The organism is Methanoculleus sp. UBA291, assembly GCF_002499755.1.
Taxonomy (GTDB): Archaea; Halobacteriota; Methanomicrobia; order Methanomicrobiales; family Methanoculleaceae; genus Methanoculleus; species Methanoculleus palmolei.
The window spans coordinates 1-56,680 of record NZ_DANC01000020.1 but is presented as its reverse complement, the minus strand read 5'-3'; the positions used below and the strand labels follow the sequence as shown (position 1 = coordinate 56,680).

At 60.8% G+C, this 56,680-nt stretch carries 53 protein-coding genes, 2 tRNA genes and 1 pseudogene (1 of these 56 cut by a window edge); 27 read left to right on the top strand and 29 right to left on the bottom strand.

Features of this window, described 5'->3' with window-relative positions:
* Positions 1–1,558: the 3' portion of a type I-C CRISPR-associated protein Cas8c/Csd1 gene (cas8c, locus tag BP737_RS04500; RefSeq protein WP_292408745.1), read on the top strand. Its footprint begins 413 nt before the window's first position; the window shows 1,558 of its 1,971 coding nt (coding positions 414–1,971); the start codon falls outside the window, past its left edge; its stop codon occupies positions 1,556–1,558.
* Positions 1,559–1,560: 2 nt separating this feature from the next.
* Positions 1,561–2,406 carry a type I-C CRISPR-associated protein Cas7/Csd2 gene (gene cas7c, locus BP737_RS04495; RefSeq protein ID WP_292408748.1) on the top strand — a complete coding sequence of 282 codons (846 nt, stop codon included), beginning with the start codon at positions 1,561–1,563 and terminating at the stop codon, positions 2,404–2,406.
* A gap of 60 nt (positions 2,407–2,466) precedes the next feature.
* Here the strand turns inward: cas7c and BP737_RS04490 are convergent, their stop codons facing one another.
* Genes BP737_RS04490 through BP737_RS04475 form a run of 4 tightly spaced genes read right to left on the bottom strand, consistent with a single transcriptional unit; the run spans position 2,467 to position 5,941 of the window.
* Positions 2,467–2,751: a hypothetical protein gene (locus BP737_RS04490; RefSeq protein ID WP_292408750.1), complete on the bottom strand. Its 285-nt coding sequence runs from the start codon at positions 2,749–2,751 to the stop codon at positions 2,467–2,469.
* Positions 2,752–2,756: 5 nt separating this feature from the next.
* On the bottom strand, positions 2,757–3,482 hold the full coding sequence (locus tag BP737_RS04485) for an ABC transporter ATP-binding protein (protein ID WP_292408753.1): 726 nt from the start codon (positions 3,480–3,482) through the stop codon (positions 2,757–2,759).
* A gap of 1 nt (position 3,483) precedes the next feature.
* Positions 3,484–4,695, bottom strand: coding sequence for an ABC transporter permease (locus BP737_RS04480; RefSeq protein WP_292408756.1), 1,212 nt, complete (start codon positions 4,693–4,695; stop codon positions 3,484–3,486).
* Positions 4,688–5,941 (bottom strand): COG1361 S-layer family protein, encoded by a 1,254-nt coding sequence (locus BP737_RS04475; protein ID WP_292408758.1) that lies wholly within the window; start codon positions 5,939–5,941, stop codon positions 4,688–4,690. Before BP737_RS04475 ends, BP737_RS04480 begins: the two co-directional genes overlap by 8 nt.
* Before the next feature lie 192 nt (positions 5,942–6,133).
* Here BP737_RS04475 and BP737_RS04470 point away from each other — a divergent pair, with 192 nt between their 5' ends.
* Positions 6,134–6,736 (top strand): TetR/AcrR family transcriptional regulator, encoded by a 603-nt coding sequence (locus tag BP737_RS04470; protein WP_292408763.1) that lies wholly within the window; start codon positions 6,134–6,136, stop codon positions 6,734–6,736.
* Positions 6,737–6,876: 140 nt separating this feature from the next.
* Here BP737_RS04470 and BP737_RS04465 read toward each other — a convergent pair whose 3' ends face one another.
* From BP737_RS04465 to BP737_RS04425, 9 genes are all read right to left on the bottom strand, one after another.
* Positions 6,877–8,613, bottom strand: a complete 1,737-nt coding sequence (locus BP737_RS04465; protein ID WP_292408765.1) for an ABC transporter ATP-binding protein — start codon at positions 8,611–8,613, stop codon at positions 6,877–6,879.
* Positions 8,613–10,427 (bottom strand): ABC transporter ATP-binding protein, encoded by a 1,815-nt coding sequence (locus BP737_RS04460; RefSeq protein WP_292408766.1) that lies wholly within the window; start codon positions 10,425–10,427, stop codon positions 8,613–8,615. Before BP737_RS04460 ends, BP737_RS04465 begins: the two co-directional genes overlap by 1 nt.
* A 192-nt stretch (positions 10,428–10,619) precedes the next feature.
* On the bottom strand, positions 10,620–10,910 hold the full coding sequence (locus tag BP737_RS04455) for a winged helix-turn-helix transcriptional regulator (RefSeq protein WP_292408768.1): 291 nt from the start codon (positions 10,908–10,910) through the stop codon (positions 10,620–10,622).
* On the bottom strand, positions 10,907–11,362 hold the full coding sequence (locus tag BP737_RS04450) for a hypothetical protein (protein WP_292408770.1): 456 nt from the start codon (positions 11,360–11,362) through the stop codon (positions 10,907–10,909). Before BP737_RS04450 ends, BP737_RS04455 begins: the two co-directional genes overlap by 4 nt.
* 3 nt (positions 11,363–11,365) lie before the next feature.
* A complete protein-coding gene (feoB, locus tag BP737_RS04445; RefSeq protein ID WP_292408773.1) occupies positions 11,366–13,360 on the bottom strand; it encodes a ferrous iron transport protein B in 1,995 nt (664 codons plus the stop codon).
* Positions 13,357–13,602, bottom strand: a complete 246-nt coding sequence (locus tag BP737_RS04440) for a FeoA family protein (RefSeq protein ID WP_292408775.1) — start codon at positions 13,600–13,602, stop codon at positions 13,357–13,359. The genes feoB and BP737_RS04440 overlap by 4 nt, the downstream gene beginning before the upstream one ends.
* Entirely contained in the window at positions 13,599–13,871 is a 273-nt protein-coding gene (locus tag BP737_RS04435) for a FeoA family protein (RefSeq protein ID WP_292408779.1), read from the bottom strand. Before BP737_RS04435 ends, BP737_RS04440 begins: the two co-directional genes overlap by 4 nt.
* Positions 13,872–14,294: 423 nt before the next feature.
* The gene (locus tag BP737_RS04430; RefSeq protein ID WP_292408782.1) at positions 14,295–15,320 is read right to left on the bottom strand and encodes a FeoB small GTPase domain-containing protein; all 1,026 of its coding nucleotides are present in this window, start codon (positions 15,318–15,320) and stop codon (positions 14,295–14,297) included.
* 394 nt (positions 15,321–15,714) lie between these two features.
* Positions 15,715–15,888 carry a hypothetical protein gene (locus tag BP737_RS04425; protein WP_292408785.1) on the bottom strand — a complete coding sequence of 58 codons (174 nt, stop codon included), beginning with the start codon at positions 15,886–15,888 and terminating at the stop codon, positions 15,715–15,717.
* 239 nt (positions 15,889–16,127) lie between these two features.
* On the opposite strand from BP737_RS04425, the gene BP737_RS04420 reads away from it, so the two are divergent.
* Both BP737_RS04420 and BP737_RS04415 read left to right on the top strand, forming a co-directional pair.
* Positions 16,128–17,678: a class I adenylate-forming enzyme family protein gene (locus BP737_RS04420; RefSeq protein ID WP_292408788.1), complete on the top strand. Its 1,551-nt coding sequence runs from the start codon at positions 16,128–16,130 to the stop codon at positions 17,676–17,678.
* A 74-nt stretch (positions 17,679–17,752) separates the two neighbouring features.
* On the top strand, positions 17,753–18,337 hold the full coding sequence (locus tag BP737_RS04415; protein ID WP_292408791.1) for an RAD55 family ATPase: 585 nt from the start codon (positions 17,753–17,755) through the stop codon (positions 18,335–18,337).
* Positions 18,338–19,219: 882 nt separating this feature from the next.
* Here the strand turns inward: BP737_RS04415 and BP737_RS04410 are convergent.
* From BP737_RS04410 to BP737_RS04400, 3 genes are all read right to left on the bottom strand, one after another.
* Positions 19,220–20,122 carry a methionine synthase gene (locus BP737_RS04410; RefSeq protein ID WP_292408794.1) on the bottom strand — a complete coding sequence of 301 codons (903 nt, stop codon included), beginning with the start codon at positions 20,120–20,122 and terminating at the stop codon, positions 19,220–19,222.
* Entirely contained in the window at positions 20,119–21,408 is a 1,290-nt protein-coding gene (gene aspS / locus BP737_RS04405; RefSeq protein WP_292408797.1) for an aspartate--tRNA(Asn) ligase, read from the bottom strand. The genes BP737_RS04410 and aspS overlap by 4 nt, the downstream gene beginning before the upstream one ends.
* 97 nt (positions 21,409–21,505) lie before the next feature.
* Positions 21,506–22,048: a pyruvoyl-dependent arginine decarboxylase gene (locus tag BP737_RS04400; protein ID WP_292408800.1), complete on the bottom strand. Its 543-nt coding sequence runs from the start codon at positions 22,046–22,048 to the stop codon at positions 21,506–21,508.
* A 416-nt stretch (positions 22,049–22,464) separates the two neighbouring features.
* Here BP737_RS04400 and BP737_RS04395 point away from each other — a divergent pair, with 416 nt between their 5' ends.
* The 5 genes from BP737_RS04395 (at position 22,465) to nifU (ending at position 25,003) form a co-directional block, all read left to right on the top strand.
* Positions 22,465–22,707, top strand: a complete 243-nt coding sequence (locus tag BP737_RS04395) for a sulfurtransferase TusA family protein (protein WP_292408803.1) — start codon at positions 22,465–22,467, stop codon at positions 22,705–22,707.
* Positions 22,708–22,716: 9 nt separating this feature from the next.
* Positions 22,717–22,968: a sulfurtransferase TusA family protein gene (locus tag BP737_RS04390; protein WP_292408806.1), complete on the top strand. Its 252-nt coding sequence runs from the start codon at positions 22,717–22,719 to the stop codon at positions 22,966–22,968.
* A gap of 110 nt (positions 22,969–23,078) precedes the next feature.
* Complete coding sequence (locus tag BP737_RS04385) at positions 23,079–23,438, top strand: DsrE family protein (protein WP_292408810.1); 360 nt, start codon at positions 23,079–23,081, stop codon at positions 23,436–23,438.
* A 12-nt stretch (positions 23,439–23,450) separates the two neighbouring features.
* Complete coding sequence (locus tag BP737_RS04380; protein WP_292408813.1) at positions 23,451–24,605, top strand: cysteine desulfurase family protein; 1,155 nt, start codon at positions 23,451–23,453, stop codon at positions 24,603–24,605.
* An 11-nt stretch (positions 24,606–24,616) separates the two neighbouring features.
* Positions 24,617–25,003 carry a Fe-S cluster assembly scaffold protein NifU gene (gene nifU, locus BP737_RS04375; protein WP_292408816.1) on the top strand — a complete coding sequence of 129 codons (387 nt, stop codon included), beginning with the start codon at positions 24,617–24,619 and terminating at the stop codon, positions 25,001–25,003.
* An 11-nt stretch (positions 25,004–25,014) separates the two neighbouring features.
* Here the strand turns inward: nifU and cofD are convergent, their stop codons facing one another.
* Positions 25,015–25,920, bottom strand: coding sequence for a 2-phospho-L-lactate transferase (gene cofD, locus BP737_RS04370; RefSeq protein ID WP_292408818.1), 906 nt, complete (start codon positions 25,918–25,920; stop codon positions 25,015–25,017).
* Between the two features lie 73 nt (positions 25,921–25,993).
* Positions 25,994–26,902, bottom strand: coding sequence for a 2-phospho-L-lactate transferase CofD family protein (locus tag BP737_RS04365; RefSeq protein WP_292408822.1), 909 nt, complete (start codon positions 26,900–26,902; stop codon positions 25,994–25,996).
* Between the two features lie 47 nt (positions 26,903–26,949).
* On the opposite strand from BP737_RS04365, the gene BP737_RS04360 reads away from it, so the two are divergent.
* Genes BP737_RS04360 through BP737_RS04345 form a run of 4 tightly spaced genes read left to right on the top strand, consistent with a single transcriptional unit; the run spans position 26,950 to position 31,127 of the window.
* The gene (locus BP737_RS04360; RefSeq protein WP_292408824.1) at positions 26,950–28,158 is read left to right on the top strand and encodes an HD domain-containing protein; all 1,209 of its coding nucleotides are present in this window, start codon (positions 26,950–26,952) and stop codon (positions 28,156–28,158) included.
* A 14-nt stretch (positions 28,159–28,172) separates the two neighbouring features.
* Positions 28,173–28,718, top strand: a complete 546-nt coding sequence (locus BP737_RS04355; protein WP_292408827.1) for a UbiX family flavin prenyltransferase — start codon at positions 28,173–28,175, stop codon at positions 28,716–28,718.
* A gap of 3 nt (positions 28,719–28,721) precedes the next feature.
* Positions 28,722–29,963, top strand: a complete 1,242-nt coding sequence (locus BP737_RS04350; protein WP_292408829.1) for a UbiD family decarboxylase — start codon at positions 28,722–28,724, stop codon at positions 29,961–29,963.
* 3 nt (positions 29,964–29,966) lie between these two features.
* Positions 29,967–31,127, top strand: a complete 1,161-nt coding sequence (locus tag BP737_RS04345; protein ID WP_292408832.1) for an aconitase X catalytic domain-containing protein — start codon at positions 29,967–29,969, stop codon at positions 31,125–31,127.
* 16 nt (positions 31,128–31,143) lie between these two features.
* On the opposite strand, the gene BP737_RS04340 is transcribed toward BP737_RS04345, so the two are convergent.
* Positions 31,144–32,598 (bottom strand): glutamate synthase-related protein, encoded by a 1,455-nt coding sequence (locus BP737_RS04340; RefSeq protein WP_292408980.1) that lies wholly within the window; start codon positions 32,596–32,598, stop codon positions 31,144–31,146.
* Positions 32,599–32,648: 50 nt separating this feature from the next.
* Entirely contained in the window at positions 32,649–33,704 is a 1,056-nt protein-coding gene (locus BP737_RS04335; RefSeq protein WP_292408835.1) for a class II glutamine amidotransferase, read from the bottom strand.
* Between the two features lie 119 nt (positions 33,705–33,823).
* On the opposite strand from BP737_RS04335, the gene glnA reads away from it, so the two are divergent.
* The 3 genes from glnA to BP737_RS04320 all read left to right on the top strand — a co-directional run bounded on the left by glnA (position 33,824) and on the right by BP737_RS04320 (position 35,951).
* Positions 33,824–35,152 (top strand): type I glutamate--ammonia ligase, encoded by a 1,329-nt coding sequence (gene glnA, locus BP737_RS04330; RefSeq protein WP_292408837.1) that lies wholly within the window; start codon positions 33,824–33,826, stop codon positions 35,150–35,152.
* Positions 35,153–35,247: 95 nt separating this feature from the next.
* On the top strand, positions 35,248–35,505 hold the full coding sequence (locus BP737_RS04325; protein WP_292408839.1) for a HEAT repeat domain-containing protein: 258 nt from the start codon (positions 35,248–35,250) through the stop codon (positions 35,503–35,505).
* A 164-nt stretch (positions 35,506–35,669) separates the two neighbouring features.
* On the top strand, positions 35,670–35,951 hold the full coding sequence (locus BP737_RS04320) for a HEAT repeat domain-containing protein (RefSeq protein WP_292408841.1): 282 nt from the start codon (positions 35,670–35,672) through the stop codon (positions 35,949–35,951).
* 7 nt (positions 35,952–35,958) lie between these two features.
* Here BP737_RS04320 and BP737_RS04315 read toward each other — a convergent pair.
* From BP737_RS04315 to BP737_RS04295, 5 genes and pseudogenes are all read right to left on the bottom strand, one after another.
* A pseudogene (locus BP737_RS04315) lies at positions 35,959–37,238 on the bottom strand (SLC13 family permease).
* Positions 37,239–37,521: 283 nt separating this feature from the next.
* Complete coding sequence (locus tag BP737_RS04310; RefSeq protein WP_292408844.1) at positions 37,522–38,577, bottom strand: type II secretion system F family protein; 1,056 nt, start codon at positions 38,575–38,577, stop codon at positions 37,522–37,524.
* 2 nt (positions 38,578–38,579) lie between these two features.
* The gene (locus BP737_RS04305) at positions 38,580–39,503 is read right to left on the bottom strand and encodes a type II secretion system F family protein (RefSeq protein WP_292408846.1); all 924 of its coding nucleotides are present in this window, start codon (positions 39,501–39,503) and stop codon (positions 38,580–38,582) included.
* A complete protein-coding gene (locus BP737_RS04300) occupies positions 39,500–41,872 on the bottom strand; it encodes a type II/IV secretion system ATPase subunit (RefSeq protein WP_292408848.1) in 2,373 nt (790 codons plus the stop codon). Before BP737_RS04300 ends, BP737_RS04305 begins: the two co-directional genes overlap by 4 nt.
* Entirely contained in the window at positions 41,859–42,500 is a 642-nt protein-coding gene (locus BP737_RS04295; protein WP_292408850.1) for a carboxypeptidase-like regulatory domain-containing protein, read from the bottom strand. The genes BP737_RS04300 and BP737_RS04295 overlap by 14 nt, the downstream gene beginning before the upstream one ends.
* 703 nt (positions 42,501–43,203) lie before the next feature.
* Between BP737_RS04295 and BP737_RS04290 the strand changes: the two genes are divergently transcribed.
* The 5 genes from BP737_RS04290 (at position 43,204) to BP737_RS04270 (ending at position 49,612) form a co-directional block, all read left to right on the top strand.
* The gene (locus tag BP737_RS04290; protein WP_292408853.1) at positions 43,204–44,007 is read left to right on the top strand and encodes an A24 family peptidase C-terminal domain-containing protein; all 804 of its coding nucleotides are present in this window, start codon (positions 43,204–43,206) and stop codon (positions 44,005–44,007) included.
* A 6-nt stretch (positions 44,008–44,013) separates the two neighbouring features.
* Positions 44,014–44,379, top strand: a complete 366-nt coding sequence (hisI, locus tag BP737_RS04285) for a phosphoribosyl-AMP cyclohydrolase (protein WP_292408855.1) — start codon at positions 44,014–44,016, stop codon at positions 44,377–44,379.
* A gap of 23 nt (positions 44,380–44,402) precedes the next feature.
* Positions 44,403–46,289 carry a PINc/VapC family ATPase gene (locus BP737_RS04280; RefSeq protein ID WP_292408857.1) on the top strand — a complete coding sequence of 629 codons (1,887 nt, stop codon included), beginning with the start codon at positions 44,403–44,405 and terminating at the stop codon, positions 46,287–46,289.
* A gap of 40 nt (positions 46,290–46,329) precedes the next feature.
* On the top strand, positions 46,330–49,110 hold the full coding sequence (gene leuS / locus BP737_RS04275) for a leucine--tRNA ligase (protein WP_394339975.1): 2,781 nt from the start codon (positions 46,330–46,332) through the stop codon (positions 49,108–49,110).
* Between the two features lie 175 nt (positions 49,111–49,285).
* The gene (locus BP737_RS04270; RefSeq protein WP_292408865.1) at positions 49,286–49,612 is read left to right on the top strand and encodes a TfoX/Sxy family protein; all 327 of its coding nucleotides are present in this window, start codon (positions 49,286–49,288) and stop codon (positions 49,610–49,612) included.
* 127 nt (positions 49,613–49,739) lie between these two features.
* Here the strand turns inward: BP737_RS04270 and BP737_RS04265 are convergent, their stop codons facing one another.
* A complete protein-coding gene (locus tag BP737_RS04265; RefSeq protein WP_292408867.1) occupies positions 49,740–50,066 on the bottom strand; it encodes a DUF5611 family protein in 327 nt (108 codons plus the stop codon).
* A 59-nt stretch (positions 50,067–50,125) separates the two neighbouring features.
* Between BP737_RS04265 and BP737_RS04260 the strand changes: the two genes are divergently transcribed.
* From BP737_RS04260 to BP737_RS04250, 3 genes are all read left to right on the top strand, one after another.
* Entirely contained in the window at positions 50,126–50,839 is a 714-nt protein-coding gene (locus BP737_RS04260) for a proteasome assembly chaperone family protein (RefSeq protein ID WP_292408869.1), read from the top strand.
* A 5-nt stretch (positions 50,840–50,844) separates the two neighbouring features.
* Complete coding sequence (locus BP737_RS04255) at positions 50,845–51,234, top strand: DUF473 domain-containing protein (RefSeq protein ID WP_292408871.1); 390 nt, start codon at positions 50,845–50,847, stop codon at positions 51,232–51,234.
* 79 nt (positions 51,235–51,313) lie between these two features.
* Positions 51,314–51,388 (top strand) — tRNA-Arg (locus BP737_RS04250).
* 100 nt (positions 51,389–51,488) lie between these two features.
* Here BP737_RS04250 and metG read toward each other — a convergent pair.
* Positions 51,489–53,483: a methionine--tRNA ligase gene (metG, locus tag BP737_RS04245; protein WP_292408873.1), complete on the bottom strand. Its 1,995-nt coding sequence runs from the start codon at positions 53,481–53,483 to the stop codon at positions 51,489–51,491.
* A gap of 42 nt (positions 53,484–53,525) precedes the next feature.
* Here metG and BP737_RS04240 point away from each other — a divergent pair, with 42 nt between their 5' ends.
* Complete coding sequence (locus BP737_RS04240; protein WP_342685960.1) at positions 53,526–54,311, top strand: hypothetical protein; 786 nt, start codon at positions 53,526–53,528, stop codon at positions 54,309–54,311.
* Here the strand turns inward: BP737_RS04240 and BP737_RS04235 are convergent.
* The gene (locus BP737_RS04235) at positions 54,298–55,272 is read right to left on the bottom strand and encodes a DHH family phosphoesterase (protein WP_292408876.1); all 975 of its coding nucleotides are present in this window, start codon (positions 55,270–55,272) and stop codon (positions 54,298–54,300) included. The genes BP737_RS04240 and BP737_RS04235 overlap by 14 nt on opposite strands.
* A gap of 134 nt (positions 55,273–55,406) precedes the next feature.
* Between BP737_RS04235 and BP737_RS04230 the strand changes: the two genes are divergently transcribed.
* Positions 55,407–55,480 (top strand) — tRNA-Phe (locus BP737_RS04230).
* 502 nt (positions 55,481–55,982) lie between these two features.
* On the opposite strand, the gene BP737_RS04225 is transcribed toward BP737_RS04230, so the two are convergent.
* Positions 55,983–56,195, bottom strand: a complete 213-nt coding sequence (locus BP737_RS04225) for a hypothetical protein (protein WP_292408878.1) — start codon at positions 56,193–56,195, stop codon at positions 55,983–55,985.
* Between the last annotated feature and the right edge of the window lie 485 nt (positions 56,196–56,680).

Genomic DNA, 56,680 nt, shown 5'->3' with positions numbered 1-56,680 from the left:
AACGATGATAGCCGACCTGGTTTCGGAGAAGGTGCTCTACCTTTCCGAGGCCGGCGAAATTTTGGAGAAGTGGACCGGCTCTGATGAAGAGAAGCCGCTACTGTTCCGGCAGCCAAGTCGTCCGGCCGATGCATTTGTCCGCTTTTGTGTTGAAATTCCCGGTATGCCCGACTCCCGCGTCTGGATGAATGAAGAGGTCCGGCAGAGGTTCATCGCATATTACACGCATATGTTTCCGAATACCGGTACCTGCTACGTTACCGGGAAGACGGGTGTTCCGGTCTCCCGCAAGAGCGCGGGAAAGATCCGGAACGCGGGTGACCGGGCGAAGATCATCTCTTCCAACGATGACACAGGGTTTACGTTCAGGGGGAGGTTCGCCTCGCATGATCAGGCCGTGACGTTGAGTTACGAAGCCTCCCAAAAGTCGATGAATGCTTTGAAATGGCTGGTTGCAAAGCAGGGATACCGCAATGGGGATCAGGCGATCGTTGCCTGGGGCACAAAGGATGAACCACTCCCGCCGGTCTGCGGGGACGGCGTCGATCTCTGGGGCGATCTGGTGCATGATCTGGATGCAATCCCCGACACCAAGGAGGAGTTTGCATCCCGCCTGAATAAGGCGATCGCAGGCTACTCGGCGGAACTGAATGACAGTTCCAATGTGACGGTCATGGGCCTCGATTCCACAAACGGACTTCAGGGACGCCTATCTCTCACCTTTTACCGCGAACTGACAGGATCGAAGTTTCTGAAACGGATTATGCGATGGCACACGACATGCATTTGGTATCCGCTTTTTCGGAGTTATCGGGACAATGATGGAAAAAACAGATGGATCCGGTTTCGTGGTGCTCCGTCGCCCGTCGACATTGCGGTTGCGGCATATGGTTCCAGTTTGAACGATAAACTCAAAAAAGCAACGGTGGAGCGGTTGCTTCCCTGTATCGTTGACGGGAAGCCCCTGCCACGGGATCTAGTGGAGGCGGCTTCGATGCGCGCCTCACGTCCGTTTGCGATGGAGAAGTGGGAGTTCAACCGAACTCTCGGAGTCGCCTGTGCGTTAATCCGGAAGTATTACAACGACAGTATGAACGATCGAACGAGTTTGGAAGAGTATAGGGAGGTATGGAGTGTGGAATTAGATTCACTGAATACTGACCGCAGTTATCTGTTCGGCCGGCTGCTGGCCTATGCAAGAAAGATTGAGGAGTATTCGCTATATCTAGGTGGGACTGAAGCACGACAGACAAATGCGGAACGCTTTATGCTGCAATTCAGAAAACGCCCTGATAAAACATGGGATCAGTTGTATCAGAAACTTCTCCCGTATTTAAGCAGGTTCAGGACTAAAGGACCGGAGTTTTTCGGAAACCGATGTGAAGCAGGCATGAATTCTGTGATGGATGCATTGCAGAGTTCCGGCGGGTTTACCGGCGAGCCGCTTGGTCCTACGTATCTTCTTGGGTATCAGAGTCAGCTGAATCAGTTTGAGGTGGAATACAAGATGATGAAAGCGAGGAAGGCAGAGAGTAAGAAGGACGATGGAGGGTTATAATTATGACGAATCTTGAAAACAAGATAGATTTCGCAGTTGTTGTGTCGGTGAAGAATGCCAATCCGAACGGTGATCCGCTGAATGGAAATCGGCCGCGCGAAAACTATGACGGGTGCGGTGAGATCTCAGATGTATGTCTGAAGCGGAAGATCCGGAACCGAATGCAGGATATGGAGCAGCCGGTTTTTGTGAAATCCGACGATCGCAGTGACGACGGATTCAAGAGTTTGAGGGAGCGGGCGGATGCCTGTAAACCGTTGGCTGATGCAATCAAGAAGAAAGATGTGGAGAAGGCTAAAGAGATTGCTTGCGGTGAGTGGCTCGATGTCCGGAGCTTCGGCCAGTTGTTCGCCTTTAAAGGCGATGACGCTTCCATAGGTATCCGGGGCCCGGTTTCGATCCATCCGGCGTTTAGCGTGGATGCCGTTGATGTGACGGCTCTGCAGATCACGAAGAGCGTTAACAGTGTGCCCGGTGCGAAGAAGGCGTCGGATACAATGGGTATGAAGTACCGCGTTGACTTCGGGGTGTACGTGTTTTACGGGAGCATCAACTGTCAACTTGCAGAAAAAACGGGATTTTCACCGGAGGATGCAGAAATTATCCGTAAGTCTCTAACCACTCTGTTCGAGAATGACTGTTCATCGGCCCGCCCTGAAGGTAGCATGGAAGTATGCAAAGTGTTCTGGTGGAAACACAATTCCAGGAGCGGGCAGTACTCTTCGGCGAAAGTTCACCGGACATTGCATGTGCGGCCGAAGACGGATACACCGAAGTCAAGCGAGGATTATGAGATCACAGTAGATCCTCTGGAAGGTCTTGAGCCTGAGATATATGAGGGAGCGTAACGAAAGTTCTGGCACGAACGGACCGATAACTGGGTACGCGGGGGAATCCTCCCTCTCCAATCACCGCCGGCCGAGATAGGCCACAAAAACCGCGAGCGCCGCAAGCACGACCGACCCCCCGGGCGCCGCCCTCTGCGTCGGGACGGCAGACGGCTCCGCGGTCCCCTCCTCCGCCTGCGCCTCGATCCAGTCGACCGCGTACGCGAGCTGGACGTCCTCTCCGGCCATCTTCAACGCATGATCGTCGGCATCGTGCGTCGGTTCGTGCAGGTGCGTATAGAGGAAAAGAACGGTGTCGAGATCTTTCTCGACGGCCTGCCGTACGAGCAGCGTGTCGCTCTCCATATACCTCAATCCACCTTTTCAATAATCATCCTTTGTTTTGCCCGGAGACCCTCCTCCCGCATACGTTCCGTATCGAGGAGGCCGTCCTTCATGAAGACGATCCGGTCGAAGTAGTCCATGTGCCAGGGCTCGTGGGAGACCATCACGATCGTCTGCCCGAGATCGCGGTTTATCCTCTGGAAGAGATCTAAGACGATCTGCGAGTTCTCGGTATCGAGGTTTGCACAGGGTTCGTCCGCAAAGACAATGGCGGGCGTGTTCACGAGCGCCCTGGCGATCGAGACCCGCTGCTGCTCGCCGCCCGAGAGCTCGCCGATCAGGTGGTGGAGCCTCCTACCCAGCCCCACCCGTTCGAGGACTTCCCGCGCCGCGGCATAGCACTCGTCGACGGGTCTCCCCCGCACAATTGCGGAGATTGCGACGTTCTCCAGTACATCGAGATCGGTCACCAGCGCATAGTCCTGGAACACGTATCCAAGGTGCATGAGCCGGAAGAGCGTCCGCCCCTCGTCGTCCAGTCTCGATACGTCGGTGCCCGAGATGACGATGCTCCCCGAGGTCGGAGTGTCGAGGAGGCCGAGCTGGTGGAGGAGCGTGGACTTCCCGCTCCCGCTCGGCCCCATGATCCCGACGAACTCCCCGTCGTCTATGGCGAGAGAGACCCCTTTGAGCGCGGCAACCTCGACGCTGCCCATCCGATAGATCTTTCTTAGGTCACGCGCCTCGATCATTCTATCCCCTCATGGCGGAAAGGATCTCTTCCTTCGCAACGTACCGAGCAGGGATATAGCCGGAGACCAGCGAGACGAGGTACAGGCACGCGATGCTCACCGCCACCCTGGAAAGATCCAGGGTCGGACTGACGAACCCCATCGGGAACCGGATCGGGTGTGCGCCGAGACCCAGAGCGATGCAAAAGAGCATCAGCACCCCGACCGCTGCCCCGCAGGTGCAGAGAAACATCACCTGAAAAAGGTAGTTTCCGACGATGATCCGGCGCTGGATGCCGATAGCCTTCAAGATCCCTATCTGCTTCCTGCGGTTGACGATGTTGATGAAGGTGACGATGAAGACGACCACGCTCGCCACGATCAGGCTGACCACGGTCATGATGGAGTTGAGGAGGTTGAAGCTCTCGATTGCGTCGCCGAGGACGCCTTTCCCCTTCTCGCTCCAGGTCTTGATCCGCTCCTGGACCCCAAACTGCATACAGGTGATCTTCAACTGCCCTGCGTTCCCGATATCGCTGCCCTTGACCAGGATCTCCGTCGCTTTGCCGTCGGTCTGCATGACGGCATCCATCTCCTCTCGGGTGACGAACGCGGCCGAGTCGATGAGGAGGCCATAGGTCTCAAAGATCCCCTTCACCCGGTAGGTCTTCACGACCCCGTTGCCGTAGGCCACCTCCAGAAGATCGCCCACCCTGACGCCGCCAAGCGAAGGAAGTTTATCCTCCGCTTCGTCGTCGCTGCCGGCGAGGAGACTCCCGATCAGGATCTGGTCGGTGTCCCCCTCGGAGAGGAACTCCCCTTCCAGGATCATCTGGTGGTACCGGGTCACCGTCTTCTCATCGTCGGGGTCGAATGCGGCGAGAGACTTCGACTGAAACTTCCCGTTCCCGGTGTTGGTGATGGTCGCGCCGGCGCTGACGCGGGACGAGACGCCGGTAACGCCCGGGACTCTCTTCAACCGGTCGACGAGGTCGTCCGAATCGTCGATGTAGAGTTCCTTCTCCCTCGGCTCGATCGTGAGATGGCCGTACTGAAAGTCGATCATCTGCCGGTCGTACACCTCCACGACCCCACCGATGATCATGGTGAGAAAGTTTATCAGAACCACGACGAGGGCGATGACCAGGATCGTGAGGGCGAGAGTTCCGCGATTTCCGCGACGGATCGCCCGGACGGCAAGGTAGAGCGAGACCCCGTACCCGCCGCTACGCATGATCCGCCCTCTTATGGACCCGTAGGTACCAGTAGGTCAGCGCCGCGGCGAGTGTCAGGAGGCCGAGAGCGGCGAGGACGGTCCCTGAACCGGAGGGCTGGTTCACCACGAGGGTCACCTCTTCGCTCTCGGTATGCGGACCGTAACGGTCCTCGTACGACAGATTGACGGTGACGGGGATATCGCCGATCCCCTCCGCCGTCAGGGTGAATACCGCGGGTGCATCGCTCCCGGGCTTTATTTTACCCACGAAAGCCTCTTTCGAGCCGGAAAGGGAAGCGTCGATACGGGCCTTGAGGGCGGTCGCATCGTCGGTGCCGGTGTTCTCGATCCTCACGATCAGGCTGAAAGGCTCGCCGGGCGTAATCGGGGCCGGGTCCGTCGAAATGGCCGAGATGCTCAATTCGGCCTCGCCCTGCAGGTTTATGCTCGCCTGCTCAGTCTGCTCGAAACGGGAGCCGTCGGCCCGGACGTAGCCGATCGGGATCGAGACGACCGCAAGACCGAGCGGAGCGTTCCGGTCCGATGCGAAGGAGAGGTTGAGAACCTGCGATTCTCCGGGGTCGAGCCTGGCGAGGTGGTGCGTGCTCGGGCTCTTGAGAGCGATCGAGGAGGTGTTCGGGCGAAACGAGAGGTCGATGTTGTTTGCCCGGATCTCTCCAGCGTTGGTGATCGTCAGGTTCACGAAGAAGTCGTCGCCGGGGTTCACGTTGTTGGGGGCCGACTTCTCGACGACGATGGCGGGATTCTTCGGAAGCGGGATGGCGCTGTTGACGTTCACCGGAATAGGGTACCTCACGTTTGTGCCGCCCGAAGCGCTGATCCAGGCTTCCGGGAAGTAAATGCCGTCGCTGGACGGAGCCCGGATCAGGAAGGTGAGGGAGAGACTCTGGCCTGGCCCGATCGATCCGATATCCTGGAAGGACCCACGTACGACCTCTACCCCTTTTCCGACGAGGGTCGCACTCTCAACTTTCGCGCTGATGTCGGTGCTCGTCGTGGTAGTATAACTCTTTGTACCCGTATCGAACGTATCCGATGCAGATTGCGTCGCCGATTCCGCGGTGTTCTTCAGCGTGATCGTGATGGTTCCCATCTCGCCCGGGAGGATGACCGACGGATTCACCTCATAGTCGGTGATGATGACCGTGGGTTCCGCGGCCGTGGCGGGGGAGACGAGACCGAGGGCCAGCAGTGCGGTTATCAGAAGCAGTACGGCATATGCGTGCCGATCCCCTGCTGTCAAGATCAGGCCTCGCCGGCTCTTTCCAGTCGATTTGAACACTCTCTTTTTAAAAGACCAGTTACCGGGTGCTTGCTTCATATGTCCTCAAATTTCTGTATGCGCGGTCACATTATTAAACTTATGTTTAGTGTTATGACTTTAAGTTTATGAACCAGTATTATAAAGTCAGTCATCATACAGTTACCCGTTTGTATGCCTCGAATAAATCCGGAATATCGCAGAGATGCAAAGAAGAAGATCATCGACGCCGCGATTGAGGCGGCCTCCGAGAAAGGGGTGACGGCGGTAACGCTTGAGGACATCGCGCAGAGGGTGGGCGTCACCAAAGGGGCGCTGTATGCGTATTTTGAGAGCAGAGAGGTCCTGTTCCGGGAGATGACGCTCGAGGTCTTCACGCGGATCAGATCGGAGATTGAGAAGGCGTTTTGCGAATTGGGTGAAGGTCCCGAGACCTTCTCCCGCATTGCGGATCTGCTGTTCGGCGATCTGAAATCATATACAAACATCGTTGTTCAGATCTCCCTGATCACGCCGCAGGACCCCGAACTGCAGAAGGTAGTCATTACCATCCAGGACAGAATTATCGCATTCATCGGAGACAAAATTTCCCGGATGCAAAAAGAGGGAATAGTCCCGCCCGGGGTCCCTCCCGAAGAATTGGCTCAGGCAATACTGGCCCTCGGAATCGGTCTCCGCATCACGGAACTTCACCTGAAGAAAGATCCCGGGAGGCTGAAGCAGGTGTGGCTCGATTCGGTATTCCGGCTGCTCTCCCTGAAAGCCGGTACGGTCTGATGCCGGATGGGATTTGCCCTCATTGTATACGGCGGCCTGCGTCCGTTCCGCCCCGGGACGGGGGGATGAAGGTCCCCACGGCATCCCGATCGATTTCCCCGGCGATCTCCGCCGTCTCAGGTTTCCTTCCCGGCTCCGGCCTAGCCCGCAATGCTCCACCCCTGCGCCTCCTGCTGCAGCGTCCAGAGCCGGGAGTACAGGCCTCCCCGGGCCAGCAGGTCGTCGTGCTTCCCCTGCTCGACGACCCGTCCGCCATCCAGAACGATGATGTTGTCCGCCCTGCGGACGGTTTTGAGGCGGTGGGCGATCATCACGACCGTCCTGCCGGCGACCAGGGCCGAGATCGCCTTCTGCACATCGACCTCGTTCTCCGGGTCCAGGAACGCCGTCGCCTCGTCGAGCAGCACCACCGGAGCGTCCTTTAAGATGGCCCTGGCGATGGAGATCCGCTGTTTCTCGCCTCCGGAGAGCGTGGTGCCCCCTTCCCCGACCGGTGTATCGTAGCCGAGCGGCAACTTCATGATGAACTCATGGCAGCAGGCTTTCCGGGCGGCATCCTCCACCTCCGCCTGCGTCGCTCCCTCCCGGCCGAAGCGGATGTTGTTGCCGATGGTATCCTTGAAGAGGTAGACGTCCTGAAACACCATCGAGATCTTCGTAAGTAGCGCTTCGGGGTCCATCCCCCTGACATCGTCCCCGCCGAAGAAGACCCGGCCCGACTGGGGGTCGTAGAACCGGGCGACGAGTTTGAGGACCGTGCTCTTTCCGCTCCCCGAAGGTCCGACCAGGGCGGTCAGCGACCCCTCCGGCATCCTCAGCGAGACGTCGTGGAGGACCGCACCGGACCCGTATCCGAACGTGACCGATGCAAACTCGATGTCGTGCTCCTCGGGAGGACGCCCACTCCCCTGCATGACGGGCTCCCGCTGAAGCGTCAGAATGCGTTCCCCCGCGAGGGCGTGATACCGGAACTCGGGGAAGCTGATCAGCGCCGTGGTCAGGGGGTCGAAGACACGTGCCCCGATGACCAGGAAGATGACGAACGTCAGAATGTCCAGCGTCCCCCCGAGGAGGAGGTAGACGCCGACGAGCACCAGCACCGTCAGCCCGGCCCGCACCGACGCCACCGCCAGCAAGAAGACCGGGCCGAGCAGCCCCTCAAGCCGGATGCTCTCCCGCATCAACTCCCTAAAAGCCTTCTCCAGGCGGACGAACCGGCTTCCCGAGAGGTTGTAAGCCTTGATCACCCGGATGCCGTTCAGGTACTCCTGCAGCCGGCTGGCTGCATTGATCTTGGCCCGGATGTGCCTGGAGCCCAGCGACCGCTGCACCCCGGACGAGGCGAGCACGATCAGGACGGCCACCGGCAGCGCAATGAACATGGCCGCGGCCATGCGCCAGTCCAGGAACGCCAGCCCGATCAGGGCAACGATGGGCAGGATCAGGGCCCCGAAGAGTTGAGGCAGGATATGAGAGAGCGAGTGCTCGATCTGGGTGAAGTCCCCCATGATCATGTTGGCCAGGTCGCCGGGGTCCCGGCGGGTAAGGTATCCGAGCGGCAGCCGCCTCAGGTGCTCGGCGAGGGCCGCCCTGCCGTCCGCCGCAACCGCGTAGGCCCCCCGGTAGGAGGCTCGATACGCTCCGACCTCCCCGAGGAAGATGACGACCATAAAGAGCAGCAGTGCGGCGCTGACCCACCAGAGGCCGGCGATGTTCATCGGGGCGCCCGGATGAATGAACGGCTCGAAGATCAGGCCGACAGCTACGATCACGAGGACGACGGGGACGATGTTGAGGAGATCGGAGAGCACCGTGAAGAAGACAGGTTTTACCAGCTTTCTGGGGTCTCCTGCCGTGATGTCGGTGAGAATGCCCATCAGGCGACACCTCCTTTCTCGATGACCCAGCTAGCCGCATCCGTGTACGCGTCCCACATCCTCCGGTACACGCCCCCTTCGCGGAGCAGTTCCTCATGCGTCCCCCGCTCCGCGATATGTCCTTCCTCCAGCACGAGGATCTGGTCGGCCCCCCGGATGGAAGAGAGCCGGTGGGCGATGACGATGACGGTCTTCTCCTTCACGAGTTCCCTGAGAGCCATCTGCATCTTATACTCGTTCTCGGGGTCGGCAAAGGCCGTCGCTTCGTCCAGGACCAGGATGGGAGCGCCCTTCAGGATCGCCCTCGCCACGGAGACGCGCTGCTCCTCCCCTCCGGAGAGGTAGACGCCTCCTTCCCCGATCAGCGTATCGTAGCCTTTCGGCAGCCGCTCGATGAAGTCGTGGCACTGGGCGGCTCTTGCCGCAGCATAGACCTCCTCCCGGCTTGCCCCCGGCTTTCCGACCCGGATGTTCTCATACAACGTATCAAAGAACAGGAACGTATCCTGAAACACAAAAGAAACCGTATCCATGAGGTCCTCCGTCCGCATCCGGCGCACGTCGACGCCTCCTATCCGGACCGCCCCTTCTCCCACATCCCAGAACCGCGGGATCAGGTTGGCGACCGTGGTCTTCCCGGACCCTGACGGTCCGACGAGGGCCGTTACCTTCCCCTGCTCTGCCGTGAAACTGATCCCGGAGAGCGCCTCGACCCGGGTGGACGCCCCCGGTGCGTCGTAGGAGAAGGATACCCCGTCGAACTCCACCGAGTAGGTCTCCGGCTTTCTGGGTTGCTCCGGCTCGGGAACCGTGGGTTCGGCGAAGACCGCATCGATACGGTCCACCCCTTCGGAGATATCCCGCAGGCTCGAGGAGAGGTAGAGGAACTTGTAGAGCGGAGCCGCCGTTCCAGGGCCCAGAATGACGAAGAAGAGCAGGACCAGGGCGAACGCCATGCCGGCCGGGTCCCGGCTCAGGAGAAGGACCCCCACCGGGAGGATGAAACTCAGGAGCGAGGCCAGTATGGTCTTAAAGAAGGCAAACCCGTTCTGGAAACTGTCCGAGAACCTGACACAGAAATCGCGGTAGCGGACCATATCGTCGTAGAAACGGCGGAACGAGTGCACCGTCTGCCCGAATACCTTGACCGCCGGCATCCCCCGGACGTACTGCACGGCGGACGCGTTGATCTCCTCCAGCGCGTCGTAGTAGAGCTTCACCCATTTCTTCGCGTCCTCTCCCACCCACATGGATGCCTGGATCCCGAACCCCAGAGCGATCGCGGTCAGGCAGACCAGAGCCATCCAGAAGTTCAGATAGAAGAGGGCGGCAAACATCACCACCACAGTGGCGAGCGCATTGCACATGTCGGGGATCTGGTGGGCGACGAACTGCTCGATCTTCTCCACGTTCTGCTCAAGCGTCTTCTTCACCGCCCCGATCGAGGTCCTTGTCAGGTAGCCCAGGGGGAGCCTGCCGATGTGCTCGGTAAGCTGCACCCGGAGACCGTACAGGATGCGGAAAGCGGCGATGTGGGAAGCCATGCCTCCAAGATACATGGTGATCAGGCCGGCGACAAGGCCCCATAGGGCAATCCACCCCCAGCGAATCATGGCCGGGCCGTCGACGGAAGAAAGGTCTGCTGCATGGCGCAAAAGCTCGGCAAGGATGTAATAGACCGAGACGTAAGGAACCAGCATGAAGACGGCGCTGAGCATGGAAAGGATGCCCGAACAGATCAGGAGCCCTTTCTTCTCCCCCGCAATCTCCAGCAGGCGCATGATTCCTGTTTTTTCTTTAAAAGCCTGTTTCATAGAGTTCACGCTCCGGTTTTTCCGGACCGTTTGTTTCAAAATATCCGTTTATCAAAGAATTTTCATAAAAACCGGGGGAGGGTGTTCCATCCTCACAGACCCGAAAAAAGACCTCCCGTTGACGTTGCGACCCCGGGGAGGCCGGCCGGGAGATTCCGGCGGGCTTCCGCCCGCAGAGCCCCGGCCTTGGAATCAAAGATTTTCTATCTCCTTTTTTCCGCTAAGTCGCTTCCCTTTCTCCGTCAGGGTGTAGCCTACAACCCCGCCGCTCCCGGCCGCACCGCAGCAGGAGCACCCGGGACAATGGCAGGAAGAACCCTCCGTTTGTGCGGGTTCACTGCATCCTTCGCGCGTGATGAAACCGAGACGCTCCATCGCATGCAGCCTCTCGGTCAGGGTCTCCTGCGACATGTTCAACTCGCGTGCAAGCTCCGGGAGCGTGAATCCCCCCTCGGAGAACCGTTTCGCTATCGTGCGCATCATGCTGCTCGAATCCCCCTGAAGAGTTCCTTACCCCACGCAAGGAAGCCGAGAACTCCTATTACCGCCAGGTAGAGGATCGGCGTGATCGTGTCCACGACCGACCAGGGTTCGGCTCCTTCCTCGGGGAAGGCAGCTGCTTCGAGGGCTCCCGCCCCCATCGAGCAGAGGGCGACCAGTCCGAACCCGACCGAAAGAAGGATGCCGACGTATATGAAGGGCATCCCTTCCTCTGCACCGCCGGAGAGTTTTTTAGCCCCGGTCAGAAGAACGGCTCCGACCACAATCAGCACGAACCCGCTGAAGACATTCCCGGGAACGAGGAGGGCCGCCAGACCCGCCATCGGGACGCCGGAGACGGCCTCGAAGACGGCCTGGACAAATTGGAGCAGCCCGAAGACCACGTAGAGCAGTCCGAGCACTGCTCCAAAGAGAACTTTTATTCCATTACTCATTGTTTACGCACCCCCGATGATGAACGGGGCGAGATGTCCGACGACGAACGCCAGGACCCAGGCAACGACGATACCGTAAGCGACCACGAAGCCCGTCCACTTCCACGACCCGGTCTCCTTCTTGATGACGCCGAGCGCTGCGACGCACGGCATGTAGAGCAGCACGAAGACCATCAGGGCAAGGGCTGTCGCCGAGGAAAGGCCCGGGTCCACAAGGAGCGCCTCGGAGAGCGTCTCTTCCCCGGTCCCGTAGAGGACGCCGAGCGACCCGACGACGACTTCTTTCGCGAGGAACCCGAAGATCAGCGCGACTGCGACCTTCCAGTCGAACCCGAGCGGAGCCACCAGCGGCTCTATCAGGTGCCCGAGCATCCCTGCAAAACTCTCCGCACTCCCGTACTCGACGCCGTACGGGAAGGACGCCAGGGCCCAGACGACCATAGCGCCGAGAAGGATGATCGTTCCGGCTTTCCGGAGATACATCGATCCCCGGCCCCACATGTGTATGAGGCTCGTCATTGCCGTCGGAATCCGGTAGGGCGGCATCTCCATGACGAAGGGCGAAACCTCTCCCGGAAGAATGGTGCTCCTGAAGAGTTTTGCCGATGCGATGGCGACGACGATCCCGAGGACGTAGAGGAAGAACATCACCCCTCCCGCCTGGGCTCCGAAGAACGCACCGGCGAAGAGGACGTACACGGGTAACCGTGCGCTGCAGGACATGAACGGATTTACGAGAATCGTGAGCAGCCGGTCTTTCTCGCTCTCTATCGACCGCGTCGCCATGATCGCGGGGACGTTGCACCCGAACCCGATCAGCATCGGGATGAACGCTTTCCCGGGCAGCCCGATGGCGTATAATGGTCGATCCATGATGAACGCGGCACGCGCCAGGTAGCCCGAATCCTCAAGGAGCGCAAGGATCAGGAAGAGTATGAAGATGTTCGGCAGGAAGACGAGAACGGCGCCGACACCGCCGATGATACCGTCGCCGATGAGCGACCCGAGCCATGCGGGCTCGAGCGAGGTGACCGAGACCTCGGCAAGCCATGCAAAGAGCACCTCTATTGCGGTGGCAAAGGGGGCTGCGACCGTAAACGTCAGCTCGAACGCTCCCCACATCAGCGCAAGAAAGATAGGGATACCGAGATAGCGGTTGGTGACGACACGGTCGACCATGTCCGAAAACGTCGCACCCTTGATGTCGGTGCGGTGAACCTGCGGCAGGATGGCAGCGATCGCCTCGTAGCGCTTGTCCGCCATCACGGCCTCGTATTCATCGGAGTCAATGGAGGAGAGGATGCTCTGCACGCGGGCGGATGCCGGACCCTCCCTGACCCTCGCGAGGACGTTCTCATCGCCTTCGAGAAGTTTCACGGCGAGCCAGCGGAGAGGATAGCGCTTGGCAAGGCTCTTGTCGGCCGAAAGGGCATCCACAAGTGCTGCGATCTTCGCTTCAACGTCTCCGCCGTAGCCGATGGTATGTTCATGGTGCGGGGAGGTCTTTGCCTCCCGGATCGCGGCTTCGATGAGGTCGTCGAGCCCCTCGCCCCGGGTCCCGACCGTGCGCACGACCGGGACCTCAAGGAACTCCGAAAGCCTTGTCCGGTCGATGGTGTCGCCCTGCGCTTCGGCCATATCGGCCATGTTCAGGGCGATGACGACCGGAACCCCGAGTTCGGTGAGTTGTGTCGTCAGGTAGAGGTTCCGCTCCAGGTTCGTTGCGTCCACGACCTGGATGACAGCATCCGGTTTCTCATCGAGGAGGAAGTTCCTCGCGACGATCTCGTCTGCAGAATATGCGGTCAGACTGTAGGTGCCCGGAAGATCGACGACCTCTATCTCGTAGCCGTTGCGGCTGATCCGGCCGGTCTTCTTCTCCACCGTCACCCCGGGCCAGTTCCCGACGTGCTGTCGCGAGCCGGTGAGCTCGTTAAAGAGCGTTGTCTTTCCGACGTTGGGGTTGCCGGTGAGCGCAATCCTGATCTCCCTGGTCATGACTCCTCCGGTGTATTTTTGACAAGTACCTTCATCGCTACGCCCCGCGAGAGGGCGTAGCGGGCGTCGCCGACCGAGACGATGAGCGAGCCCCGATCCGCGCACTGGACCGTCACCCGGGTCTCGGGGCAGAAGCCCATCCCGGAGAGGCGGGACCGCATCCCTTTGCCTGCCCGTACCTCGGCTATCGTCGCCTCGGTTCCGGCGGAAAGGAAAGAAAGCGGACGGAGATCTCCCATCATTTCCCCCCTCCATCCAGGACGACTTCGATGAGACTTGCCTCGGCACGCCGCAGCGAGAGGCAGTATCCTTTCACCCGGTATTCTGTGGGGTCGCCGAGGGGAGCGGACCTGAGTACCTCCACTACCGCCCCCGGCACCATGCCCATGGCAAGCACGCGCTTTCGGAGCGCCCCGGAAGCACGGATGCCGACCACCTGGCATCGACCTTTCAGACCGACACAATCAAGCGTGGTTATCGCCGTGCGACCCGCTGAATCTGGTGTTACCATGGATAATTTTTCTTTTCTTTGGTCAATATAATCCGAAGCCGAAATTATTCCGGATCTTGCCGCAGGTGCCGAACTTTTTTCGGGTATCCTATGGAACCAAATATCGGCTGATGTTCGTTCCCCGTGGTGACGGAAGGAAAACGCGGTTATCAAAGAGAAACGGCGCGAATGACATCCGCGCCCCGGCGCCGCCGGCGGATAATTGCCGGGGAACATCGGAAAAACACCCCCTATTGCGTGCTTTGACCGATCAAAACGGCTCTTCTCCGTCGGTGTGCCCCTGGCAGGACCTGCACGCTTCCCGGAACTGGAGGACGATCTGCAATCGTCCCGGCGGAGCGGTTCTTCGGCAGTCTGCAAGGCTCTGCCGTACGAAGGGAGGATCGTTTGCTCTCCGCCCGGGATGTGGAAGATGGGCCCGGCCTACCCCTCAAACCCGTTCGCACCGATTAAGCCCGACACCGGACCTCTGTGGAGTTCCTTTATCCTCGCAAGCCTTTCTGCAAACTGTTTTCCTCTCTCCGTCAGGGCATACTCCACGATTCCATGCTTCTCGGTCTCGCTACAGCGGCCGGAACATCCGAAGCGTCGGGGGTGTTCATCGTCTACACCGTCGGCCGCGCCCGGAACGCCGGCATTGGCGCCGCGGGCCTGCAGTAAAACGGCTGCAACCCCCTCATAATGCCCCTCCGTCATTAAAACCTCGTAATCATCCTGATTGAGGGAAGAAAGGAGGATCTGTACACGGGCAAAGACCGGGCTCTCCCGGACCTCCGACGGGCTGTTATCGCCTCCCTCCAGAAGTTCGACCGCAAGCCGGCAGAGGGGATACCGTCCGGGGAGGGCCCCGGCGGTCGCGAGAGCATCGACCAGCGATGCAATTGTCGCCTCTTCCCCTTCGCCGTAGTCTTCGATTCGTCCGTGATGAGGCGAGGTCTCCACGCCTTCGCTCACCGCATCGAAACGGTCGTCGGGTTCGTCACCCTGTGTTCCGGCCATGCACGCGACCAGAGCATCAAGGAGCGTCGGGAGCCCCTCCCGGTTGATGGGGTCCTCCCACATTTCGGCCGTATCGGGCCTGTTCAGGACGATAACAACCGGGACCCCGCGTTCGGCAAGTTGTGTCGTCAGGTAGAGGCTTTGCTCCAGGTTCGCCGCGTCCACGACCTGGACGACGATGTCGGGCTTCTCGTCGAGGATGAAATCCCATGCGGCGATCTCGTCCGCAAAATATACAGTCAGGCTGTAGGTCCCGGGAAGATCGACGACCTCGATCCCGCAGCCGTTGCGGTCGACCCTGCCGGTCTTCACCTCCACGACCGCCCCGGATCGGTTCCCGACGTCGGGACTCCCGGACGCGCGAATGCCGACGCTGCCGTACCGGCTCCTCGGCCCGACATCATCGGGCAGGGCTGTCGCCGTGTGTTCCGCTGAATTTAATCGATTCATATGAGTCTCTTCTCTCATTTGGTCGATATATTCCCGGCCCGAAAGAGATCCGGATTTGATCGCGGAATAGGTATTTTCTTCGGACGGCGCGATGCCCGAAAAATGTCGGATACGGGCCCCGCACGGGTTCCGGAAGGTAATGGGGACCGATATTCGGAAAAAATGAGAAACAACTCTTAAACGGTCTTTCGGGAAGGAACGGGAGGATAAACTGCAGATCTCGTGTAGGGGAGTTTCTGCCAGCAGGGCAGGAATAGTCCTGCCCTGTTTCACCATGAGGAACTCTGTTGGACGTTGAGAGAAGGAGGGAGCGTCAACATTCTCAATGACTCCTGCCTCAAAAGCACGGGAGAGAAAGTTACGATCCATCTGTCCGAAGAGATTTTGAAGATGCTTACTCGATGATAACTCCTTCCTCCGTCTCATCGAGGAGATGGTGAAGATGTCCATCAAGCATCTTGATATGTGCATTGAGTTCTTCGAGATCTCGTCCCACGTGCTCCAGATCGGCATGCACGTGCTCCAGTTCTGCTCTCACATGAGTCGCAAGTTCTTGCGCCGCTGTCATCGGTTCACCTTTTCGTTTCCAGCTCTGTAAGGAGATGACTCCCTACAGTATACTGTTAACAAATACGGGAGTAATGAACCTCACTCGAAAAATCTTCGAATTTAATGTGATTTCCTAAAATATGGCCCGAAGGAGGACCCCGATTCAAGGAACCGGGAACTCTCTCCGACGCAACCTATTTACGGGTCCATGGACAAGTATATACATCGAAGTTCACCCTTGTATTATGGAGCCCACCAATGCCGAACTGTACCACATTCCTCGATGCAAATGCCTGCAACCCCGGGAAAATCGCTCTCGTTGTCCCCTCCCGGGGAGAATCCTATACCTATGCCGACCTTCGGGACCGCGTCGCCCGCGTCGGTTGCGGTCTTCGCGGCCTCGGGATCGGGCACGGGGAGCGGGTCTGCATCTACCTGGACAGTTCGGTGGAGTACCTCGTCGGTTACCTCGCCCTCTGGCGTATCGGCGCCGTTGCGGTCCCGACGAACCGGGTCTATCGGGAGAGCGAGGTTCTCTACGCCGTCCGCAATGCAGGGGCCGTCGCCGTCATCACCGACGTTGAAGGAGCCGCTCTCGTCGGCCGCATCCGGGACAGGGCGCCGACGCTCCGACATGTCGTTGCCGTCGGCGGAAAGACCGACGGCGCCACCCCGTGGACCGATCTCCTCCGTGCACCGGCGGACCTCCGTGCCGCCAACTGCCGGTTCGACGACCTCTGTCAGATCCAGTATACCTCCGGCACCACCGGCAAACCGAAAGGCGCCATGCTCACTCACGGGAACTGGATCGCGGCCATGGACGCCGAACGGGACGTTCTCCGGATCACCGACGACGACATCTTCCTCGGGATCTACCCAATGGGGCACGTCGGGGTGAGCTGGGGCATCGCCACCCTCAGGGCCGGCGGGACCTACGTCGTCATGGAGCGGTTCGATCTCGCCCGCTACCTTGACCTTGCCCGTGAGTATCGGGCCACGGTCGTCGCAAGCATGCCGCCGGTGATCCATTCTCTTCTCCAGACCCCGCCGGGGACCGAGACGGCGCTCGCCACCGCCCGGGTGCTGATCAGCGGCGGCGGCCCTCTGATGCCCGGCATCTGGAAACCCTTCCACGAACGGTTCGGGATTCCCATCGTCAACGCCTACGGCCTCTCCGAGACGATCGTCGTCGGGACGGGAACCGCCATCCGCCCCGAACACTACGCGACCGCAGATGAGTTTAAGAGCGTCGGCACGCCGGTCGGGTTCTCGGAGGTGAAGATCGTCGATGCGAACGACTCCGGCCGGGAGCTTCCGCTCGGCGAGGACGGCGAGATCGCCCTTCGGGGGCCCGCGGTGGCGCTCGGCTACTGGCAGATGCCGGAGGAGACCCGCGCTGCTTTCCTCCCCGACGGCTGGTTCCTGACCGGCGACATCGGCCACCAGGACAGGGGCGGAATGCTCTACATCACCGACCGGAAGAAGGACATGATCGTCATGTCTGGCTGGAAGATCTACCCGACCGAGGTCGAGGACGTGCTCGTTCAGCACCCGGGCGTTCGTGACGCGGCGGTCTTCGGGTGTCCCGACGAGCACCGGGGCGAGGTGCCGGTTGCCGTGGTGGTCCCCGCCGACGGGGAGAAGATCACCCCCGACGGGATCATCGCCTTCGCCCGCGAGCGCCTCGCCGGCTACAAGGTTCCCCGTCAGGTCATCCTTGCCGACGAGGTTCCCCGGGTGAACGGATGGAAACTCCTCCGGAAGCGCCTTCGGGAACTCTACTGCGACGCCGGGACGTCGGCGGCGTGAAGGATCGCACTTCGGGGGTGATTTAAGGAAAGACAGCGAATAGGTACCGCTAGAAACTTCACCGAGAGATAGACGTGGCAGACACTTCCAGACGTTCGACAGGAATCGCGGGCCTGGACCTTGCACTCGACGGGGGATTCGCTCCGGGCACCAGCATCGTCATCTCCGGATCACCTTTGAGCGGCCTTGAACTCCTGGCGCAGCAGTTCTGGGAATCCGGGAAGAGAACAGGCGCTTACCTGATGTATGATGCCGTGCCCGGGGAAGGTATGACCGACGCACGCGGCATGGACGCCGCGACGCTGGCCGGGGCCATGCGGGGAGAGAGGATCGTCGTGGACTCCCTCTCAACGCTGATCGCCGCCCGGGGAATCGACGCCGCCGTCGGGCTCGTCGTCGAAGATACCCGTGCACTCATCGAAGGGGGGGCAAACATCGTCTACCTCCTCTACACCGGTTTCCACGGCCCCTTTGAGGAAGCACGGATAATGCGCGCCGTCGATATCTTCATCTCCCTCAGGAGTCAGGTCAACGGCAACGAGTTCGAGCGGACGCTTGCCATCGAGAAACTCAAAGGTGCGGACGTGCCGCAACGAGTCATCCCCTATCACATCACCGCGAAGGGCCTTGAACTCTCGACGACGAGCAGGGTGGTTTAAGGCCGGAATACTCTTTTGCAGGAGGCACCTTCACGGTTCGGGGCGTCGCACTCCGGCTTATTCGGACGCCGAACTTTTGCACTTTCGAAGTTCAGGACCCGCGAGTGGATCATTTCACCTTATTTTGCAATCCTGGTATGCGGGATTGCTCTCTCACGCGAAAGATTGGGGTAGCAGTCAATAGTGGTCCGATTCCCAATTACCAATATGATAAATTGGGGAGCATCGTTCTTGGGTTCCGGGGCCACGCCCGGGCACAGATTCCTCATGACTGTCGCCACGCACTGCCCCCGCCCCAAAGGTACGAATGAGGAGGCCGGGCGGGGTGCGATGGTTCGCTAGAACCGGAGCTTGAGAAGACCGAAGATCTTCGAGTGGGGTCGTGAGGAGTGCCGTGCCGTGTGCGGGGAGATCCCCTAAAGGCGATAGCCGCCACGGTCCAGTGTACCGGGCTTCCCCGCAATCATGACCGTTTATCTTGCGGGGGTGAAGGGGGGTGAAGCGTGAAGACCCCACCCTTCAGGGTGAGGATGGCACGGCACAACCCAAAGGGTTGTGCCTGTCAGGAAGATGCGGAGCATCTTCCGTGAAGCGGAACGCCCTTCCTGTAATCAATTTCGATACGGTACATTCTTCTATCAATCCATCCAATAATGTTCTATCTGTGTTGCGAGAACCAAGCAACCTGATATCAGGCGCGGAACGCGCCGTTGAGCCTGTGGACCTGCCTCAATGGAGGAGGAATGAAGCAGGAAGCCGCGCCCAAAAGGCGCGGGGTAGTTCACTACATGGAAAAATCAGGAGGGTTTGAGCGCCATTCGGTAAGAAAAGCGACAACCCCCCTTCGCAGCCTCTCGTGAGACAGCATACCGGACTACCCGCTCAGTCCGTATACTCGGCCCGGACTAAACCCGTCGCAACAACCATATTCTTCAGTTTCCCGAACGCCGCGTCCCGTGTCTGCATCCGAAGGCCGCAGTCGGGGTCGATGAGCATTGCTTCCGGCGAAAAGACATCGATTCCGGTCTCGATCCGCTTGCGGATGGTCTCAACGCTCTCGACACCGGGGTCGGTCGAGTCCACGCACCCGTAGCCGATCATTCGGCCGCGCAAATCCTTTTTTGAGATCACTTCCAGGTTTCCGGGGTTGTTTGCGAACTCAAAGTCGAAGACGGTGACGTTCGCCCGGAGGATGTCGTCGATGACTGTCCCGAGATTTCCGCAGACGTGGAGGCAGACGGGCACCCGGAGCCTGGCGGTGATCGCGTTCACCGCCTCGCGGCCGACGGCGATGTTTGCGGCACCCGTTGAGAAGATGGGCTCATCTACCTGGAGGAGCGTGATCCCGGCGTCCTGAAGGTAGCCCGCCTCGACGGCGAGCGCCTGCGCGAGGTCGAGGACCAGTTCGTCCCGGTTCCGGTAGAACGGCGTCTCGATCGAAAGACCGTGCGCGAGCGTGCTCGGGCCGGTGAGGATCCCCTTCACCTTCGGGTGCCGGGAGAGGGCGTACTTCGTATCGGCGAGCGTGATGGGCTGTCGGGCCGGCTGGACCTTCCCGATTACCGAAGACCCGCGGATGCCGGGGAGGTGGGAGGTGAAGGCACGGATCATGTCGCCCCGGACCTGACCGTCGGAGATGATATCGATCCCGGCGTCGATCTGGCCGGCGACCGCTACCTCCACCGCATGCTTGAGCGGGTCCATGAGGGCTAAAATCCCCGAGCCTTTCACCACCGGGTAACTCCCGACCACCGTGGTCGGGAGGCGCACGCTTGTCAGGGTCATGGGGTCAGTCTGTGCCGGTCGCGTGGAAAGAGCGCCGCTTCACGGATGTTTTGGAGATCGAGCATCGTCATCACCAGGCGCTCGATGCCGAGCCCCCATCCGGCGTGCGGGGGCATGCCGTAACGGAACGTGTTTAAGTAGAACTCAAAGCTCTCGGGAGAGAGGCCCTTTGCGCGGATACGTTCTACCAGGAGGTCGTACTGGTGGATACGCTGGGCGCCGGAGGAGAGCTCCATACGGGGGTGCATGAGGTCGAACGCCTTGCAGAACTCGGGTCTGTCCGGGTAAGGCATCGCGTAGTAGGGTCTGATGTCGGTGGGCCAGTCGACAATGAAGTAATGCGTTCCGACCGAATCTCCGATCGCCCGCTCGGCCGCCGGGGAGAGGTCGTCGCCGAAGGCGAGCTTCTCCTCGATGGTGCGGTTCGCGGTCTCGATCGCTTCCGCATAGGGTATCCGGGGGAACGGTTTCTCAGGAACCGTGAGGTCAACCCCGAGTTCCGCAAGTTGCTCGCCGCAGTTCTCTGCGACGTAGTCGTAGACGTGGACGATCAGGTCTTCGAGGAGTTCCATGGCATCGTTATGGTCCGCAAACGAGACCTCCACGTCAAGCGACGTGGCCTCGTTGAGGTGCCGGACGGTGTTATGCTCCTCGGCGCGAAAGATGGGGCCGAGCTCGAAGACCGCCTCGAACCCGGCGGCCATCATCATCTGTTTATAAAGCTGGGGGCTCTGGTTCAGGAATGCCTCCTTCTCAAAGTAGGCGATAGGGAAGAGTTCGGTGCCGCCCTCGGTGGCGGCGGCGACGATCTTCGGGGTTGTAATATTGATGCAGCCCCGGGAGGCGAGGAACACGGTCGCGGCGCAGGTCACCGCCGAGCGGATGAAGAAGATGGCGCGGACACGCGGCTTCCTCGCGTCCAGGAACCGGGAGTCAAGCCGGGTGTCGAGTTCGGCCGGCACTTTCTCGGCGACGTCGAGCGGGAGCGGGCTCTCCGCGGGGCTGATGACCTCGAACTCCTCGGGGACGATCTCGCGCCCGCCGGGGGCCTTCTCGATTGCTTTGACCCTGCCCCGGACCCTGACCACGGACTCTCGCGAGACGTTCCGGGCTGCTTCAAGGATCTCCGCCGTGACCTTCTTCTTCGGGACGGTCACCTGGACGATGCCGGTCCGGTCGCGGATCAGGAAAAACGTAAGTCCTCCGAGATCGCGGACCTCGTGCACCCAGCCGATGACCTCGGCAGATTCAGTCTGTGGGGTTACGGCCCGTATTGGTAGACGCATATGAAAAACCTGGATATAGTGTGGGCCCCGGAAGGTATTTTGTCTTGCGCTCCCCCGCCGGGAGAACGCTTCGCGGAATACTCCGGGACTGAGAGAATCAGAGAAAGACCGCGGCGGAGAGGACCGTCGTCCAGCGCCCGTTCATATCTCCTTTTGCCGACTGACAGGTGTGGGTTGTGTTGATGATCCGCCCGCTTGCCTTGTAGATCTGTTCGCGTTCCTGCCACGCTTTGTCGGGGTCGAACTCGATCCCGAGCGTTGTCGCAAGCATGGTTGCCGCAAGGTCTTCCGCGTATTCTCCCGAGACCTCTGCGGTCTCTCCGAAAGCGTGGTGCTCGGAGAGGTAGCCGTAGGCGTTGCTCTCTTTCGGCATCGCATGTCCGATGGCGGCGGAGATGAGCCTGCTTGGTTCGTTGGTCTCGTTCCGGGCCATGACGACGTAGACGATGGTCCCCGGAGCGAGGTGCTGCAGCCCCTCCTCCTTCGAGACCAGCCGGCAGTTCGGGGGGAAGATGCTTGAAACGTAGACGAGGTTGTACTTCTCGATGCCCGCCTGCCTGAGAGCCAGTTCAAATGACGCCAGTTTGTCTTTGTGGATGCCCACACCCTTTGTAAAGAAACACTTGGTCGGAACGAACATTGAAGATCTTCTTATCGCTAGAGATTTTTAATATTTTCGGTTATATCCGCCACGAATGGAAAATTACGCTCATTTTCGTCTCTTTTTGACATCAGTGCAGTAATATGCGGATAAACCCGGAAACTGCCGGGAAATACGACTTATCCGGGTATGCCCGGGGTGGCCGCAACCGCTCTCAATGCCGGTCGATCTCTCTCTGGAGACCGCTTGAACCGAAATCGTTACGGGAACCGCCCATATCGAAAAACATTCCTCAAGTCTGCCGGGGAACGGCATCTGCGTCTCTCCCGCGTTCCGGACGCACCCGGAGGAACGCTTATAAGTGATGGTGCTGCATCCGGTGCAGCCGGGGTTGTCGCTGACGCGTCGCGGCACCCGGGATTCTCTCATGCTCTCCCGCAACGGAAGGTAAGGATATGGGACCGGAGAATAAACCCACGGCGGTCGTGGACGCTATCGGGCTCTACTGCCCCATGCCGATCATGATGACCCGGGAAGCAATCGAGAACCTCGACGTCGGGGAGACGCTCCAGGTCGAGGCGGATGACCCTGCCGCGGAAGAGGATATCCGGCGCTGGGCAGGCCGCGTAGGGCACAAGATCGTGAAGTTCGAGAAGAATGACAGGGTCATGAGGTTCTGCATCAGGAAGATGAAGTAGGTGAGGAAAATGGTGTATGCGGATAAGACGGTCAGTTGCATTGGTATCTGCCAATCGCCCCTGCTCTCGATCGAGGCGGGGATGGAGACGCTCAACGCGGGACAGGTCCTGCAGGTGACGACCGACAAGCCGGACCTTGTCGAGGAGGTCAGGTCCTGGGCCGGTCAGAGCGGGCACGCGCTCGAGGAAGAACACTTCGCATCGGGCGTGACGACCCTCCTCGTGCGCAAAGGAGCGACGGTGACGACAGAGGCGACGTGATGAACACCGGCGGCTATGCGGACAACCTCCCGACCCGGGAGGGCGGGAACCAGGAGCCCGTGAACGAGGAGAAGGCACCGTTATCCGCCCGAAAAGGAGTGTAAACCGGCATGGCGCGGATACTTTACATCCAGACCAGCGGCACCGACACCCCGGAGCGATTGTATGCCCCGTTCATGCTCGCGATGACGGCGCGCGCGACAGACATCGACGCCGACATCTTCTTCATGATCAAAGGGGTGACGGTCGTCAAGAAAGGCGCAGCGGAGAAGATCAAGGTTGGAAGTTTCCCGAAACTCTCGGAGATCCGCGACCAGGCGATCTCCGCGGGGGCGACAATCTACATCTGCGAGCAGAGCACCCAGCTCTTCGGTATGGCGCGGGGCGACTTCATCGAGGAAGGCCGGGTCGTGGGTGCACTCACTTTAAACGACCTCGCACTCGACGCCGATGCGGTCATAACGTTCTAGGAGCGGCCGGGTATGGAGGAGCGGATCTATCTCGACCACGCAGCGGCGATGCCGATCCACCCTGAGGTCCTCCGGTTCGGGAACCGGTTTCTTGCCGGTTTCGCCGGCAACCCCTCCACGATCTATCGGGAAGGGCTTGCGGCAGAGGAGGCTGTTTCCCGCGCGCGGGAGGAGGTGGCAGCGCTCATCGGCGCGAGCGACCCGGCTTCGGTCATCTTCACCAGCGGGGCGACCGAATCGAACAACATCGCCGTCAGGGGGACCGCGCTCCGGAACATGAAACGGGGCAAGCGGGTCGTTACGAGCACCATCGAGCACATCTCGGTCCTGAACCCGGCAAAAGTTCTTCTGAAGAAGGGTTTTGCCGTTACAGAGGTCCCGGTCGACCGTTACGGCACGATCGACCTCGGCGCCCTCGAAGAGGCGGTCACGCCGGAGACCGTCGTCACGTCGGTCCACTACGCAAACAACGAGATCGGGACGATCGAACCGATCCGCGAGGTGGCGGAGATCGTCCACGCGCGCGGCGGTTTTCTCCACGTGGACGCCACCGACGCCGCCGGACGGGTACCGATAAACGTGGAGCGCGCCGGCATCGACCTCGCCACCCTCTCCTCGAACCAGCTCGGGGGACCTCAGGGGATGGGAGCGCTCTACATCCGCCCCGGCGTCCGGGTCCAGCCGGTCCTTGTCGGGGGCGGGCAGGAACGCGGTCTCCGGCCCGGGACCGAGGACGTCTTCGGGATCGCCTGTATGGGAGAGGCGGCCCGGCTTGCGGCAAAAGAGATGCCGGAGGAGAGCAGGCGCCTTGCCGCGATCCGGGACCGGCTTATCGCCGGGATCACGGATATCGAGGAGGCCTACCTGACCGGCCACCCAACGGAGCGGCTCCCGCACCACGCGAGTTTTCGCTTCTCCCGGATCGAGGGGGAGAGCATCCAGCTTGCCATGAACATGCTCGGGATCGCCGTCGCCACCGGGTCGGCGTGCACCTCACGGACGCTCGAAGCCTCCCACGTCCTCCTTGCCATCGGGCTCGCCCACGAGGAGGCGCACGGGTCGATGGTCGCAACGCTCGGGCGCGAGAACCGCGCGGACGAGGCGCCCCGGGTTGTAGACGCCGTCAGAGAAACAGTTAAACGCCTGCGGGCCATTACTCCGCTATAGGGGTGAAGAATTTGGCAGACCAGATCGGATACAGCCAGAAGGTGATGGAGCACTTCATGAACCCGCACAACGTCGGGGTGATCGAGAACGCGGACGGTTACGGCAAGGTCGGCAACCCGGTCTGCGGGGACATCATGGAGATCTTCATCAAAGTCAAGGATGATGTCATTGAGGATATCAAGTTCCGGACGTTCGGGTGCGGGTCGGCCATAGCCACGAGCAGCATGGTTACCGACCTCGCCAGGGGAAAGACGCTCGACGAAGCGATGCAGATCACCCGCGACGATGTGGCGACCGAACTTGAGGGGCTGCCGCCCCGGAAAATGCACTGCTCCAATCTCGCAGCGGACGCACTCCACGCGGCGATACAGGACTACCGGGAGAAGCAGAAGAAGTAGATGTGGGTTTTTCAGCACCGGTAGACCAGCGTCATGATGCTTTTTGCAAGGTCCAGGCTCTTTCCCTGGTAGGCCATGAGGGTATCCCGCCGGAGCGCTCCCTTTATCCGGACGGGGTCCCGGATGTCCTGGATGAAGACGTCGATGAGGTCCTCATACAGTCCGTAGGTCCCGGCCGATGAGGGCTCCTTTCCAAAAGCCTGCATCAGGGCCGCCGCCGGGCCGCTGATCGGCGCGTCCCCGATGAAGGGGCTGATTGCGACGACGCACCGGTGACGGCGGAGTGCCTCCCGCACCCCCGCACACTCGAGAATGGGCGATATGCTCGTTACCGGGTTGCTCGGGCCGATCACCACGGCATCGCTCGCCTCGATTGCCCGGATAGCCTCCTCTGTCGCAACCGGCGGCTGACGGAACCGGCGGACCACGCCGTCGATCGTTACGTTCCCCCGGTGTTTCACCCAGTACTCCTGGAAATGCATCTCGCCCCGGGGCGTGTGGACGTAGGTCGTCACGGCGGAGTCGGTCATCGGAAGGACGGTGGCCCGAACGCCGAATTTCCGGCAGAGCACCGAGGTCGCCTCGGTGAGGCGCATGCCGCTTCTGAGCATCTCTCCTCTCGCGATGTGCACCGCCCGGTCCTGGTCCCCGACGGCGATGAACTCCTCGATGCCGAGTCTCGCGAGGAGGTCGTGCGTGATGGAGGTGTCGTTGCGGATTCCCCACCACTGGCCGGTATCGAGGATGCCCGCAAAGAGGTACATGACCGTATCGGTATCAGGCGAGAGGTGATTGCCGGAGAGCCACATATCCTCGGCTGTGTTGACGATGACTGCAATCTCCCGCTCCTCCAGCAGCTCCAGCATGCCTCGGAGGAGCTTCGGGGTCCCGGTCCCGCCCGAGAGGAAGGTTATCATTGAACAAATAGCGTATCGGGCCTATCCGTATATGAGCGTTTCCAATCGCAATGGGCGATGAATATCCCTCGTTTCACGAAACCGCGTGCCGAATGACCGCCATGATGTCCCAGGCGAGCGACTCCGCCTGGCGCTCGTGCAGAAGATGGGTCTCCAGGCGGAGCGAGCCGGCGACCTCGTCGGGGTCGTGGAGGTCCTGGACAAAAACGTCGACAACATCCTGGTAAAGCCGGAAAACCCCGGGAGAGGTCGGCGTCTCGCCGACGGCGTACATGAGCGCGGTGTCCTTTGGGTCCGGCGCAACACCCCCCTGGAACGGCGAGACCGCGATGACGAACCGGTCGCGGAGAAGGCGACGCATCCCGGTGCAGTCGAGGAGGGGGAGAACGCTCGCCGCCGGGTTCGCAGGGCCGATCACCACGGCGTCGCTTGCCTCGATCACCGCACGCACCTCGTCCGTGACCGCGGGTGACCCGGGTGCGGTGCGGACGAGCTCCCGCACCTCGGTATCGGCCCCGGCGGTCATCCGGTAGGTGAGGAGCGGCAGACGTTCGGTGCCGGTATCGACGAACAGGGGGGCCTCCGTGTCGGTTGTCGGGAGGACGGTCGCCCCGATGTTGAGCGCCCGGCACTGCGCCTGCACCGCCTCCGTCAGGGTCCTGCCCTCGTTGAGAAGCCCCGCACGGGCGATCTGGACGGCACGTGCGCGGTCGCCGACCGGGAAGGGTTCGCCGCCCGCAACCTTCGGGAGGTAGCCGTGGGTGATGCAGGTATCCCCTTTAATCCCCCACCACCGGCCGGTATCGAGGATGCCTGCAAAGAGGAAGACGGCGGTATCGATCTCGGGCGCACAGTGGCCCCCCGAGACCCAGCAGTCCCCGGCGGTGCTCGCGACCACGGCGATCTCGCTGTCGTAGAGGATCTGCCGGACGCCCTGTATGAGTGCAGGCACTCCGGGCCCGGCCGAAAGGAAGGTGATCATGGCTGAATACCTTTATCGTTTATCTCCCAAGATTCTTAACGGAACTGATGAAGATCATCAAGGACCCGGTTCACGGCTACGTCGAGGCCGATGCGCTGACACTCCGTCTGCTGGACTCGATGCCGGTCCAGCGTCTCCGTCACGTCACCCAGCTCGGGTTTGCAAACCTCGTCTACCCCGGCGCAAACCACACCCGGTTCGAGCACTCGCTCGGGACGATGCACCTTGCGGGTCTCATGTGCGGGAACCTCGGGCTTGACGACGGCGAGACGCGGCTCGTCACCACGGCCGCCCTCCTCCACGACATCGGCCACGGCCCCTTCTCCCACGTCACCGAACCGGTGATGGAGGAGTTTACCGGGAGGAGCCACCACCAGATCGACCGCCTCGTCAGGGAGGGGACGATCGCCGGGGTCCTCGAAGCGGAGGGGATCGACCCCGCCGAGGTATGTGCCGTCGTCTCGGGGGAGCACCGCCTCGCGAGCATCATCCACGGGAGCCTGGACGTCGACCGGATGGATTACCTGATGCGGGACGCTCACTATACCGGCGTGCCCTACGGGACGGTCGACGCTCACCGGCTGATCCGGTGCACCGTTTTAGCCGAATCCGGCATTGGCCTCTCTGAAGGCGGGATCAACGCCGCCGAGTCGCTCCTCATCGCCCGGACCCTCATGCGCCCGGCGGTCTACTTCCACCACGTCAGCCGGATCGCGACGAGCATGTTCGTCCATGCCCTCCGCGAGGAGGTGCAGAACGTTCCGGGTGTCGACGCCTGCGAACTCGTGCGGATGGACGATGCCGCCTGCATGGAGCGGCTGAAGCACTCCCCGCATGCGATCACCCGCGACCTTGCCTGCCGGGTCTACGCCCGTGACCTCTATAAGCGGGCGCTCTACGTCGGCGAAGACCGGGTGAACGCCGCCGCCCTCCAGCAGAACCTCGGGGCGGCCCGGGAACGGGACCTTGCCCGGGCAATCGCCGGGACCGCGGGGGTCCCGGAGGACGAGGTGCTTGTGGACATCCCCCGCCTCCCGGGCCCTCTCTCGATGGAGGTCCGGGTCAGGAACAGCCACGCCATGGTGGATATCGAGGAAGTCTCCCCCCTCATCAACACCTTAAACGATACCCGGCGGCAGCAATGGCGTCTTGGCGTCTACACGACGGAGGAGCACCGCCACGCGGTGGAGCAGGCGGCGATGGAGGTGCTCCGGGTGAAGCGGGCGACAAAGCAGGATAAACTTGTAGTTGCATAACGCATGAGGAGCACATGAAGAAAGAATTCGTCGTCGGGGTCACCGGGGCAAGCGGGGTCATCTACGCCCATCGCCTGCTCGAGGTGCTCTGCGACCGCGCAACGGTGCATATCGTCGTCTCCGACGTCGCCCGGCAGATAGCCGCGATCGAGCGCGTGGACCTCTCCGGGTTCGACGCCATCTACGCCGATAACAGCGACTTCGCGGCCGATATCGCGAGCGGCTCGTTTCGTTACGACGGGATGGCGATCGTCCCCTGCAGCATGAAGACGCTTGCCGCGGTCAGCAACGGCCTCGCGGACAACCTGATCGCCCGGGCGGCGGATGTCTGCCTCAAGGAAAGGCGGCCCCTCCTCCTCCTCCTCCGGGAGATGCCGCTCTCCCGGGTCCATTTAAAGAATATGCTTGCCGCCGACGAGGCCGGCGCGACCGTGATGGTCGCAAGCCCCCCCTTCTACCAGCACCCGAAGACCATCGACGACCTCGTCGATATGGTGGTGGCCCGGGTGCTCGACCACCTTGGTGTCGAGCACCGTCTCGGGACCCGATGGAGTGGATAACAGATGCGTGATTTCATAGCAATGATGCGCAGGCAGGGCAGGGTCGAGGATATCGAGCGGCCCTGCTCGACCGTCTACGAGGCTCCCCGTATGGCGAGCAGGACCGATAAGATCCTCTTCTTCCACGACCTCGACGGTCACCGGGCGGTGATGAACCTTCTTTCCGACCGCCGGTCGCTTGCAGCGGCGCTCGGCGTGGATGAACGCGGCCTCGTCAAACACCTTGCGGCCGCGACCTACAGCGGCCGCGTGACGGACGCCGGACGATGCGAGGGCGGCACCCCCGCCGACCTCTCCCGCCTTCCGGTCATGAAACACTTCCCCGGGGACGCCGGGCGCTACTTCACGTCCGGGATCGTCTTCTCGCGCTTTGACGGTGTGGAGAACGCCTCCATCCACCGGCTGATGGTCCTCGACGACCGAAGGGTGGCCGCCCGCCTGGTGGAGGGGAGGCACACCCACACCCTGCTTTCGGCGGCTCTTGCCCGGGGGGAGAGGCTCCCGGTCGCGGTCACCGTCGGCACCCACCCGCTCGTGACGTTTGCCGCCTGCACCCGTGTACCGGAAGGAAAGGAATTCGCCTATGCCGCGGAGTTGATGGGCGGGGAACTCGCCGTCCGCGAGTGCGGGAACGGCGTCCGCGTTCCCGACGCCGAGATCGTGCTCGAAGGTTTCATCGGGGCGGAGACGGCCCCGGAAGGGCCGTTCGTCGATATCACCGGCACCTACGACCCCGTGCGCCTTCAGCCGGTGATCGAGTTCACCCGGATGTACTGCAAGGAGGACCCCATCTACCACGGCATCCTCCCCGCAGGCGACGAGCACAAACTCCTGATGGGAGCGCCGTATGAACCGAAGATCTATCGCGCGGTCAGCGAGGTGACGACGGTGCGTGACGTCCTCCTCACGAAAGGCGGCGCCGGCTACCTCCATGCGGTGGTGCAGATCCGGAAAAATACGCAGGGAGACGCGAAAAACGCCATCATGGCGGCGTTCGCCGCCCATACGTCCTTAAAGCACGTCGTGGTGGTGGACGAGGACATCGATATCCGCGACCCCTACGATGTCGAGTACGCGATCGCTACAAGGGTGCGGGGAGATACCGATATCATGGTCGTCACCGGGGTGCGGGGCTCGTCGCTCGACCCGACGCGCCTTGCCGACGGGACGAACGTGAAGGTCGGGGTCGATGCCACGATGGTTATGGGGAGAGAGGACGAATTTAAGAGGGCGGGGTGGCCGTAGTCTATGTACCTCGATAACGATGATGAAAGGGTGCTTGCCGGGGAATTCGGCGAAACACGCCAGAAAATGATGGAGATCCTGGTCGCGCTCGGGGGAGTCTACGGGGCCGAGAAGCTCATCCCGATTGCGAGCGCCCAGGTGAGCGGCGCGTCCTACAAGACCATCGGGAAGTGGGGGCTTGCCTGGCTGCAGAGCCTCAACGCCCGGGTTGCGGTTCCGACGGTCTTAAACCCCATCGGGATGCCGCAGGAGGGGTGGCAGGAGTTCGGGATCGCCGAAGAGTTCGCCCGCAACCAGGAGGAGGTCGTCCGGGCTTACCGGCGGCTCGGCATAAAGATCGAGTGCACCTGCACGCCCTACTACCTTCGCATCACGGAGTACGGGGAGCACCTGGCCTGGTCGGAGTCGTCGGCGGTGGCCTACGCCAACTCGGTCCTCGGCGCCCGGACCAACCGGGAAGGCGGGCCGAGTGCCCTTGCGGCGGCGATTATCGGGAAGACCCCCTATTACGGGTTGCACATCGTCGAGAACCGGCGGCCGCAGGTCGTCGTCGAGGTTGAGGGCGGCACGGGTCCGCGGGCCGACCACTGGGGCGCCGTCGGCTACATCGCCGGGAAGAAGGTGGGGAACCGGGTCCCGATCTTTTCCGGTATCCGGCCGGGTCGCGACCAGTTGAAGGCCCTCGGCGCCGCAATGGCGGCGACGGGTGCGGTCGCCCTCTTCCACGTCGATAAGATCACCCCTGAGGCCCGGATCTTTTCGTTTGCAACCGACGGCCTCGACCGGGTGACGGTGACCGAAAGCGAGGTCGAAGACCTCTTTGCGGAGACCGAGGTCGAGGCGGTCGCGGTCGGGTGCCCGCACTGCTCCGCCGCCGAGCTTCGCGACCTCGCGGACCTCCTCAAAGGAAAGACAACGACAAAGCCATTCTACGTCTTCGCCGCCCGGGGGGTCGCACAGGGTAACCCCGACCTCGTCGCCGCCATCGAGAGGAGCGGCGCCCGGGTGATCCCGGACACCTGCATGGTCGTCTCGCCGCGGATGGACGAGTTTCACTCGATTATGGTGGATTCCGGGAAAGCCCTCGCCTACGTCCCGGGGATGTGCGGGGCGTTCGCCCGGATCGGGACGAGAAGAGAGTGTGTCGAGGTTGCGACGTCGTGAGAGCCGGGGAGGGTTCTCATGCCCCCACCGACCTGACGTCGAGAACCTGCATCAGGCTCTCGTCGAGCATATAGCCCCGGAGCCGGTCGCGGTTGCCCCGCAGGCTCTCGATGCTGTTGATCCCGGCCGCGCCCAGGAGTTCGGCAAGTTCGAGCGTCCAGGCATGGATCAGGTTCGCCACCTGCTTCGACGCCGTGTCGGGGTTTAAGCGTTCGACGAGATCCTGGCGCTGGGTGGCGATGCCCCAGGGACAGAGACCGCGGTAACAGTTCCCGCAGACCCGGCATCCCATCGCCACGAGCGCCGCGGTGCCGATGTAGACCGCGTCCGCTCCAAGGGCAATCGCCTTCGCGACGTCGGCGCTTCCTCTGATGCCGCCGCTTGCAATGACCGAGATTTCGTTTCGGATCCCCTGGTCACGGAGTTTTCTATCCACGCTCGCGACCGCCGCCTCGATCGGGATGCCGACGTGGTCGCGGAAGACCTGCGGCGCCGCGCCCGTCCCGCCCCGGAACCCATCGACGACGATGGCGTCGGCGGGAGACCGGGCGACGCCGGCGGCTATCGCGGCCGCATTATGGACGGCGGCGATCTTGACGAAGACCGGTTTCTTCCACTCTGTCGCTTCTTTTATGCCGCGGACGAGTTGGGCGAGGTCTTCGATGCTGTAGATGTCGTGGTGCGGTGCAGGGCTGATCGCATCGCTCCCCGTCGGGATCATCCGCGTCCGGGAGATCTCGTCGCAGACCTTCTCCCCGGGAAGGTGCCCGCCGATTCCCGGCTTTGCTCCCTGACCGATCTTGATCTCGACGGCGGCGCCGCGTTCCAGGTAGTCGATGTTCACGCCGAACCGCCCGGAGGCGACCTGGACGATCATCCGATCCTGGTAGGGGTAGAGAGCGGAGTGGAGGCCGCCCTCTCCGGTGCCCATGAACGTCCCGACTTCTTTTGCCGCCCGGGCTATTGCCACCTGGGCGTTGAGGCTGATTGCACCGTAACTCATGTGCCCGATCATGATCGGGGTCTCGACCCGGAGGTTCGGGGTGAGCCGTGTCCGGAGTTCGATGTCGCCCGTCTCCCGCCGCCGGAGGTCCAGTCGCGCCGGTTTCTTCCCGATATGGGTGCGGAGTTCTATCGGTTCGCGGAGCGGGTCGAGGCTCGGGTTCGTGACCTGACAGGCGTCCAGCACCAGACGGTCGAAGATGACCGGGTAGTTGAGCGCGTTTCCCATCCCGGCAAGGATGATCTTCCCCGTCCTGGCCTGGTTGTAGATCGCTTCCCGGGCCTCCCGGGTCCAGAGGGGATGGCTCCGGTAGTCGCAGGGGTGCTCCTCGAGCATGATGGCGTCCCGGGGGCAGCAGGCGATGCAGCGGTGGCAGGCGGTGCAGTTCCGGGAATTGATGCATATCCGGTCGCCGTCCCGGGAAAAAACACCGTAGGAACAGTTTTCGATGCACCGTCCGCACTCCATGCACCGGACGGGGTCGACCTCGATCCGGTACCGGGAAGGCAGGCTCCCGATCACGGGGCAACCCTCCCGATCACCGGCTCTCCTGCGGCCGGCATCGTGATCGACTCGATTTTCGGCTCCATGGCCCGGATCGCCGCCTCCTCGCTTGAAATATAGAGGCGGTCTCCGCACTCACCGACGATCATCGGCCGGAGTTTGCTCCGGTCGGTGAACCCGACCATCGTATCGGCGTTTGCAGCCACGATGGCGAACGGCCCGTTCATCATTGCGGGGGCGTACGTAAGCCGGAGGGCGCTGTTCCACTCCCGCTCGGCTTCGGGCATCCGGTCGATATCCTCCCAGAATGGAGGGGCGAGCGCCCGGACCGCAAGGTCGACGTCGAGCCCGTGCCGCCGTACCAGGAGGTCGATTAAGTAGGCGACGACCTCGGTGTCGGTGAACATCGTGCAGGTGTAGCCGAAACTCTCGATGTAGCGCCGGTTGGTCCCGTAGGAGGTGATCTCGCCGTTGTGCACGACGCTCCAGTCAAGGAGGTTGAAGGGGTGCGCGCCGCCCCACCAGCCCGGGGTGTTGGTCGGGTAACGGTTGTGCGCAAGCCAGAGATACCCTTCGTAGTCCTCGATCCGGTAGAAGTCCGCCACGTCCTCCGGCCACCCGCCGGCCTTGAAGACGCCGAGGTCTTTTCCGGACGAGAATATGAGAGCACCCCGGTGGGCGGCGTTGACCTGCATCACGAGGGCGCTGGCGACGTCCTCCTCCGGCGTCGCGCTCCCCGGCACCGCGAGGGATGCGTCCGGCTTGAAGAAGTAGCGCCAAGGGGTGCAGGGCACCCGGAGGTTTTGCTGGTCGTAGGTCGGGATAGCCTCGTCGTGCTCGATCGTTCCCCACTGCGCGAGCGTCGCATCGAGGAGCGGTTTACTCTCGCGGATGTTGTCGAAGAAGACATGGAGGGCGTAGCAGTCCCGGTAGTCGGGGTAGACGCCGTAAGCGACGTACCCTGCCCCCTCGCCGCTGCCGCGCTCGTTCATCATGGAGAGGGCCTGTCGGATGCCGGAACCGTCCATGGTCCGGCGTTTTCTGTCCATTACGCCAATTATGCCACACATTGCCATCACGGTCGATCCGCCCCCCTTCACGTCTCCCGGGGTCCGGGGTGGTTGGGGAACGCTCAGGTAGATATGATCTCGCTAGATATAAATACTATTGGAAGGAATCTTCCTTCCATATGTCCCCCGAGACCATCTCAGCAATGCTTGAGCGTATCGAGCAGGATAACGTCAAATTTCTCCGGTTGCAGTTCACCGACCTCCTGGGGCTGCCGAAGAACGTTGCTATCCCGGTGAAGCAGGCCGAAAAGGCGCTGACCGGCGGTATCGGGTTCGACGGGTCGTCGATCGAGGGTTTCGTCCGGATAGAAGAGTCCGACATGGTGCTCAAACCCGACCTCTCGACCTACACCCTCCTGCCCTGGCGGCCCCGGGAAAACAGGGTTGCCCGGTTTATCTGTGATGTCTGCAAGCCGGACGGGCACTCCTTTGAGGGCGACCCGCGCTACGTGCTCCAGAGGGCGATGGAGGACGCGGCAAAGGACGGGTATGTCTTCAACACCGGGCCGGAACTCGAGTTCTTCCTCTTTAAGGTGCTCGACGGCAGACCGACCACGCAGTTCCAGGACGGCGGCGGCTACTTCGACCTTGCCCCGACCGACCTTGCGGAAGATCTCCGGCGTGAGGCCGTTCTCGCCCTCACTGAGATGGGATTCGAGATCGAGGCTTCGCACCATGAAGTCGCCGAGAGTCAGCACGAGATCGACTTCAAGTACAGCGACGCTCTCCATACGGCGGATAACGTCATTACCTTCAAATTCGCGGTGAAGACGATGGCGCTGATGCGCGGTCTGCATGCGTCCTTCATGGCAAAACCGATCTACGGGATCAACGGGAGCGGGATGCACACCAACTGTTCGCTTGCAAAAGACGGGGCGAACGCCTTCTACGACCCCGATGCGCCGCTCCAGCTCTCGAAGACCTGCATGCACTTCATCGGCGGGCTGCTCAGGCACGCAAAGGCCATCACCCGCGTCGCGAACCCGACGATCAACTCCTATAAAAGGCTCGTTCCCGGATATGAAGCGCCCTGCTACATCAGCTGGAGCGCGAGCAACCGGTCAACCCTCATCCGTGTTCCGGCTCCCCGCGGCAACAGCACCCGCGTCGAGTTCCGCAGCCCCGACCCGACCTGCAACCCCTACCTCGCCTTCGCCGCGATGCTCACCGCCGGGATGGAGGGCGTCCGGGAGGAGATCGAGCCGCCGGTCGGCGCCGGCAATAACATCTATCACATGACCTCCGTCGAGCGAGACCGCGCCGGGATCGAGACGCTGCCCGGAGACCTCTATGAGGCCCACCAGGCCCTGATCGCCGACGACCTCATCTGCCGGGCGCTCGGTCCCCATGTTGTCGAGGCGCTCACAAACGCCACGAACGCCGAGTGGGACGCCTACCGGACGGCGGTCCACCCCTGGGAACTCGACCGCTACCTTGCAACCTATTAGCCTTTTTTTTATATGCGGCGGAATCTCCGCCTCAAACGTTGATTATATAACAAACACAATATAAATGTATTATCGATCAATACGGAAGGTTTTGTATGCGAGAGAACGATATCGACATGATGCGAAGGGCACGGAATATCGACGGACTGATCCGGGCGCTTTTAGACCCGGCGGATACCGTGCGGCTGGCGGCGGCTGAAGCCCTCGGCCTCGCCGGGGACGAACGTGCGCTCGAACCGCTGGAGCGGCTGAAGTTCACGGACCCGGACGTGGGTATCCGACGTGCGGCCTCGATTGCACAGGCTCAGGTCGCGGCGAGGATCGCGGCGAAAAGGGAAGCGGAAGGCGTCTGACTTTTTTGTGCCCGATAGGGCGAACGAATTTTTCGAAGAGATCGAGCGCCGGTTGATTCAAAGTACTGTTTTGGGCGTATCCTTGAAGAGGTGCCTGCTCGACCGATGCCCGGCTGCCCATCCGAAAAGGGTATATACCACCGGGACGTGCATCTCGCGTGTGTATGACGACACTCGACGATATCGATACCCTGCGCAACAACCGTGACGTCGACGGGCTGATCCGGGCCCTCGGAGATGCCGACGAGTTTGTCAGGACTCTGGCGGCCCTCTCCCTCGGGATGATCGCCGACCCGAAGGCGCGAGAGCCGCTCGACCGGATGAGAAGAGAGGACCCGAGCGCTTCAACCCGGGAGGCGGCCGCAACTGCGTATAAGTGGGTGGTCGGCCGGATTGAGGAGGTCGAGGCCGCCCGGGAACCCGGGCAGCCCCCGCCGACCTGGTAGACGCTGCTCAGACGGCGAACCTGAGCCAGAGCATCGCCGTTCCGATCCCGACCGTGACGAAGAGCACGAGCATACCCACCTTCAGGAACTCGACGAACGAGACGACGTGACCGTTCCGTTCGGCAATCCCGAGCACGACGACATTTGCCGACGTACCGATGGCCGTGCCGTTGCCGCCGAGGCAGGCGCCGAGCGAGAGCGCCCACCAGAGCGGGTAGGTATCCATCGACACGCCCATGTCCTAGATCAGCGGGATCAGGGTGGCGGTCAGGGGAATGTTGTCCACGATCGCGGAGGCGAGTGCCGAGAACCAGATGATGATCAGCATGGCCTCACCCTCCGAATGGACGTTCTCGACCACAAGCCCGGCGATGCTTGCGATGACGCCGGTCTCGACGAGGGCGCCGACGACGACGAAGAGCCCGCCGAAGAAGAAGAGGGCCGGCCACTCGATCTTTTCAAAGATCGCCTCCGGGGACTGCCTGCTCCAGACGAGGAGGATCGCGGCGCCGATCAGGGCGACGAGGGCGGGTTCCAGGCCGAGCCGGTCTGAAAGAAGAACATCCCGATGACGAGCAGGATGACGGCGACCGACTTTCCGAAGAGCGGCCGGTCGCGGATCGCCTCCCGCTCCTTCAGGTCCGCAAACGTCTTCTCGATCCCCGCCCGTTCGCCGGGTGAGAGATGGAGATCCTCTCTGTAGATGAGGGCGAGCATCCCCAGAACGACGATGAGGTCGACCGCCATGATCGGCGCCATGTTGACGATGAACTCGTTGAATGTCAGGCCGGCGGCCGAGCCGATCATGATGTTCGGCGGGTCGCCGATGAGCGTCGCCGCCCCGCCGATGTTGGAGGCGAAGATCTCGGCGATGAGGTAGGGGACGGGAGAGACGTTCATGACGCTCGCGACGTAGAGCAGCATCGGGGTGATGAGGAGGACCGTGGTGACGTTGTCGAGGAACGCGCTGGTGAGGCCGGTTACTATTGAGAAGAGCAGCAGCACCCGCATCGGGCTCCCTTTTGCAAGTTTCGCCGTTTTTATGGCGATATACTCAAAGAGGCCGCTTTCGCGAGATATGTTGACGATGATCATCATCCCCATCAGGAGGAAGATGGTGCCGAGGTCGACGTACTCGGGGATCTTCTCCCACGGGACGATGTGGAGAAAAACAATGACCGCGGCGCCGAGCATCGCCGCCGCCGCACGGTGTATCCGCTCGTCGACGATGAGCGCGTAGGTTACGATGAAGACGACGACGGCGATCAGTTCCGGGCCGACGGTCATGCTCCTCCGCCCGGGATACGGTTGGGGTTCGGGGCGGCGAGGCATGTCGCGGGAGATTGACTATTGGTCATGGAACTCTCCGAAAAAAATGAATATCCTGAGTTCAGGTTCGCGTGGCCGTCCTATAACTGTGCCGATCTCCATAGCCGCCGGGAGGGCGGAACTCCGCATTTCTGAGGCTCGGAGACATTCATGCGGGAGGACGGCGGCATGCACCGGTGCGCCCCGGGCTCCGGTCGACAGGATTGGGGCATCTCAAAAAAAAGAAACTCGTCCGGATTATTCAGATGAAGAACCTGAACGCAACCCAGGCGACCAGCACCATGACGGCGGCGTATTTCAGCCCTGCAAGCACCCGGCCTTCGCCCATAACCCCCGCCGCAAGCCCCGAGAAGAATCCCTGGATCATTCCCGAGTGGCAGAAGAGCCGGTTGTAGAGGAAGAGGTCCACGGTGCCGATGAACTTTTGACTCGACCCCGACGCCGCGACCGCTTCTCCCGCCTCCGCCATCGTGGTGAGGAAGGTGCTCGAGAGCACCCCTATGACAAAGAGGAAGACGAAGAACGACATGATGACGATGACCACATAGATCCTCATACCGTTCTTCCGCTCGGTCTTCAGGTTGAAGAACTCGTAAGCGTCGTGGGCCGCCGCCCGCAATACCTCGCTCACATCGCCGCCGGCGGAACTTGCGTGGGCGATCAGGTCGACGCTCCGCTCGGCAAGATGGGTGTTCACGGCCTTCCCGAACCGGCGGATGGCCTCCACGAACGGGACACCCCAGGATATCTCGGTATCGAGTTTGCGGACGTGCGGAGTCAGCGCCCCGTACTCGCCCTCCGAGACGATATGGATGGCGTGCGGAAGCGTCATGCCCGAGTCGTTCATTCCGGCTACGTCCCGGAAGAAGTTCGGGAGGGACGCCTCGATACTATCCACCCGCAACCCCTCTTTGAGGTCGAGGATTGCAAGCGGCACGATGGCGATAAGGAGCGAGAAGACAAAGATGTCGTCGATCATCGTCGTCGTGAAGAGGACGCCGACGCCATAGGAGAGGATCAGGCTCAAGGACCCGCCGATGAGGAAAAGGAGCGCTATCGGGATGGAGACGAAGAGGACGGTGGCGGGCTCCTCGATCATCGCCCGGAGCGGGTGCTTGACGAACCGGTAAAACCCTTCCTGGTACTTCCGCCGGCTCTCAATTTTCGAGAAGATCTCCTGGTCCTGCTCATCGAATGTGTCGGGCGTCGGAACGCTCTCTGCAGCCGCACTATCCGGACGCGGAGTCTTATCCGGGGATCGGTTCAGGAAATCGTTTAAAATGTCTTTAAATCCCATAATCACACCTCCGGGGTCATGGAGCTGATCAGGAGGACGAACATGACGCTCCCGAACGGCACGAGCAGGTAGATGATAATATAGAGGAAGAGCGGGCTCGAATCACCGGAGATGAGCGTCATGATCGACTGCAGGATGATTAAAAAGAGCATGCCTGCGACCATTGCCGTAACGTAAGACTCCGCGATCAGCCCGAGCGTCTCAAGGAACGACTTCTGCTGCTGGTTGTTCTCGAGCGCATACTGGTGAGCCTTGGAGCGGAAATACTCCGTAAGGTTGCTCCCGCTGGAGATGCTTGCAACGGCGCCCTGCATGAACTCACGCATCCGGTCGCTCGGCGTCGCCTGCGAGACGACCCGCAGGGCGTCAAGGAGGTCCTTCCCGAAGAAGTCGGTCTCACGGGAGACGTAACGTGCCTCGACGGCACTCTCGCCGTAGATCTTGCTCTGGCCAAGCAGCCGGAAGACTTCGTCCGGGGTGATCCCCGCCGAAGACATGGCGGTGACGTAGTTGACGGCGTACGGGAGGGTCGCCTCGATATTCCGGCGGCGCTCCCCGGCCTGGATGCCGGGATAGAGGAGGAAGATCAGGTAAGTTATGCCCCCGAAGATCAGGAGAGAGAGGATCGTGATGACGATGGTGCCGAGCAAGAGTTTATAGTCGTTTAACGCGTAAAGGAACGCGGGGACCGCGCCTTTGTAGGTGATCATCTCGGGGACCCGCAGGAGATAGGTCAGGAGCCCGATGAACGCGGCGGCGACCAGCCCAACGACGATTGAGGATACATAAGCGGTCGCAAGGTAGGCCTCAAACGGCGTATTCATCCGGGCCCCCGTCAGGTCGTTCCTGAGCTGGACGAAGTCTCCCCGCTTCTTCTTTAAGTTACGGCCGATCAGGTTGAAACAGAACCGCTCATAACTGTTCATGCCGCTCCCCCCTCACCGTAGAGGTCGGCACGCACACGCTCGACGACCGCCTCAGGGTCCCGGAAGTAGGAGACCAGGATCTTGCTGACGTCGCGGAAGTAGCGGATCTTCTTGATGCGCATCCATTCAAGCACCTCCTGCCGTCGTTTCAGTTCTTCCTGCATCCGTTCCTCACTCCATCCACGGTCCTCCATGATCTGCTCAAGAATGTAGGACTTGCCGGAGTACCGGATCTCATCGGTCGCCGGGTACCACCGGAAGACCTCGTTCGTGATCAACTCGTTCGTCCGGGGATCGATATCCAGGATCTCAATGAGCTGCTTGTTGCGCCGGATCCGCTGGCCGCCTATCCGGGCCTGCACCTGGATGGACATCAGAGAAAGCGCAGAGAGCATGTTCCTCGGCACGTCGATCGGCGGGTTCTCCAGACGGTGAACGGCGCTTGCCACTGAGTCGGCGTGCATCGTCGCATAGGTGACGTGCCCGGTGCTCATCGCCTGGAAGAGGGTCAGGGCTTCACGGCCGCGAACCTCGCCGACCAGGATGTACTCGGGGCGCTGCCGGAGGGCGGCACGCAGAAGTTCGTACATGTCGATCTCGCCCCGCCCGTCCTGCGAGAACGAGTCTCGCGTGATGCTCGGGATCCAGTTCGGGTGGGGGAGTTTTAACTCACGGGTATCCTCGAGCGTGACGATCTTTGCGAGCGGGGGGATGAAGAGTGATATGGCGTTCAGGGTCGTCGTCTTCCCCGACGCCGTACCGCCGGCAAATATGCAGGACTTGGCGTTCTCGACCGCGAGCCAGATGAACGCGATCCCGAGCGGCGAGAAGGTGTGCCATTCGATAAGGTCCGTCGGCGTGATCGGTTCTTCCCGGAACTTCCGGATCGTGAACGTCGAGCCGTGAGCGGTCACCTCGGACCCGAGCGTCATCTGGATACGCGACCCGTCGCTCATCGTTGCGTCCAGCATCGGCTCGGCGATTGAGATATATTTCCCGGCCCGCTGCGCGAGTTTCGTGACGAACGAATCGAGGTCCGTTGCACTCTGGTAAATGAGACTCGTCTTCATCGATTCATAGGTCGTGTGATAGACGAAGATCGGGCTGTTCACACCGTCGCAGGAGATATCCTCGATATACTTGTCGTGCATGATCGGGTCGATAAGCCCGTCGCCGAGGAACTCCTTCTCCACATGGTAGAGCACCTTCTCCCGCCCGGGCGGCGTGATGTGGATCCCGTAATCGGCAATGATTGCGTTCGCTGCATCACGAAGCGCCTTCAGGGCTTCGTCGCGAGTGAGATTCCGGGTGGTGACGTCGAGCGTTTCAAAGAGGCGTTCCTTGATCTCCTCGAAGAGTTCCAGTTCACCGGGCGTGAGCACCGGCTCGATGACACTGTAGGTGTATTCGCGCGTCGTGCCGTCGTAGGTTACCCGGACATAGGCATACGGCTCGTTCACCGGGTAGAGTTCAATCTCCTCCAGTCCCGGCGAAGGTCGCATCGCGAGATCGACGAGCGGACCGTGGAGCGCCGGGTCGTATTCCTCGATCGTCTCCGTGGCCTTCGGAAGATGGAGTTTCGTGAGGAACCCGAGTCGGGACTGCGGAGCCTCGTCGGCCGGAGCCGCCTGTGCCGCAGCCGCAGCAAGCGTGGCGGTGGAAAGGGCTCGGGAGAAGAGGTCGTCGAACTCCGATACGACCCGGGCGTTATCGACGAAATCAAAATGGTGCTCGTTGCGAGTGAGGTTCAGTTCCTCGACCGTAAACGTGGCACTCTTCGGAAGGATCAGGTCTGCCAGGTTCCCGAGGTCGTCGACCGACACCACCCCGATAGAAAGGTCTTCGTCAGGTCCGGGCTCATCGACGGTCGCCGCACCGGAGTCCTCCCTGTCGGAGGGGTCGGGCGCATCGGCATCCTTAAGCCCCCTCATTCGGTCGAATATGCCGGAGCGAGCATTGCGCCCGGCGGAAGAGAGCGGCGCTCCCGCCCGGGTCCCGGCATCTCCTGCCGCCCGGGACGGAGAAACTGCGGCCTCTTTTGCAACACCCGACTTTTGCCGCTCAATTCTCTCCAGGAGCGATCGGACCAGATTTTCGCCGCCGCCCGTACGCCAGCCCCCGGAGGAAGGGGTCGGTCGCTCCTCCGTTTCGCCGGGAGCAGATCCGGCACTCACCGGAACCGCCTCCTCCTGTGCCGTCTCCCCGTTGGGTGGAGACGGCGGTACAGATTCGTCCGCCCCCGTCGCGAGTTTTCCGCTGTCAATCCCCGTCACAGTGTCCTCATTGCCGGTCACCGGTTTCCCGGATTGCGCGAGAAGATTCCTGACTGCTGTTATCAATTCACGTTCTTCATCCTCATTCGCTCTCATCCTCTATGCCCCCAATATCAACGCACGATTCTACCTGAGGTTCATGGAATTCAATGATGCACCGTGTCCGCTCTCCTGTTCGATCAGAGACCACGCACATATAACGCCCGTTAAGCAGCCGAAAACAGACTTTGCCCCCGGAATCGGTCACATCGCTCGTCATGACAACCTTTCCTTTTCTGATCGAGACCTGGGCTCCGGCAAGGGGTGTCCCCGAGTTATCGCGCACGGTCAGGCAGAGCACCCCTATCCGCTGTCGGGTAGGAGCACCGATGGTCGGAATGTCGAGGCGGCCGTTCTTCTTCAGGTGGCTCTTCTCGAAGACTCTGCAACGGGATACCAGCGCATCGACGATCTGCGGCATCACCTGGAAGAGTTCGAACTCTTCATTCCCGGAGAGGTGCAGGGCCGCCGCGTCGCCAAAGAGCGTACCCCTCTCATCGACAAATATGGCGCCATCCGGTTCGCCCCCAAGAAGAAGCAGGAAAAACGCATGCGTCTTTTCTTTCGAGACCGCAATTCCGGTCGGGGGATGAACACTACTGTGATGCAATAACTCATCAAGAGTAAAACGCCCTTCATACGCCGACTGTAGAAGGATCTCGTCCATAAGGTCGTTTATTTCCATGCACATCTTCAGGTATGGTATTTTTTTATGCTGGAGAGGGGGTTTTTCGCCCCCAATCACAATATACCACATCAGTATACTATTATTAATATCTTGTGTTAATCGATCTCAATTCAGACAAAGATACTGTTGAAAGCGGCGTATTCCTGACCTCCAGGAGACCGATTATCGACAGTGAGCTCCCGGAAGTAGAAGAAACATGAAGAGGCCCGGAACTTCGCTAAAGTAACGTTCTGAGGAAACCTCCATAGGTCGAACTGCCGGATTTCAGGTGCTGTCGCGGGAGACTGTATCGCTGCCGGACGCTGACATGAGCGAAATACTGGTTCTGGAGGATCGTAGCTCGGAGGCGGGGAACAACTGGCCGAAGGGCAGGAGTTTGAGAAGACCGGAGGTCTTCGAATGGGGGCTTCCGGGAAGGGCGTACGGGTGCCCTCCCCGGTCCACTGCATGGGAACACAGGGGACGAAACCCGGGCCGCGACATCTCGTGCTCGACTGTCGCCTCTCTGGTGACGGCCGGGGAGTTGAGGGGACTCTGTGGGAACTAAAATGAGCGAACTGCTGAGACCTCCGCCGGCAGATCGTGGCGCCTGCTCCCTCATGAGGCACAGAACAAGCCGAGAAGGGTTTTGTACTCCCGGAAAATTCTCAAAGAGAGATCGCCAGAACTAAGAGATAAAAGGTGAATAAAGTACGTGCCCATGATTCTTCCACCGGCGATAGGTGTCCCGCTCCTGATTGCGGCTGTTGTGATAGGTATCACACTCATATATGCGTCGATTCTGGACGCAAAGGAGCGGCGGGTGCCCCATCGAACCTGGCGCCCCGCGCTCGCGGTCGCGATCCCGGCGGCCGTCTGGGTATACGGACTGACCATCCTCGCAGACTGGCGCATCGCAGCAGGCTACCTCATTCTGGTTGCGGTTTTTTGTGGATTTTTTTACCTCTTCCAGGCCGTAAACCTCTTCGGGGGAGCTGATGCGTACGCCCTCATCATCATCACCGCATGCATCCCGTTCTTCCCGATTGAGCCATACTTCGGTTCCCCGCCCCTCGGGTTCTTCCCGTTCACCGTGCTCACGAACGCCGTGCTCATCAACATCGCGACCCCGATTGCAATACTCGCAAAGAACCTGCTCCAGGGTAACCGGGCCCCGCTACCCTGTCTCTTCCTCGGCTTTCCCGTCGACGGGAAAAAAATCCAGAATGAATTCGGCTTTGTCATGGAAGATATCGAGGAACGGGACGGCAGGCTGATGAGGCGGTTCGTCGGATTTACCGAGTCGTTAGGGCGTATTTTGCGGGGAGAACGGCGGCTGTACACGAAAGACCTCAGGCTGCACCCCGAAGACTACCGAGAGGAACTTGCCCTCTACCGGAAGGCCGGCAGAGTCTGGATATCCTACGGCATTCCCTTCATCATACCGATCACGGCAGGATTCCTGATTGCGCTATTCATGGGAGATATCCTCTTTATCATCATGAAGACTCTGGCAGGAATGTGAACCAATATGGAGATACAATTCGAGAACGGATTGGTGCCTGTCATCGTACAGGAGAAGCGAACACGTGAGGTCCTGATGCTCGCCTACGCAAACGCCGAGGCACTGGACCTCACCCGGACCACCGGATATGCACATTATTACAGCAGAAGCAGGCGGAAACTCTGGAAGAAAGGAGAAGAGAGCGGGCACTTCCAGCGAGTCTGCCGGGTGCTTGTCGACTGCGACGCGGATGCGGTCCTTTATGAGGTGAAGCAGGAAGGCGTTGCCTGCCATACCGGCCACGCCTCGTGTTTTTACCGCACGATCGAAGGGGAGGAGATCGCCGGAATCGTCGTTGATCCGGAGAAGGTATACGCTAATAAGGGTGAATGACCTCATTACTATGGTGATTTTTAATGAAAATTGTACCCGATACCAGCGTCGTGATAGACGGACGCATAACTTCGCTGATAAAAACCGGAGAATATAAGGGCGCAACAATAATCATACCGGAAGCCGTGGTCGCCGAACTGGAAGCGCAGGCGAACCAGGGACGTGAGATAGGGTTTTCCGGTCTGACGGAACTCCAGGAACTCTTTCGGATGTCGGAGGATAACGTCATCGAACTCCAGTTTTCCGGAGACCGCCCGAGCCTCGACCAGGTGAAACTCTCCAGCGGGGGCGAGATCGACGCCCTGATCAGGAACGTCGCCATCGACCATGACGCCCGGTTCGTCACGAGCGACCTTGTGCAGGCCGAGGTGGCAAAGGCGAAAGGGCTCGATGTTACCTATCTTCGACCGCAGATAGGCGATTTTTCACCGCTCACGATCGATCAGTTCCTTGACGAGGAGACGACCGCGATCACCCTCAAAGAGCGGGTCCCGCCGATGGCAAAGATCGGGAAATTCCGCGATACCCGTCTGGTCACCCTCCGGGATACACCGATGACCGAGTACGAACTCAAGTCCATGGCCCAGGAACTCCTTGAGAGGGCAAAACGCGACCCCGACGGCTTTATCGAACTCGAGAAGCGGGGGATCACGGTCCTCCAGATCGGTTCGCTCCGGATATCGATCGCCCGGCGGCCGTTCTCGGACGGGATGGAGATCACGGTGGTGCGGCCGCTCGTGGACCTCTCGCTCGACGATTACGACATGGCGCCGGAGATCAAGAAGCGGGTCCTCGGAAGCCGCCGCGGCGTCCTGATAGCGGGACCCCCCGGGGCGGGAAAGACGACGCTCGCCCAGAGCCTTGCAACGTTCCTCGCCGACCACGAATTCATCGTCAAGACGATGGAGGCACCGCGAGACCTGCAGGTTCCCGACCACATCACCCAGTACACGGCGCTCGAGGGCAGCATGGCAAACACCGCCGAGGCCCTCCTGCTTGTCCGGCCCGACTACGTCATCTTCGACGAGATCCGGAAGGGTGAGGACTTCGGCGTCTACGCCGATATGCGCCTTGCCGGAATGGGTATGGTCGGGGTGGTGCATGCCATGGAGGTGCACGACTGCCTCCGGCGATTCTGCGACCGCGTGGGCTACAGCGTCCTGCCGCAGATCATCGACACCATCATCAGTGTCGCCCAGGGCATGATCACGAAGATCTACGACCTCGAACTGACGATCAAAGCGCCCGAAGGCATGAGCGGCGATGCATACATCCGGCCGGTCGTCGTTGTCCGCGAGCACACGCAACAGGTGCCCGAGATCGAGATCTTCCGCCATGAGGGCGAACTCCTGGTGATACCGCTCGTCCAGAAGGACGTTACCGAACCGCGCGCCGCTACGGAGACGCCGGCCGTTGCAATGGCGGCGGAGCCTGAGGAGAACGTCTCCTGGAAGGTTGCCGAGAAAGAAGTCCAGCGGGAGATCGGGCGGTACACGACCGGCCCGGTCGAGGTCCGCATCATCAGCGACAACAAGGCCGTCGTCTACATTGAGGACAAAGACGTTCCTGCGGCGATCGGTAAAGGCGGAAAGAACGTCTCGGCGATCGTGAACAAACTGGGTATCGGGATCGACATCAGGCCGAGGAGCGAACTCGAGACGAGAAGACCCGTCGAGGAGGAGATGCAGCTTGCCGGCGGTATCAAGATCCGCCTCGATCGGAAGCAATTAACCATCGTTTCCCCGGAGAACAAAGGAAAGATCGTCGATGTCTTTGCGGGAAAGGAGTACCTCTTCACGGCCACGGTGAACGAAGAGGGGGATATCCTCCTTGCCAAGAGCAGCACGATTGCCCAGGAGATGATCAAACGCTACAACGAGGGCGAGACGATCCGGCTACGGCCGGTATGAGGCGAGGGATGATGACGGAAACAAAATCTGGAGGCATAGAGTGAGCGGACTGGATATGCGAAGCAACGAGCGGGAGTGGGGCGCCCGGTGGGAGCACGCGTTCGAGGCGGACCCGGCAGAAGGGAAGGAGAAGTATTACCAGACCGTGGCATTCCCGTATCCGAGCGGGGCGATGCATGTCGGGCACGGGCGGACTTACATCGTTCCGGACGTCGTCGCCCGATACCAACGGATGAGAGGAAAACAGGTCCTCTTCCCGATGGCGTTCCACGTCACCGGAACCCCGGTCATCGGGATCTCCAAGAGGATCTCAAACGGCGACAAAAAGACGATCGGGCTGTACCGCGACCTTTACCGGGTGCCGCAGGATATCCTGGACCGGTTCATCAACCCGATGGAGATCGTCCGGTACTTCTCGGAGGAATACCGGCGCGTGATGCAGAAGTGCGGTCTCTCGATCGACTGGCGCCGGCGGTTCATCACCGTCGATCCCCAGTACAGCAAGTTCATTGAGTGGCAATACGCGCACCTGCAGGAGGAGGGGCACGTCGTCAAGGGAGCTCACCCGGTCAAGTACTGTCCCCAGTGCGAGAACCCGGTCGGGGACCACGACCTGCTCGAAGGCGATAAGGCCGAGATCATCAGGTTCACCCTGGTGGTCTTCCACCTGGGGGATGCCAGAATTCCGTGCGCAACGCTCCGTCCCGAGACCGTCTACGGCGTAACGAATCTCTGGGTGAACCCGACCGTCACCTACGTGCGGGCGATGATCGACGGAGAGGAGTGGATCGTAAGCAAGGAGGCGGCAGGGAAGCTCGCCCTGCAGGACCACGAGGTCCTGACGACGGAGGAGGTCCCCGGGACCGAGCTCATCGACCGGGCGGTCTCTCACCCGCTCTGCGGCGAGATTCCCATCCTTCCGGCAACGTTTGTCGACCCGGACATGGGGACCGGAATCGTCATGAGCGTTCCCGCTCACGCACCGTTTGATTACATCGCCCTCCGCGACCTGCAGCAGCAGGGGAAGTATACGGCCATCCGGCCGGTCCCGCTTATCTCCGTCGACGGTTACGGGGAGATCCCGGCAAAGGACGCGGTCGAGCGGGCAGGCATCCGCGACCAGAACGACCCCGGGATGGAAGCGCTCACCCAGGAGATCTACAGCGCCGAGTTCTCTCGCGGGAAGGTCTTCGAGAAATACGGCGGAAAGCCGGTGAAAGAAGCCCGGGACGACGTTGCAGCCCTGATGATGGAGCGCTACGGCTCCATCCCGATGTACGAGTTCGACAACCGCCAGGTGATCTGCCGGTGCGGCAGCAGGGTCTTTGTGAAGATCCTCCACGACCAGTGGTTCCTGGAGTACAGCGATCCGTGCTGGAAGGAGCAGGTGAAGACCCAGCTTGAGCGGATGACGCTTGTCCCGGCCGAGGTCCGGGCCGAGTTCAACCGAACGGTCGACTGGCTGAAGGACTGGGCCTGCACCCGGCGGGTGGGGCTCGGCACGAAGCTCCCCTGGGACCCAACCTGGATCATCGAGCCGCTCTCCGACTCGACGATCTACATGGCCTACTATACGATTGCCCACCATCTGAAGGCCATTCCTCCGGAGAAACTGACGCCGGAGGTCTTCGAGTACATCTTCAAAGGCGAGGGGAATCCCGATACCATCGACCGGGAGACCCTCGACCGTATCCGGAGCGAGTTCCTCTACTGGTATCCCTACGACTACCGGTTTTCGGCAAAAGACCTCATATCAAACCACCTCACGTTCCAACTCTATCACCACCGTGCCATCTTCCCGCAGGACCTGCAGCCGAAGGGCATGGTGGTCTTCGGCATGGGCCTCTTGAACGGGGCGAAGATGTCGTCGAGCAAGGGGAACGTCTTCCTGCTCGAAGATGCTCTGGAGGAGTTCGGTGCCGATACCGTCCGGATGTTCCTTGTCGGGAGTGCGGAGCCCTGGCAGGACTTCGACTGGCGCAATGAACTTGTTTCGTCGACTAAAAAGCAGATCGAGCGGTTCTGGAACACCGTCGCGGAGACAAAGCAGGCGGACGGCGCCTCATCCATCGATGTCTGGCTCGAAAGCAGGCTCCAGCGTCGCATCGAGAATACCACGAGAGCGCTCGATTCGTTCCAGACCCGGCAGGCGTTGCAGGAGGCGTTCTTCGGCGTGGAGGCCGATCTGAAGTGGTACCGCCGCCGCCTGCCCGGGGACGTGAGCGGCGGGGCCGTGATGCAGGACCTCTGCCGTACCTGGGTGCGGCTGCTTGCCCCCTTCATCCCCTTCACCTGCGAGGCGCTCTGGGCCGAGATCGGCGGGAAGGGTCTGGTCTCCTTCGCCCCCTGGCCGGAGGTGGACGAGGCCCGGGTCAGCCAGGAGGTCGAACTCGCCGAGGAGTTCCTGGCGCGGACGGTCGAGGACATCGAGTCTATCCGAAAACTCATCCCGATAGAGCCGAAATCCATCAGCCTCTTCGTCGCCCCGGCCTGGAAGCACGAGGCGTTCCGGATCATCGCCGCCTCGGCCGACAAGACGAGGGTGGTGCGGGAGATCATGCAGAACGAGGAGATGCGGAAGCGCGGCCGCGAGGCGACGGATGCTGCAAAGCAAATCACGAAACTTGTGCTGAAACTGCCGCCCGACCTCGTGAAGCAACTGCAGGAATCGTCGCTCGACGAGCAGGCGGTCCTTGAGGGCGCGCGGCAGTTCCTGGAGCGCGAGTTCGGCGTGCCGGTGACGGTCCAGAACGCCGGGGAGAGCACCCACCCGAAGGCGACGGCGGCCCTGCCCTTCAAACCGGCGATTGTGATCGAGTAGGATACCCCCCTTTTTCAGCCGGGGCCCTCCTCAACCGGATGACCGTGGGTATGCTGCCGCCCCCCAACAGACGGGTTGCAATGGGTGCACGGCAATCAGCAGGCCGTTCCGGGGCGACGGTTGACCGCTGAAAACCCTCTGCGAAGCGTGGCGTAGAGAGTAAGGAGGCGTATGTATGGCGTCGAGCCAGGAATTCGTTGAGTTTGTAGCCGAACAACTCGCCGGGGCGGGGGATATCACGTACAGGAAGATGTTCGGCGAATACGGGATATACTGCGACGGAACGTTCTTCGCCTGTGTCTGCGACAACCAGTTCTTCGTGAAGATCACCGAACCGGGAAAGGAGTTCATGCCGGACGGCGAGACCGCACTGCCTTACGAAGGCGCGAGACCGTACTTCCTGATCGACGATCTGGACGATACGGAATTCTTGAAAGAACTCACACGGATAACCTGTGCCGCACTTCCGGTGCCGAAACCTAAGAAAAAAGGTAGAAAATAGGAGATCCGGCCTGAAGCAGCAGAAGATATCTGCTTCGTGCCTCACCTATGCGTCCGCCCATAGATCGTTCGCGCATCCATCCACCGGGTCCGCAAAACGGAAGGAATACCCCCGGAGGACGACCCGATTATGTGCTTCCCTTAAGGGCCTGCTGGGCCTTCTTCGCCCGCTCTTTTGCCGTATACCCGGTCACCTGCTGGAGGTAGTTCCGGAACCGGCGGTTGGTGTCGATGATCGTCTCGTCGGTGGCGGCTTTGTCCGCCTCGGTATCGACGATCAACGTCTTGCCTCCCGCACCCAGCCGGACCTCAAGGCGCAGGAGCGCTCCGTAGGCGATGGTGTAATGGCCGTCCCTCGAGGTCGTGGGTTCAGTCTCGAACTGATCGCGGAGACCCTGTACCATGGATTCTGCAAGATTTTTTGTGTATCCACGCTTGATCTGGTATTCTTGCATAATATTTTTAAGGGACAGCCATCTATGTTAAACTAACCGAGAATACGTGGTTGATCCCCATGGATGATATAAAGGTTATAGCCAGAGCGCTTAACGGCGCCGATAAAACGGTGCTGATAGGGTTCCCTGGCAGCGGACTCGTCGGAAGTATTGCTCTGCAATACCTCGTCGAACAGATGGAATTCGAGCAGATCGGGACGATTACCAGCAAATATTTCCCGCCGGTCGCTCTCATGACAAAAGGCGTGATCAATGCGCCCGTGCGCCTCTACGAGAAGGATAGTCTCGCCGCAGTCATCTCCGATGTCCCCATCCACCCGATGATCTGCTACGAGGTGGCAAACGGCATCCTGGACTGGCTCACCCAGTTTAACGTCCGGGAGATCGCCACGATTGCCGGGATCATCACGAACGAACCTGAAAAGAGGGTCTTTGGGGTTGCAACCAGCCGGGAGGTTCTCCAGCGTATTGAGGAAGAGACGATCATCCTCCCGATGGGGAGCATCTCCGGCATTGCAGCAAGCCTTCTCACGGAGTGCAAGACACGGGGCATACCGGGGATCGGACTTCTCGGTGAGACGGTGAATACCCCCGACCCGCGGTCCTCTGCGGCCACGATTGAGGTCTTAAATAAACTCTATCATCTCAACCTGGACGTCAAGCCGCTGCTCGAACAGGCGGTGGAGATCGAGGCGGCGATGGCCCAGATCTCCGAGCAGGTGCAGAAGACCGAGGCGACGCCGCGGAGAGAGCAACTGCCGATGTACGGGTGAAGACCATGAAGTATGCAGCATTAACAGGAATTTCACCGTCGGTGATCGCCGAACTCAAGACCGGCAAGGCTCGCACCCTCGAATTGAGCAGCGCCCACAACATCATCACGCTGACCGAGACGGCGCCGGGAGAGTGTCTCTTCATAACGTCGGTCAACGAGGAAGACCTCGCACCCGGGGATGCGGGGATCATGGTCGACCTTCTTGTCCTCAACATCAGCATGAAACGGGTCGAGGTCACCAGCTCGTTCGCCTTTGAGGAGCGGGAGCGGATGTCGGCCCGGATCAAGGTCCAGTTCCGGGGAACGACGATTGCACGCGACGTTGAAGGGCGGAAATGGGGAGACCCGACCAAGGTCGAGATCATCAGGGCGGCGTGTTACCGCGCCGGCTGATCCGTTTTCTTTTCCCACGACACCGCGCCCTCAAAGGGTTAATATCCCCGGGAGACCAAAATGTATGGGAATACAGCAGGGGTCTGTGGCTTAGCCAGGACATAGCGCCGGGCTTCTAACCCGGATGCCGGGGGTTCGAATCCCCCCAGGCCCGCTTCCATCTCTTCTCGCACCGTCTGGCCCGGAGTTTTTCGAATGAAGTGAGCGGGCCGCCCGTCAGACTGACGAAAAAAAGTTTGATGGATCGTCCCGCCTCAACGGACCTTCGTCCCCGGCCTGACCGGGCGGAGGGGGACAAGGAGGGAGGCCTCGTCGCCGGCGGCAAGGATCATCCCCCTGCTCTCGACCCCAAAGATCTTCGCCGGGGCGAGGTTTGCGATCAACGCCACGTCCTTTCCCACCAGTTCGTCGGGGGCGTAAAACCCGGCGATGCCGCTGACCACCTGGCGCTTCTCGCCCCCGAGGTCGACGATGAGTTTATAGAGTTTCTTCGAGCCCTTGATCGGCTCGGCCGAAACGACCTTTGCCACCCGGATATCCAGGTTTTCGAACTCCTCGATGGAGACGACGGGGCTCTTCTTCTCCGAGTTCTCCTTCGCCCTCTCGACCCGCGCGGCAAGGACCGTCTCGAAATCCCTGACCTGGGCCTCATCGATCTTTGCGAACAGGGGAGCGGGCTCTGGAAGCGTATGGGCTTTCATTGGCTCCGTGGCCTCGGCGATCGGGTGGTCCGCGACATCATCGTCGTAGCCGAGCATCGTCCAGGCCCGCTGCATCGCGTCAGGCATCAGGGGCTGGAAGATAAGGATGAGCGCCTTCACGATCTGCAGACAGTCGGCGATCGCCTGCTCAGCCGCGCCCCGGTCCTCTTTGATCAACTTCCAGGGGGCGTTGCTCTGGATGTAGGAGTTCCCGAACGACGCGAGTGCCATCATCGCATCGACGGCGTTCTTGAAGTCGTAGTCCTGCATCAGTGCATCGACCACGGAGAGCGACCGCGCGATCTCGTCGATGACGACCGGCCGGGGAGCGAGGTCCGGCACGCCGGAGAACTCTTTCCCGGCGAAGTACATCGTCCGGTAGATGAAATTTCCGAGCGTCCCGACGATCTCGCTGTTCACCCGCTCGGCGTAGACCTTCCAGGAGAAGTCAAGTTCCTTTGTGTGGCTGGTGTAGGAGAGGAGGTAGTAGCGGAGGTAATCCGCAGGGAGTCCCCGGTCCAGGTAGTCGTCGTTTGCCCAGACAACGTTCCCCCGCGATTTCGAGAACTTCTTGCCCTCGATCGTGACCATGCCGCTTGCGACCACCGCATACGGAAGGCCGTAGCCCGCCCCTTTAAGGAGCGCCGGCCAGAAGATGCAGTGGTGATAGATGATGTCCCCCCCGATGAAGTGCGTGACCCGGGTGTCGTCGCCGCACCAGTAGTTCTTCCAGTCGGCGCCCGCGGTCTCTGCCCACTCCTTCGTGAACGATATATACCCAATCGGTGCGTCGACCCAGACGTAAACGACGAGGTCGTCCCTCCCCGGGAATTTAACGCCCCAGTCGAGCGTCCGGGTGATGCACCAGTCGTGCAGGAGTTCCTTCACCCAGCCGAGGGCGTAGTTCCGGGCGGTGGCCGTGCCCCGGAGATTGGGGAGGTAGTCGAGGAGGAAGTCCCGGAACGCCGAGAGCCTGAAGAAGTAGTGCTCCTGCTCCCGGTACTCCGCCTTCGTGCCGCAGATCTTACAGACCGCATCCTTGATCTCGCCGGGTTCAAGGTGCTGGCCGCACCCCTGGTCGCACTCGTCGCCCCGGGCGACCGCCCCGCAGTGGGGGCAGGTCCCCTCCACGTAGCGGTCCGGGAGGAACCGCTTGCATTTGGGACAGTAACTCTGGCTGACGGTCTTTGCATAGACGTAGCCGTTCTCGATCAGCCGCTGCACGATCGAGCGGGTGGTCTCGTGGTTCATAGGGTCGTCGGTCATGCCGAACCGGTCGAAGATGACCTCCATCCGCCGGAACGTATCGTAGAAATGCTGATGATAGCGCTCCGAGAGGGCCCGAGGGGTCGAGCCCTCCTGCTCGGCGCTGATCACAATCGGCGTTCCGTGATTGTCGGAACCGCATACAAAGACGACCTCCTCCCCGGACCGGCGCATATATCGCACATAAAAATCCGCCGGCACGTAGGTCCGCAGGTGCCCGATATGGCAGGGACCGTTCGTGTACGGGAGCCCACACGTTACCAGCAACGGCTTACCACTCATCCTTATCTACTCTGGTTGCGATGCTAATAAAGATACCAGCGCATGGCACGACGGATTACGATACCGGTCCGGTCCTTCGGCTCCGAGGTCGGGGAGCCCACGGTTCCGGAACTCGCAGAATGGCTGAAAGGGAAGAAGGGGGAAGAAGCGGACCTCACCACCTACCGGCTCGAACGGTCGCTTGACGTCCAGGAGGGGGTGACGATGCCCGCCGCAGGCGGCCTCTTCTACGGAGAGCGGTGGCGAGAAGCCTTCCTCGGCATGGCGGACGCGGTGCTCGTCAGTGAGCCGGGCATCGACCCCTCCGCCGTAGCCGAAGATGCACGCGCCGTCCGGGCAAGGCGGAAGGAGGCCTGGTTTTCTCTCCCCGCTCCCCACATGCTCGGATTCCGGGACGGCTACCTGGGGGACGAAGAGGAGTTTTTCGAGACGATCGCGACCGCGTATGCCCGGCTCGCGCGGGAGATGCGGGACATGGGCGTGCAGGGGCATATCTTAATTGCGGATGCGGCGGAGACGATCGAGCTCGAGGTGCTTGCCGGCCGGAAAATTCTCTTCTTCCCCCGGAATCCGGAGACCTTCGACCTGGAACTGCTGCTCGAGTACCAGAGCGACCTCATCCTCCCGGCAAAAGAGATCGGCCGGGCGGAGGACCTGATGGAGCGGTTCCGCGTCAGAAGACTGGTCCTGCTCGATCCGGAGGCGGAGGACCTTGCGGCGGCGGCCGCATTCGCCGATCCGGAGATGCTCGATGTCGGCGGTTACTGCAAGGACGGTTGCCCGGATTACTGGAAAGGTCTCGTAGACCGGGCGTTCATTCCTCGATAGACTCCGCCGTCTCCGCAAGGCGGCGGTAGTGGCGGTTCCTTTTTATGAGCCAGAAGAGGAAGCGGTCGAGGAGGGTGAACGAAAACGTGCCTCCGGCTGCGTGGGGATGACCGCCGCCGGAAAACTCCCGGGCGATGAGATGGCTGATCGGGGGGACGGAGCGGATGGAGATACGACCGTTTCCGGAGACGATCACCTCGATATCGGTGCCGAATTCTTCGCGGATGGCGTGTGCGGTCTCGCTCGGGTAGCCGTAGAGCGGGGCGAACGCCATCCGGTAGCGGCCGTTGGCGATGATGGTGGTGTGACGGAGGCTCTTTTTGATGTCGCGCTCCATCTCCCGGGCGATCTGCCCGTACTCGTTCTCTATCTTTGCATCGACGATGGTGCCCCGGACGAGATTGTCGCGGACGTACTCCCGAAAGCCTTTCCGCATGACGACCTGGCCGAGCATCTTCGACCGGGGGTCCTGGTGCTTCCAGAGATCGTAGTCGCAGACGACCCGCGCGATCTCCTCCGCTACGGGGTCGCCGGGGGCAAGGTCGCGCGCGACTATCCCGGTGGCGCAGGTGGCGACGTCGATGTGGAGAAGGCTCGTCTTCGCATCGACGGCGCGGATCTCCTCATCTTTCCAGCGGTGATGGTCGCGCCATTCGATCCGCCACCCGTTCGACCGGGCCTTCGCGAGCCGCTGCTCGACGCCCGGCTGGTAACCGATATCCGATATGCTGAGAAGGTCGCCCCGGCCCGGAGAGCCGGCCACGGCATCCAGGAGAGGGAGGAACTTGCCGACCGAAGACCAGACGGTGAAGACGCCCCCATATTTCCTCCGGTGGATGGCATCGCCGCCGACGGCGTCGAGGTCGTTGTGCGTGAGATGCACAACGGACTCCGTCCTCCCGGAAAGCGCCTGCATGAGGTTCTTGTCCCGGACATCCCGGTTCTGATCGCTCCGGTCCATTGGTAACATATCGGTGTACGACGTGATAAACAGACGCTTTTCGGATGCGTTCCTGTGCCGCAGCCCGGTGCAAAGCGGCATACCCCGGGGACACAGAGTTTATTAGGGACAACAAACAACATTGTAAGACAGAAGCCCCTGTAGCTCAGACTGGGAGAGCGCCAGACTGAAGATCTGGTTGTCCCCGGTTCAAATCCGGGCGGGGGCATATTTTAAACTCTGTTTCAATTCCTGAGCCTGCATGCCTGGCTTCCAACGAGATGTGGAGAGCATGTTGCTGTCCTAAGATCGAGGTCGTCCCAAAACACCTCAGCCGGGAGGGGGTTTCCCCCTCCCGGCCCCTCCCCCGCGTGGCGATGCCCAGAGGGAAGCCGTGTCAGCAGCTTGACGCCAAAGATCACTCAATTTTTCGCGGGGATGTGTCAGAATACTCTGAATTATATGAATCTTCAGCCGCTGGACACTTTTGGGATGACTTCATCGATTGAGGGAAAGGAGGTGTGCAGCTACTGTTTCACCGTACTGCCTCACGCCTCAATCGGAACAGCGAAAACAGGGGGTAATATCCAACCGGGGACGGCGGTGCAGGACACCCCTCACCTAAGAGGTGATCAGCCCTACTTCTCTGCGTTCGTTGTCGGGGGACACAGGATACCAGCAACGACGAGGAACACTCACGAACAGCAGGGGAATCGGCGAAGGGTGAGGAGTTATCGCCGGAGGTAACGATCTGAAAAGACTTCGGGTGTCATGGTTTCGGGCTTGAAAAACTTCGCCTCTTCAAGTTCTTTGGGAATCCTGTATCGAGTCAGGCCCACATCGTGAGTGAGGAATACGTCACACTCCTGTGACATGGCATACGCTAAATGTACTTTGTCGGTCTTTTGCCCGATCATTCTTGAGTCGTCGTAGTTGGTGCTCATGCTATAACAGAGCCGGCTTACGCTTTCATCAGGGAACATTATTTCAGTGTTCCAGCCATTGAGATTGGAAAGAACTGATATACGAAAATTCCACCCAAATTGTTCTCCATGACTTTGAACAACGTTTCGCCTAACACAGTGATCGAAGTTACCAGTCGGAATCCACCATGGTTTGATATATGATCGATGATTCCCTTACAGCGAGAATCCTCATAAGCTGATATCAAGATATCAGTATCTAAAAAAAACGAGTTTTTGGGGCTGATTCATTAGATGGAGTCCAACCGGCGCATCTTTTCATCGAACTGTTCGCGGCTCACTGCATATGTGATTATACCTTTACAGTTTACGCGACCCCCATACGGCAACATTCCCTCCTTGTAGTGCCGACCGACCACAGATGCAGGGTTAAACTCAAATTGTGCCATCTGCCCATCTCCTCGTGATATACAATTGTATGTTGGAGGTGATCCCGAAACACCTCA

Excerpts from the sequence above, each read along its gene's own strand:
- cas7c (WP_292408748.1), top strand. The coding sequence starts at position 1,561 with ATGACGAATCTTGAAAACAAGATAGATTTCGCAGTTGTTGTGTCGGTG.
- BP737_RS04490 (WP_292408750.1), bottom strand. The coding sequence starts at position 2,751 with ATGGAGAGCGACACGCTGCTCGTACGGCAGGCCGTCGAGAAAGATCTC.
- BP737_RS04485 (WP_292408753.1), bottom strand. The coding sequence starts at position 3,482 with ATGATCGAGGCGCGTGACCTAAGAAAGATCTATCGGATGGGCAGCGTC.
- BP737_RS04480 (WP_292408756.1), bottom strand. The coding sequence starts at position 4,695 with ATGCGTAGCGGCGGGTACGGGGTCTCGCTCTACCTTGCCGTCCGGGCG.
- BP737_RS04470 (WP_292408763.1), top strand. The coding sequence starts at position 6,134 with ATGCCTCGAATAAATCCGGAATATCGCAGAGATGCAAAGAAGAAGATC.
- BP737_RS04465 (WP_292408765.1), bottom strand. The coding sequence starts at position 8,613 with ATGGGCATTCTCACCGACATCACGGCAGGAGACCCCAGAAAGCTGGTA.
- BP737_RS04460 (WP_292408766.1), bottom strand. The coding sequence starts at position 10,427 with ATGAAACAGGCTTTTAAAGAAAAAACAGGAATCATGCGCCTGCTGGAG.
- BP737_RS04455 (WP_292408768.1), bottom strand. The coding sequence starts at position 10,910 with ATGATGCGCACGATAGCGAAACGGTTCTCCGAGGGGGGATTCACGCTC.
- BP737_RS04450 (WP_292408770.1), bottom strand. The coding sequence starts at position 11,362 with ATGAGTAATGGAATAAAAGTTCTCTTTGGAGCAGTGCTCGGACTGCTC.
- feoB (WP_292408773.1), bottom strand. The coding sequence starts at position 13,360 with ATGACCAGGGAGATCAGGATTGCGCTCACCGGCAACCCCAACGTCGGA.
- BP737_RS04440 (WP_292408775.1), bottom strand. The coding sequence starts at position 13,602 with ATGATGGGAGATCTCCGTCCGCTTTCTTTCCTTTCCGCCGGAACCGAG.
- BP737_RS04435 (WP_292408779.1), bottom strand. The coding sequence starts at position 13,871 with ATGGTAACACCAGATTCAGCGGGTCGCACGGCGATAACCACGCTTGAT.
- BP737_RS04430 (WP_292408782.1), bottom strand. The coding sequence starts at position 15,320 with ATGAATCGATTAAATTCAGCGGAACACACGGCGACAGCCCTGCCCGAT.
- BP737_RS04425 (WP_292408785.1), bottom strand. The coding sequence starts at position 15,888 with ATGACAGCGGCGCAAGAACTTGCGACTCATGTGAGAGCAGAACTGGAG.
- BP737_RS04420 (WP_292408788.1), top strand. The coding sequence starts at position 16,128 with ATGCCGAACTGTACCACATTCCTCGATGCAAATGCCTGCAACCCCGGG.
- BP737_RS04410 (WP_292408794.1), bottom strand. The coding sequence starts at position 20,122 with ATGACCCTGACAAGCGTGCGCCTCCCGACCACGGTGGTCGGGAGTTAC.
- aspS (WP_292408797.1), bottom strand. The coding sequence starts at position 21,408 with ATGCGTCTACCAATACGGGCCGTAACCCCACAGACTGAATCTGCCGAG.
- BP737_RS04400 (WP_292408800.1), bottom strand. The coding sequence starts at position 22,048 with ATGTTCGTTCCGACCAAGTGTTTCTTTACAAAGGGTGTGGGCATCCAC.
- BP737_RS04395 (WP_292408803.1), top strand. The coding sequence starts at position 22,465 with ATGGGACCGGAGAATAAACCCACGGCGGTCGTGGACGCTATCGGGCTC.
- BP737_RS04390 (WP_292408806.1), top strand. The coding sequence starts at position 22,717 with ATGGTGTATGCGGATAAGACGGTCAGTTGCATTGGTATCTGCCAATCG.
- BP737_RS04385 (WP_292408810.1), top strand. The coding sequence starts at position 23,079 with ATGGCGCGGATACTTTACATCCAGACCAGCGGCACCGACACCCCGGAG.
- BP737_RS04380 (WP_292408813.1), top strand. The coding sequence starts at position 23,451 with ATGGAGGAGCGGATCTATCTCGACCACGCAGCGGCGATGCCGATCCAC.
- cofD (WP_292408818.1), bottom strand. The coding sequence starts at position 25,920 with ATGATAACCTTCCTCTCGGGCGGGACCGGGACCCCGAAGCTCCTCCGA.
- BP737_RS04365 (WP_292408822.1), bottom strand. The coding sequence starts at position 26,902 with ATGATCACCTTCCTTTCGGCCGGGCCCGGAGTGCCTGCACTCATACAG.
- BP737_RS04360 (WP_292408824.1), top strand. The coding sequence starts at position 26,950 with ATGAAGATCATCAAGGACCCGGTTCACGGCTACGTCGAGGCCGATGCG.
- BP737_RS04355 (WP_292408827.1), top strand. The coding sequence starts at position 28,173 with ATGAAGAAAGAATTCGTCGTCGGGGTCACCGGGGCAAGCGGGGTCATC.
- BP737_RS04350 (WP_292408829.1), top strand. The coding sequence starts at position 28,722 with ATGCGTGATTTCATAGCAATGATGCGCAGGCAGGGCAGGGTCGAGGAT.
- BP737_RS04345 (WP_292408832.1), top strand. The coding sequence starts at position 29,967 with ATGTACCTCGATAACGATGATGAAAGGGTGCTTGCCGGGGAATTCGGC.
- BP737_RS04340 (WP_292408980.1), bottom strand. The coding sequence starts at position 32,598 with ATGGAGTGCGGACGGTGCATCGAAAACTGTTCCTACGGTGTTTTTTCC.
- BP737_RS04335 (WP_292408835.1), bottom strand. The coding sequence starts at position 33,704 with ATGTGTGGCATAATTGGCGTAATGGACAGAAAACGCCGGACCATGGAC.
- glnA (WP_292408837.1), top strand. The coding sequence starts at position 33,824 with ATGTCCCCCGAGACCATCTCAGCAATGCTTGAGCGTATCGAGCAGGAT.
- BP737_RS04325 (WP_292408839.1), top strand. The coding sequence starts at position 35,248 with ATGCGAGAGAACGATATCGACATGATGCGAAGGGCACGGAATATCGAC.
- BP737_RS04320 (WP_292408841.1), top strand. The coding sequence starts at position 35,670 with ATGACGACACTCGACGATATCGATACCCTGCGCAACAACCGTGACGTC.
- BP737_RS04310 (WP_292408844.1), bottom strand. The coding sequence starts at position 38,577 with ATGGGATTTAAAGACATTTTAAACGATTTCCTGAACCGATCCCCGGAT.
- BP737_RS04305 (WP_292408846.1), bottom strand. The coding sequence starts at position 39,503 with ATGAACAGTTATGAGCGGTTCTGTTTCAACCTGATCGGCCGTAACTTA.
- BP737_RS04300 (WP_292408848.1), bottom strand. The coding sequence starts at position 41,872 with ATGAGAGCGAATGAGGATGAAGAACGTGAATTGATAACAGCAGTCAGG.
- BP737_RS04295 (WP_292408850.1), bottom strand. The coding sequence starts at position 42,500 with ATGGAAATAAACGACCTTATGGACGAGATCCTTCTACAGTCGGCGTAT.
- BP737_RS04290 (WP_292408853.1), top strand. The coding sequence starts at position 43,204 with ATGATTCTTCCACCGGCGATAGGTGTCCCGCTCCTGATTGCGGCTGTT.
- hisI (WP_292408855.1), top strand. The coding sequence starts at position 44,014 with ATGGAGATACAATTCGAGAACGGATTGGTGCCTGTCATCGTACAGGAG.
- BP737_RS04280 (WP_292408857.1), top strand. The coding sequence starts at position 44,403 with ATGAAAATTGTACCCGATACCAGCGTCGTGATAGACGGACGCATAACT.
- BP737_RS04270 (WP_292408865.1), top strand. The coding sequence starts at position 49,286 with ATGGCGTCGAGCCAGGAATTCGTTGAGTTTGTAGCCGAACAACTCGCC.
- BP737_RS04265 (WP_292408867.1), bottom strand. The coding sequence starts at position 50,066 with ATGCAAGAATACCAGATCAAGCGTGGATACACAAAAAATCTTGCAGAA.
- BP737_RS04260 (WP_292408869.1), top strand. The coding sequence starts at position 50,126 with ATGGATGATATAAAGGTTATAGCCAGAGCGCTTAACGGCGCCGATAAA.
- BP737_RS04255 (WP_292408871.1), top strand. The coding sequence starts at position 50,845 with ATGAAGTATGCAGCATTAACAGGAATTTCACCGTCGGTGATCGCCGAA.
- metG (WP_292408873.1), bottom strand. The coding sequence starts at position 53,483 with ATGAGTGGTAAGCCGTTGCTGGTAACGTGTGGGCTCCCGTACACGAAC.
- BP737_RS04240 (WP_342685960.1), top strand. The coding sequence starts at position 53,526 with ATGGCACGACGGATTACGATACCGGTCCGGTCCTTCGGCTCCGAGGTC.
- BP737_RS04235 (WP_292408876.1), bottom strand. The coding sequence starts at position 55,272 with ATGGACCGGAGCGATCAGAACCGGGATGTCCGGGACAAGAACCTCATG.
- BP737_RS04225 (WP_292408878.1), bottom strand. The coding sequence starts at position 56,195 with ATGAGCACCAACTACGACGACTCAAGAATGATCGGGCAAAAGACCGAC.